The following is a 43981-nucleotide window of genomic DNA, read 5'->3' as shown; positions in this document are numbered from 1 at the left end:
GGCCGGCCTGCTGCACCTGCTGCGCGACGAGCCGCGCCTGCAGACCTTCGTCGAGCGGGAGCTCGGCGCGTTGCTGGCGTACGACGCCCAGCACCCGCGTGAGCAGTTGCTCGGGACGCTGCGGGCGTACCTGGAGCAGGGCCGGAACAAGTCGGCCGCGGCGACCGCGGCGCACCTGTCCCGACCGGCGTTCTACGAGCGGCTGGCCCGGATCGGCCGCATCCTCGCCGTCGACCTGGACTCGGTCGAGGCCTGCCTCTCCCTCCACGTCGCCCTCCTGGCCCTCGACGCCGTCCGCACCCCCTGAGGCGGGGAAGGGTGGGGGCGCGCGGGGTCAGGTGAGGGCGGTGAGGGCTTTGGCGTAGGGGGCCGGGACGTAGGTCGGGCCGGCGGGGGTGAAGACGTCCGAGGTGGCGGCGGCCGTCCAGGCGGTGTCGGGCAGGGCGTCGACCAGGGCGCGGACCACGGGGGCGTCGCGCCACTGCTCCTGCTGGGCGAGGAGGCTCAGCGCCACCACCGACTCCTCCACCTCGCCGACGCACTCGAACGGCTTGTGCCCGTCCACGCCGAGCAGTTCCCGGTAGCCAGGGATCTGCGCGGTGTCGGCGAGCAGGTCGCCGCCGAAGATGCGGGTGATCCGCTCCCGGGACATGAACGGGGCCATGGCCAGGAAGACGAACCGGCACTTCGGGCAGTCACGGCACCACCGCTCGCTCGCGTCGCGCAGCTTGAACGCGGCGTTGCAGCTGGTCACCACGGCGTCGTACCGGTCGATCTCGGCGAAGAGCCGGGCGATGTGCAACTCGGAGAGCGACCGCAGCAGGGAGAAGTACGGCTCGGTGAGCCCGGCGTGCTCGGCCAGGGCCGCGCGCAGCAGGCCCTCCGCCTCCACGCCCTTGGACCACTGGTGGTTGATCTCGTGGCCGTGCCAGATCAGGTTGGGGTCGGACGCCGACCGCTCGTTGGACATCACCACGGGGCCGAGACCGTGCAGCACGGCGGTGGCGACCGCGATCAGCGAGTTGATCGCGGTGACCGGGATGTGCCCGTTGCGCGCCCCGGCCGCGTTGAGCTCGAACAGCACCGGGTCGAGCCGCCGCCGGGCCGCCAGCGGCACCAGGTCGGAGGCCTCGTTGACCGAGACGATGACGTGGTTCGGGTTGACCGAGAAGGGCACCGGGTCGAAACCGGCCCGGCGCAGCGCCTCCAGGCTGACGATGGAGTCCTTGCCGCCGCCGACGGCCGACAGCGGGCGCCGGTCCGAGTTGTCGTACACCCGGGGCGCGGCGACCTCGCCGGCCGGCACCTCTGGGCGCAGTTCCAGCACGTGCGGCAGCCGGTTGCGGTACGCGTACTCGCCGAGGCCCTTGGTGTAGACGGCGGTGACGAACTCGACGGCGGCCGTGCCCAGCGGCGCCGGCAGCACCAGCCGGGGCGGCGCGGCGGCCTTGTAGTAGCTGACCCCGGCGACCATGTGCAGCAGTTCGAGGACCCGGTCGAGGGTGGCCGCCGTCTCGTCGGACACCGGCTCGGCCGGCAGCGGCAGGGTGATCACCTCGGTGAACCGCTGCTCGCCGTCGGGGCCGGTGAGGGCGTAGTCCAGCAACACCTCGCCGGTGCCGAAGTCGATCGAGTAGGACGGGAAGGTGAAGGCGTCCATCCGCCGGAGCTGCTCGTTGGGCACACGCCATACTAGGCCCTGGTTCGTCCGCCGTGTCCGGCTGTGCCGGACCGCGCCCGCCCCACCGCCGTCGCAAGCCCGAGGAGAGCCTGTGCGCCTGTCTGATCTGCGCGGACGTCATGTCGCCGTCTGGGGAGCCGGCCGGGAGGGCCGGGCCGCGGTGACCGCGATAGCCGCGCACGGCCCGGCCGACCTGGTGACCGTCGACGACAGCGCCAACTTCCTCAGCCTCCCCTGGGACGGCCCGCTGGCCGAGGCCGCGCCGCTGGTGACCGGGGAGGAGGGCTTCGCCCGGCTGGCCGCCGCCGAGGTGGTGGTCCGGTCGCCGGGCGTGCCGAGCACCCACCCGTGGATGGTGGAGCTGCACCGCCGGGGGATCACCATCACCCAGGGCAGCGCGCTCTGGATGGCCGACCACGCCGACCGGACCGTGGGGGTCACCGGCAGCAAGGGCAAGAGCACCACGTCCAGCCTGATCAGCCACCTGCTCACCGCGATGGACCGGCCGAACGTCTTCGGCGGCAACATCGGCGTGCCGCTGCTCGACCTGCCCGAGGCGGACCTGTACGTGCTGGAGCTCTCCAGCTACCAGTGCGCCGACCTGGCCGACTCGCCCCGGGTGGCCGTGGTCACCGCGCTCTTCCCGGAACACCTCGACGCGCACGGCGGGGAGCGCGAGTACTACCGGGACAAGCTGAACCTGCTCGCGCACGGCCCGCACGCGGTGGTGGTCAACGGCGCCGACCCCCGGCTCGCGCTGGAGCTGGGGGACCGGGCGGCGATCCGCGCCGGCTTCCCCGACACCACCCACGTCGCCTCCGGTCCGGATGGCACGCCCTGGTTCCACCTGCGGGACAACCCGCTCTTCCCCCGTGCGGTGCTGCCGCTGGTCGGCCGGCACAACGAGGGCAACCTCTGTGTCGCCCTGGCGGTGCTCGACGCGCTCGGCGTGGACGTGGTGGGCCGCAAGGACAGCCTCGCCGTGGCGGTCGCCGGATTCCAGGGGCTGGCCCACCGGCTCACCGAGATCGCCGACCCGTCCGGCCTCACCTTCGTCGACGACACCCTGGCCACCAGCCCGTACGCGGCCATGCACGCGATCGACGCGTACGAGGGGCGGCCGCTGACCGTGATCGTGGGTGGCACCGACCGGGGCCTGGACTACACCCCGCTGCGGGACCACCTGGCCGAGCGGGAGATCACCGTGATCGGCATCCCGGACAGCGGCCCCCGGATCGTCGAGGCGCTCGCCGGGCTGCCGGCCGTGCGTACCGAGATCGCCGAGGACCTTGTCGCCGCGGTGGGGCTGTCCCGCAAGCTCACCCCGTCGGGCGGGGTGGTGCTGCTCTCCCCGGCCGCGCCGAGCTACGGCCGGTTCCGCAACTTCGAGCACCGTTCCGAGGTCTTCGCCCAGGCGGTCGCCGACACCGCCCGCTGATCCGACCCGGCCCACCCGGGTGGTGGGCCCCTGGTCGTCGGCCAGCCGCGGGGCTAGCCTCGCGATCATGGCGGTGCAGGTGGACGTGGACCCGGAGCGACTGATCGTCCGGCTCACCGGGGCCGACCGGCTGTGGGCGCTCTCGGCCGGGGTGCGGGCGCCGACCGCCGCGGTCACCGGGGTCCGGCCGGTCTCCCGCGCCGAGGCGTACGCCCGGGGCTCCGGCTGGCGGCTGCCCGGCACCTTCTGGCCGGGCCTGATCATGGCGGGCACCTACCTCTCCCGGACCCACGGCCGCTCGTTCTGGTGTGTGCACCGGGCCGAGGAGGTGCTCCTGGTCGAGCTGGACGGGCAGCCGTTCGACCGGCTCGTCCTGGAGGTGGACCAGCCGGTGGCGGTGTCCCGGGCGATCGCCCGGGCCCGGTTCCGCTGAGTCAGCCCCAGTCGGCCCCGGCGCGGGCTAGGCCAGCGCCGCGTGCAGGGCGCGCATGGACCGGATCGCCGAGCGGATCTCCTGGAGGTACCGCCCCGGGGTCAGGGTCGGCTCGGGCAGCCGGGCCAGGACGGCCAGCGCCGGGTCCACCCCGACGGTGTCGATCCCGCAGGCGTACGGCACCGCGAGGGTGCGTAGCGCGTCGCAGTGCTGGAACGGCACGTAGATCGGCGCGGTCACCATCAGCACCGGGTCGCCGGCGCGCAGCCGGACGTGCTCGGCCCAGAACCGCTGGGTGTCGGCGGTGTGCGCGCGGCGCCGATCGGGCTCGCTGGACGGGGCGGCGAGCACGCGTACCGGCGGCAGCCCGGCCGGGCGGTAGGTGCGTGAGGACCAGGCCCGGTGCGGGTGGTCCGCGTCCTCGCCGGTCTCCTCGCTCGGCGTGCTGACCCCGAACGCGGCGCGGACTCCGGCGTCGAGGACGTCCACCTCGGTGGCGCAGCCGGCCACCCCGGCGTCGGCGAGCGTCCGCGACTCGGCCGGCGAGAGCGCCCGGAAGCTGCCCAGCACGGCCACCTCGCCGGACACCCCGGCGATGCCGCGCACCAGGTGGGCGGCGTACGCGGTGCGCCGCAGGCAGGCGTGCGCCAGCCCGCCGAGCACCAGCAGGTGGGCGTACCGGGGCAGGGTCGGCAGGGCGGCCCGGACCAGACCCAGCGTGTCGGCCGCCGCCAGCACCAGCCGGACCGTGGCCGGGTCGAAGGCCGGCTCCCGGGCGTCGGGGCGTTCCCGCCCCTCCCGGAAGTCCCAGTGTCGGGCGGAGAAGTCGTCCAGCCCGGCCAGGACCGTCGGCAGGTCCCCGGCCGGCCAGTCGCCGCCGAAGTGCCCGACCAGGGCGCGCAGCGGCGGCGACCCGATCCAGGCCCGTACGCCCGCGACCAGCTCGTCGCCGGTCGTCCCCGCCGCGCCGGCCGGCAGCGCCACCTCCGTCGTCCGCACCCGGCGGATGCTACCGCCGGTCGGTGGCCGAGCACCGGCCGTTGTGGATCGTGGCTACCCTGGGTGCCACGACGGGATCGGAGGGTGCCGATCCGGCTGGGCCGCGTTCGGGCTGCTCGCCGCCGCGCTGCACCTGCCGCGCCGGCGTTCCGGGCGGGAAAGCCACTCCGTCCGTACGCCAGCGCGAGTGCCGGCGGTGCGGATCGAGTGGTCGACCAGCCCGAGGGCTGGCGGGAAGAAGGCTGTGGAGGGTATTCCGCCCCGGAAACCGCAACGGCGTGGTTGACGTGGTGTCAGGCGTGGACGGTCGCTGCGCTACAGGCTGACAGTTGTCCCGGTGGTTACCCGGTGAGAGCGTGCGAGGACCAACCGCCGCTGAAGGGTGCGCCGAATGACCTCCGAAGACCTGCTGGCCCGGCACCGGGCCGTGCTCCCGTCCTGGATGCCGCTCTACTACGCCGACCCGATCGAGCTGGTCTCCGGCGCCGGTCGTCGGGTGACCGACGCACAGGGACGCAGCTACCTGGACTTCTTCGGCGGCGTGCTGACCAACATGATCGGCTACGACATCCCGGAGATCCGCGAGGCGGTCGAGCGGCAGCTGCGTACCGGCATCGTGCACAGCTCCACCCTCTACCTGATCCGGCAGCAGGTGGAACTGGCCGAGAAGGTGGCCCGGGTCTCCGGCATCCCGGACGCCCGGGTGTTCTTCACCAACTCCGGCACCGAGGCGAACGAGGCGGCGCTGCTGGTCGCCACCAACTACCGCCGCTCGCACCAGATCCTCGCCGTGCGCAACAGCTACCACGGCCGCTCGTACGCGGCGATGGGGGTGACCGGCAACCGGAGCTGGTCGGCCAGCGCCCTCAACCCGCTCCAGGTCGCCTGGCTGCACTCCGGCGAACGGCTGCGGGGCCTGCTGGCCCGCCTCGACGAGGCCGACCGGATCGACGCGGCGGTGGAGGACCTGCGCGAGGTGCTGGCCACCCAGACCTCCGGCGACGTGGCCTGCCTGATCGCCGAGCCGATCCAGGGCGTCGGCGGCTTCGTGCACGGCCCGGACGGGCTCTTCGCCGGCTGGAAGAAGGTGCTCGACGAGCACGGCATCCTGCTGATCAGCGACGAGGTGCAGACCGGCTGGGGGCGTACCGGCGAGCACTTCTGGGGTTACCAGGCGCACGGGGTCACCCCGGACCTGCTCACCTTCGCCAAGGGCATCGGCAACGGCTTCGCGCTGGCCGGGGTGGTCGGCCGGGCGGACGTGCTGGAGTCGGTGCCGGCGATCAGCTTCTCCACCTTCGGCGGCAACCCGGTCTCCACCGCCGCCGGCAACGCGGTCCTGGACTACCTGCTCGACCACGACCTGCAGGCCAACGCCGCGCGGGTCGGCGCGATCCTCGGCGACGGGCTGCGGGCCGCGACGGCCGATCTCGACTGCGTCGCCGAGGTACGCGGCAAGGGCCTGATGCTCGGCGTGGAGTTCGTCCGCCCGGGCACCACCGAACCGGACCCGGCGCTCACCACCCGGGTGTTCGAGGCCTGCCGGGCCGGCGGCCTGCTGGTCGGCAAGGGCGGCCTCTACGGCAACGTGGTGCGGATGGGCCCGCCGCTGACCCTGACCGAGGACGAGGCCCGGGAGGGCCTGGCCATCCTGGTCGACGCCATCCGGTCCGCCGCGGCGGCGGAGGTGGCGGCATGAACAACATCGGGCACTACATCGACGGGAAGCGGGTCGCCGGCGACTCCGAGCGGCGCGGCGACGTGTTCGACCCGGCCACCGGGCAACGTACCGGTCAGGTGGCGCTGGCCTCCGCCGCGGACGTGGCGGGCACGGTGGAGGCCGCCGAGCGGGCCGCCCGGGCCTGGCGGGACACCTCGCTGGCCAAGCGGACCGCGGTGCTCTTCGCCGTCCGCGAGCTGGTCAACGCCCGCCGGGACCGGCTCGCCGAGGTGATCACCGCCGAGCACGGCAAGGTGCTCGCGGACGCCGCCGGCGAGGTGCAGCGCGGGCTGGAGGTGATCGAGTACGCCTGCGGCATCCCCTCGGCGCTGCGCGGCGGCTTCAGCGAGAACGTCTCCACCGAGGTCGACTCGTACAGCCTGCGGCAGCCGCTGGGCGTGGTCGCGGTGATCTCGCCGTTCAACTTCCCGGTGATGGTGCCGCTCTGGTTCATCCCGCTGGCGATCGCTTGCGGCAACGCGGTGGTGCTCAAGCCGAGCGAGAAGGACCCCAGCGCGGCGCTGCTGCTGGCCGAGTGGTTCACCGAGGCGGGCCTGCCCGACGGCGTGTTCAACGTGGTCAACGGCGACAAGGAGGCGGTGGACGCCCTGCTCGACCACCCGGGGGTGAAGGCGGTCTCCTTCGTCGGCTCCACCCCGGTGGCCCGGTACGTGCACCAGCGGGGTGCGCTGAACGGCAAGCGGGTGCAGGCGCTCGGCGGGGCGAAGAACCACATGGTGGTGCTCCCCGACGCCGACCTGGACCTGGCCGCCGACGCGGCGGTGAACGCCGGCTTCGGCTCGGCGGGGGAGCGGTGCATGGCCATCTCCGCGCTGGTCGCGGTCGAGCCGGTGGCCGACGCCCTGGTCGCGAAGATCGCCGAGCGGATGGCCCGGCTGCGCACCGGGGACGGCCGGCGCGGCTGCGACATGGGTCCGCTGGTCACCGCCGCGCACGCCGAGCGGGTCCGCTCGTACGTGGAGTCGGGGATCGCGGCCGGTGCGGTGCCGGTGGTGGACGGGCGGGCGGTCACCCCGGACGGGGAGCCGGACGGGTTCTGGCTCGGCCCGACCCTGTTCGACCACGTGACCCCGGAGATGTCGATCTACACCGACGAGATCTTCGGCCCGGTGCTCAGCGTGGTCCGAGTCGGCTCGTACGACGAGGCGGTGGACCTGGTCAACGCCAACCCGTACGGCAACGGCACGGCGATCTTCACCAACGACGGCGGGGCCGCCCGGCGGTACCAGCACGAGGTCGAGGTCGGCATGGTGGGCATCAACGTGCCCATCCCGGTGCCGATGGCGTACTACTCCTTCGGCGGCTGGAAGGCGTCGCTCTTCGGCGACCTGCACGCGCACGGCGCCGACGGGGTCGCCTTCTTCACCCGGGGCAAGGTGGTCACGAGCCGCTGGCTCGATCCCCGGCACGGCGGGGTGAACCTCGGCTTCCCCACCCAGACCTGAGCAGTCGCAGCACCCCCGCCCCGGCCAGGTACGCCGCCAGCGCCGGGGCGGGCAGCCCCAGCGGCTCGGGTGCGACCTTGCGGGTGAGGCTGTTGAGGAGCAGCCCGGCGACGATGCCCGCGTACCCGAGGACGGCCAGCGCGGTGCGCAGCGGGCGGGCCGCTACGGCCCCGGCCGGGTGCCGCCGCGACCGGGCCTCGATCGGACCGAAGACGGCGACCAGGGCGGCGAGCACCACGGCGAGGGCGAGCACCCAGGGGATCCGCCAGGCCCACCAGGCCGGCGACCCGACCCGGGGGGTGGGCAGCACGCCGAGCGCGTCCAGCAGGCCGACCAGCAGCACGGCCGCCGTCAGGTGCCAGAGGAAGACGGTGAGCACCACCGCGTTCACCGCGATCACCGCCTGCCACGGGCGGGAGCGGCGCAGCCAGCGCTCGGCCGGGGCACGCAGCAGCAGGATCAGCCCGAGCTGCGCCGTGGCCGCCGCGAGCAGCGCCACGCTCGGCGGGGCCGCGTTGTCCAGCCGGGTCCCCGGCACGTTGAGCATCACCACCGGGTACGGGCCGACGAGCGTCAGCAGCACCAACGCGGCCAGCCCGCCGGCCACCAGCAGTGCCCCGGCGCGCCGGGACAGCGGCAGCCGCCGGCGGCGGGGCAGGTCGGGGGAGCGGGCGTCGTACCAGGCGAAGCCGAGCTGGTGGATGGCCAGCCAGCCGAACAGGTAGTTGCCGGTGGCGAGCCCGGCCGGCCCGAGCAGCCGGCCCAGGTCGCCGAGCGCGACGAGCCCGAGCAGCACCGCCGGCACGGCCAGCCCGAAGCGCCGGTGCAGCGCGTACATCGGTGGGGTCAGCGGCACCACGACCAGGTACGCCACCAGGAACCAGAGCGGGATGGTGGCGAACCAGACCACGGTGCGGACCTGTACCGGGTCGGCGTGCCGTCCGGTGGCGACCGCCGCGCCGACCGCGAGCACCACCAGCAGCGCGGTGGTGGGGCGGACCAGCCGGGCGCTGCGGTCGACCAGCCAGCCGGTGGCATGTCCGTCGACGGCTCCAGGTCGGGGCGCGGCGTCAGACGCGCCGAGCTGGAGTTGTCGCAGTCGGTGCCGGCGGGCGGTCAGCGAGGCGGCGTTGGCGTACCCGCCGACCAGGAAGAACACCGGCATCACCTGGGCCACCCAGGTGAGCGGCCAGGCCCACGGGAGGTCGCCCAGGGCAGAGTGCCCGGTGGGTCGTCCCGACCGGTCGTGCCCGATGACGGCGATTGACCAGTGGCCCAGCACGACCATGGTGATCGCCAGGGCCCGGAGCAGGTCCACGTAGCGCTCCCGCCCGGCCGGCGTGCGCTCGGCGAGCTGCCGCAGGCGGCGCATGGGACCAGGCTATGCCAGCCGGCGCGGACCGGTGGGTGATAACGGTTCGGTCGTCGGGTCTTGTGGTCCACGGCCAGCTGTCGTAGAAATTCTTCATCAACTTCAAAAGAAGTGAAGACGAGCAACACCTGACACCCCCGTGCCTCGATGTCGCGGCCGCCGTCCCCCTCGGTGGGCCGTCCGTTCCCTAACCGAGGAGATGCGATGAACAGGCGAGAGATTCTCCGGCGCACTGCCGCCGCCGGCCTGCTGGCCACCCCCGCCGCCGGCCTGCTCGCCGGCTGCGCCACGTCCGGTGGCGACGACAAGGGCGACGCCGGCACCTACAAGGGCACCAAGAGCGAGCAGAACCCGCTCGGGGTCAAGGAGGACGCCCCGCTCGAGGTGGTGATCTTCAACGGCGGCTTCGGCGAGGACTACGCCAAGGCCCACGAGGCCATGTACAAGGAGAAGTACCCCAAGGCGGAGATCAAGCACTCCGCCACCCAGGAGATCAACAAGACACTCCAGCCGCGCTTCGTCGACGGCACCCCGCCGGACGTGGTCAACAACTCCGGCGCCGGCCAGATCGACTTCAACGGCCTGGTCAGCCAGAACGCCGTCGCCGACCTGAACGAGCTGCTCGACGCCCCGAGCCTCGACCAGCCCGGCAAGAAGGTGCGGGAGACGCTGCTGCCCGGCGCCGTCGAGGTCGGCTCGTACGACGGGAAGTTCCTGGTCCTCAACTACACCTACACCGCGTACGGCATCTGGTACTCCACCAAGCTCTTCACCGAGCGGAACTGGCAGTACGCGAAGACCTGGGACGAGCACATCGCGCTCTGCAAGCAGATCAAGGCCGCTGGCATCGCCCCCTGGACGTACGCCGGCAAGCACCCCCGCTACATGAGCTGGCCGCTGATCGCCACCGCGATCAAGTTCGGCGGGCCGTCGGTGGCGATGGCGATCGACAACCTCGAGCCGAACGCCTGGAAGTCCGACGCCATGAAGGCGGCCGCCGACGCCTGGTACCAGATCGTCAAGGACAAGTACATCCTGGACGGCACGCCGGGCCTGGACCACATCCAGTCGCAGACCGCCTGGTGCCAGGGCAAGGCCGCCTTCATCTCCTGCGGTTCCTGGCTGGAGAACGAGCAGGCCAAGGTCACCCCGGCCGGCTTCAACATGACCATCGCGCCGACGCCGAGCCTGGGCAGCGGCGACAAGCTGCCGTTCGAGGCGATCCGGGGCACCGCCGGCGAGCCGTTCATCGTGCCGTCGAAGGCGAAGAACGTCGCCGGCGGCATGGAGTACTTCCGGGTGATGCTGTCCAAGAAGGGCGCGCAGGACTTCACGAAGAAGGTCTCCAGCCTGACCGTGGTGGCCGGCACCACCGAGGGGGTCGAGCTGCCGTTCGGCCTGAGCACCGTGGTCAAGGCGCTGGAGGCGTCCGGCAGCAACGGCTTCAACTGGGTCTACAACAACTACTACCGCAAGCTCGAGCGCGAGCTGGTCGACGCCGCCTGCGGCGAGTTCTTCAGCGGCCGGAGCACCCCGGCCGAGTTCCTCGACGCGTGCCAGAAGGGCGCCGACTCAATCGCCCAGGACAGCTCGATCAAGAAGTACAAGCGGGCCGCGTGACGCCCGGCCGGTGGGGGCGCTCCCGCCCCCACCGGCCCACCGCTGGGAGTAGGTCTTCTCGTGAGGCATGGCAAGTACCCGCTGATCATCACCTTCCTGGTGCCGCCGCTGCTGCTCTACGGCATCTTCGTGCTGTCGCCGTACCTGCAGGCGTTCCAGATCTCCACCACCAACTGGCTCGGCTACTCCGCGCACGCGGATTCGGTGGGGATGGCGAACTTCCGGACACTGTGGCACGACGGCCAGGTGTGGAACGCGATCAAGAACAACGCCGTCATGCTCGCGGTGGTGCCGGTGCTGACCATCGGGCTCGGTCTGTTCTTCGCCACCATGCTCAACATGGGCGGCCGCAAGGGGCGGGCCGGGGTCACCGGTGTACGCGGCACCGCGTTCTACCGGATGGTCTACTTCTTCCCGCAGGTGCTCTCAGTGGTGATCATCGCCCTGCTCTGGAGGGAGGTCTACCACCCCAACAACGGCCTGCTCAACGGCGCGCTGCGGGCGTTCGGCCTGCCCGCGCCCACCTGGCTGGGCGACCCGCGCACCGCGTTCTGGTGCGTGCTGGCCGTGATGGTCTGGAGCAACGTCGGGTTCTACGTGGTGCTCTTCGGGGCCGCCATGGCGGCGATCCCGCGTGACATCTACGAGGCCGTGATGCTCGACGGGGCGTCGCGCTGGACCACCCTGCGCCGGATCACCGTCCCGCTGCTCTGGGACACCGTGCAGGTCGCCTGGATCTACCTGGCCATCGCCGCGCTGGACGGCTTCATCCTGGTCCAGCAGATGACCAACGGCGGCCCCAACTTCTCCTCCGACGTCATCGGCCTGCGGATGTACGAGACCGCGTTCGGCAGCGAGACCAAGTTCGGGTACGCCTCGGCGATCGGCGTGGTGATGCTGTTCCTGACCCTGTCGGTCGCGGTGCTGGCGCTGCGTACCGGCCGTCGTGATCGGATCGAATACTTGTGACCACCATGGATCGCCCGGCGACGACCGGGGTGGCGAAGGCCGAGCCCACCCAGGCCGAGCAGCGGCAGTTGCGCCGCGAACTGGGCGTGGCCAACGTCTTCTCGCACGGGTTCCTGCTGCTCTGGGCGGCGCTGACCGCGCTGCCGCTGCTGTGGATGTTCCTCAGCTCGTTCAAGAGCGACGGTGAGATCCTCTCCGACCCGTGGGGCCTGCCGGGCGCGCTACGCTTCGAGAACTGGGCACGGGCCTGGACCGAGGCGCATATCGGCCAGTACTTCCTGAACAGCGGGGTGGTGGTGGCCGGCTCGCTCACGCTCACCATGCTCTTCGGCGCCGCGGCGGCGTACGTCTTCGCCCGGTACGAGTTCCGGGGCCGGCAGATTGTCTACTACCTGTTCGTCGGCGGGATGATGTTTCCGGTCTTCCTCGCCCTGGTGCCGCTCTTCCTCGTGGTGCGCAACGTCGGCCTGGGCAATACCTGGACCGGGCTGATCCTGGTCTACGCGGCCTACTCGCTGCCGTTCACGGTCTTCTTCATGACCGCGTTCTTCCGGACCCTGCCGACATCGATCGCGGAGGCGGCGCTCATCGACGGGTGTGGCCACTTCCGGCTCTTCTTCCGGGTGATGCTGCCGATGGCGCGACCGGGACTGATCAGTGTCGCGATCTTCAACTTCCTCAGCCAGTGGAACCAGTTCATCCTGCCGCAGGTGCTGATGCAGGGCGAGGACTCGAAGCCGGTGCTGGCACAGGGGCTCGCCGCGTTGGCGGTCAGCCAGGGCTACCAGGGCGACTTCAGCGGGCTGTTCGCGGGCCTGACCATCGCCACCCTGCCGGTGCTGGCCGTGTACGTCGCCTTCCAGCGGCAGATCCAGACCGGTCTCACCGCAGGCCAGCTCAAGTGACGTGGTGGTTGCCACAGGCAACGGGGCAGCGCGGCCGATGAGGCCTCCTCTATGGTGGGCCGGCACCGTCATCGATTGACAGGGATCCCATGTTCTTCCTCATCTACACCCTCCTGCTGATGCTCAGTGGTATCGCGATGGTCGTGGTCGGCCTGGCGATCAAGGAGCAGTCGACTCTCGCGCGGGTCGCCAGCGTCGTCGTCGGTATCGCCTTCTTCTGCTACGGCTTCTACCTCATGTTCCTCTTCGACGGGGGGACGTACCGGATCTTCTTCTACGCCTTCATCCTGCCGATCCTGCTGATCGTGCAGGCGGTCAAGGCCCGCAAGGCGGCCCGGGAGGAGGCGCAGGCGCAGCAGTTCGCCGGCGCGCCGCAGGCCGGCCAGTTCGGCCAGCCGGGCCAGTACGGCCAGGCCCAGCCCGGCTACCCGGCTCAGCCGCAGCAGTACGGCCAGCCGCAGTACGGCCAGGCCCCGCAGGCCCACCCGGGTCAGGCCCCGCAGCCCGGCTACCCGGCTCAGCCGCAGTATGGCCAGCCGCAGCCGCAGTACGGCCAGCCCCAGGGCCAGTACGGCCAGCCCCAGTACGGCCAGCCGCAGGGGCAGCCCTACCCGGGCGCCTGACGTTCGTCCTGAAGAGAGGGCCGGTCGATGATGTCGGCCGGCCCTCTCTCCGCTTGACCCGTAGGGAATCCCCTACCTATTGTGGTGGTCATGACCGTGACCCACGTGAAGCTCGTCTCCGTACCCGTCAGCGACCAGGACCGCGCCCGCGACTTCTACCTCGACGTCCTCGACTTCGACCTGATCTTCGACAACCCGATGGGACCGGGCGGCCGCTGGGTCCAGGTGGCCCCGAAGGGCGCGGACACCGCCCTGACCCTGGTCACCTGGTTCCCGACCATGCCGCCCGGCTCGCTCAAGGGCCTCGTGCTGGAGACCGACGACCTCGACGCCGACGTGGCGCGGCTGCGCGAGCGGGGGGTGGTCTTCCCGGACGGCGGCATCCAGACCGCGCCCTGGGGCCGGTACGTCACCTTCCACGACCCGGACGGCAACGGCATCGTCCTCCAGTCCACCCGGGTCTGACATGGCGGACGTCTTCGCGGCGCTGGCCAACCCCACCCGGCGGGAGGTCCTCCGGCTGCTCCTCGAGCGCGGTGAGCAGCCGGTGCAGCAGCTCGCCGACCACTTCGACATGCGCCGGCCCAGCCTGTCGGAGCACCTGCGGGTGCTCAAGGACGCCGGACTGGTGACCGAGCACCCGATCGGTCGGCAGCGCTTCTACGCGTTGCGCCCCGAGCCGTTGGCCGAGGTGGCCGACTGGCTCGGCCCGTACGAGCGGTTCTGGCGAGCCCGCCTCGCCGACCTGCGCGAGGTGCTCGACGGGCTGCCCGATGAGTGAGCCGGGTGCCATCGCGGTGGACCAGTTCCTGGCCCACCCGCCAGCCAAGGTCTGGCGAGCGTTGACCGATTCTGATCTGCTGGCCCGGTGGTTGATGCCCAACGACTTCCGGCCTGTGCCGGGCCACCGGTTCACGTTCCACACCACCCCGCGCCCCGCTCAGGGCTTCGACGGCATCGTCCACTGCGAGGTGCTGGAGTTGGACGCGCCGCACCGGCTGCGGTGGGCCTGGCGGGGCGGCCGGCTGGACACGGTGGTCACCTGGTCGCTGGTGCCCGAGGGGCGAGGCACCCGGCTCTTCCTGGAGCATGCCGGCTTCGACCCGGACGACCCGGTGCAGCGGCGCACCTTCACCCTGCTCGACGGCGGCTGGCGCAGCCACGTCTGGCCCCGCCTGTCGCAAGCCCTCGCCGGCCTGGCCTGATGGACGTGGTGCGGCCGGCTGCCCGTCGTCCGGATTCGCTCAGCGGTGCCAGGTGCCCGACCGACCGAGGTCGCGCCAGGGCCGGCGGTGGATGTGGTTCGGACTGCCTGTGGAGCTGAGTCGTTCGTGATGTCAGTGCTCCGCGCGTGGCCGGCATGCCCGCCAGCGACTGGACGACGAGCTTGATCGCTAGCGGGCCGATCCGGTACGCGGGGCGCCATCGTCCCGTCATCACGTCCGCAACCTGTCGCCCACCCGGACTCCGGCCGGAAGGTGTCGGCGATGCCCCGCCGGCGACGGGCGAGCACACTGCGGTGGAGGCGACACCGCGTTGCGCCCGCCCGAGCGACTGAGTGCCTGATCGCCCGAGCACCTGAGCGGGCCGCGGGGCCGCAGCGAGTCGTTTGCGACATCAGCTCGAAAGCGGTGGACCAGCCCTCCCGGAGGCGAGCGGACCACCGTGGCCCGTGCGGGGAGTGGACCGCCGCGGCCCGTGCGGGGAGTGGACCGCCGCGGCCGGTGCGAGGAGCGGACCGCGATGCCCTGGCAGGGGTAGACCGCGATGCCCGGGCCGGGGCGGACCACGGTGACCTGGCGCGGAGAAGACTACGGCGCCCGAGGCGGCCCGCGCGGCTCGGCAGGCGGGAGCCGGCTGAAACAGGCCTCGGGTCTCAGCCGGCCGCCGGCACCAGCAGCGCGTGCAGGGCGGCCGGGTCGGTGACCTCGGGGAGGTCGCGGGCGGCGAGCCAGGCCGCCGCCGCGGCGCCGTCCCCGGCGCTCCGCAGCGCCGCGTCGGGCCAGCGGGTGGCCAACTCGGCGCGGACCGCGTCGGCGAGCGGGGTGTCCCCGGTGAGCAGGCCGCCACCGAGCACCACCGGGTCGGTGGCCCCGGCCGGCCGGATCCGGCCGACGCTCTCCGCCAGCAGCGCGGCCGCCTCGGCGATCAGCGCCACGCCGGTCGGCTCGCCCGTCCGGGCCGCCGTCACGACCAGCGGAGCGAGCCGGGCCAGTTCCACCGGCGGCCGCTGGGTCACCGCCTGCACGACCGCCTCGGCGGTGGCCCGGGGGCGGGCCGCCACCTCGGGCGACCCGGTCAGCTCGGCGAGTGCCCGCCGGGCCAGTTCGCTGGGCGCCTTGCCCCGGTCCAGGTCGGACAGGAGCCGGCGCACCGCCTCCCGGCCGAGCCAGAACCCGGAGCCGGCGTCGCCGAGCAGCCAGCCGTGCCCGTCCGCGACCCGGTCCAGGCGTAGGTCACGGACCTGGGCGGCGATCGCGCCGGTGCCGGCGATGAGCACGGTTCCGTCCGGGGCCGCCGTGCCGGAGGCGTAGGCGACGAGGGCGTCGCCGTGCACGGCGTACGGGCAGCGCAGCCCGGCGTCGGACCAGGCCCGGTCGAAGGCGGCCCGGCCCTGCGGGTCGGCCAGCAGGCGACCGGCGCCGGCGAGCCCGATCGTGCCGGCCCGGACCTGGGCCGGATCGACGTCGGCGAGCGCGGCGCGCAGGGCGGCCAGCAGTTCGGCGGCGGCCCGCTCGGCGCCGTGGCTGGTCGGGTTGCCGCCGCCGGCCCGGCCGGTGCCGAGCCGTACGCCGTCGAGGCTGACGGCGGCCGCGCGGGTGGACGTACCCCCGACGTCGAGGCCGACCACGACGGTGTCGGACATGGCTTTCATGCTGGTCGGCCCAGCTGCCGGAAGCAAGGTCCGGGCTGTGCGCCAGGTAACAGTTTGAAAACTTCGCCCACGGCCTTGACACGGAGGGGGCTTCAGTAAGAACTTTTACCACTAACAGTTAACACTCTTTTCCGAAAGGCGTCCCATGGTTGATCACGAGGTGGACACCCCCGCGGGGACCGCGGTGGTCGACGCCGACGCGGTCGACCGGCGGGGTGCGGTGGCGGTCTCCTCCGACGGAGTGCTGGCCAGGGTCCGGGCCGGCGCGGGGGAGCTGACCGGGGCGCTGCGCCGGGTCGCTGAGCACGTGCTCAGCGACCCGGAGGCGGCCGCCCGGGCCACCATCGTGGAGCTGGCCGAGCGCAGCGGCACCTCACCGGCGACCATCACCCGGTTTTGCCGGGCGATGGGCTTCGAGGGCTACGCCGACCTGCGGCTCGGCATCGCCGCCGAGACCGGCCGGGCCCGCTCGGCCGGCTGGACGGTCGACATCGGCCGGGAGATCCAGCCCAGTGACCCGCTGTCCCGGGTGCTCGACCAGATCATGGCCGCCGACACCCGGGCCATGCACGACACCGCCGCCCTGCTCGACCTCGCCGAGGTGGAGCGGGCAGCCGTGGCCATCGCCGGAGCGAGCCGGGTGAACATCTTCGGCGCCAGCGGCAGCGCGCTGGTCGGCGAGGAGATGCAGTTCAGCCTGCACCGCATCGGGGTGGCCGCCTGGGCCTGGAGCGACGTGCACGAGGGGCTGGCCAGCGCGGCGCTGCTCGGCGCCGGCGACGTCGCCCTCGGCATCTCGCACACCGGCCAGACCCGGGAGACCATCGAGATGCTCGCCGAGGCGGGCAGCCGCGGCGCCACCACCGTCGCGCTGACCGGCTTCCCCCGCTCGCCGCTGGCCGAGCTGGCCGACATCGTGCTGGTCACCGCCAGCCAGGCCACCACCTTCCGGCCGGACGCCCTGTCCGCCCGGCACCCCCAGCTCGTCGTGCTCGACCTGCTCTACATCGCGGTGGCGCAGCGCACCCACGACCGCGCCCACGCGGCCTTCCGGCGTACCGCCCAGGCCGTCGACGGGCACAAGGCCGCGAAGGGAGCCACCTCATGATCAGTGCCCAGCGGTACGCGGACGCCGTCCGGCCGGTGCTCGACCGGCTGGTCGACACCCAGGCCGCGGCGGTCGACCGGGCGGCCGGCCTGATCGCCGACGGGCTGCGCCGCGGCGGCGTGCTCCAGGCGTTCGGCGCCGGCCACTCGGAGGCGTTCGCCGCCGAGCTGGTGGCCCGGGCCGGCGGCCTGGTCCCCACCAACCGACTCTCCCTGCACGACCTCGTGCTGCACGGCGACGCGCCCCGCGACGTGCTCGCCGACCCCAAGCTGGAACGCGACCCGGCGGTCGCGCACCAGCTCTACGCCCTGGCGGCGCCGCAGCCGGAGGACGTGTTCGTGGTCGCCTCCCAGTCCGGCATCAACGGCTCGGTGGTCGAGCTGGCGACGCTGGTCCGGGAGCACGGCCACCCGTTGATCGCGGTCACCTCGGTCGAGCACACCGCCCGGGTCGCCCCCAGGCACCCGAGCGGCCACCGGCTCGCCGACCTCGCCGACGTCGTGCTGGACAACGGCGCGCCGTACGGCGACGCACTGCTGCCGCTCGAGGGCGGCGGCGCGGTCTGTGCGGTCTCGTCGGTCACCGCGGCGCTGCTGGCGCAGCTGTTGACCGCCGAGGTCGTACGACGGTTCCACCAGGCCGGGGAGGTACCCCCTATCTACCTCTCCGCCAACGTCCCCGGTGGGGACGAGCACAACCTCGCCCTCGAGTCGCGGTACGCCGGGCGCCTCCGGCGGACCGCCTGACCCGACACCACAAGGAGAGACAGAGATGTCGGTTACCCCCGAGAAGCCCGGCGACGTCAGCCGCCGGAGCCTGCTGCAGCGCGCCGCCGCGGCCGGTCTGCTGGTCACCCCGGCCGCCGGTCTGCTCAGCGCCTGTGCCGGCAGCGAGCCGAGCAAGTCCAACGACAACGGCGGCACCAAGAGCAAGGACAACCCGTTCGGCGCCAAGGACGGCAGCGCGGTCAAGGTGGTCATCTTCAACGGTGGCCTCGGTGACCAGTGGGCGAAGGAAGACAAGGTCCTCTTCAACGCCAAGCACGCCAACATCACGGTCAACATGTCTTCCACGCAGAAGATCAAGACCGAAGAGCAGCCGAAGATGGCGACGCAGCCGAGCGACCTGATCATGAACTCGGGTGCCGACATCATGGACCGCGCCACGCTGATCAACGAGGGCGCGATCGAGCCGCTCGACGACCTGCTCACCGCGCCCGCGTGGGACAGCGAGGGCACGGTCGCCGACTCGCTGCTGCCCGGCACCGTCGCCGACGGCACGCAGAACGGCAAGTTCTACGTGGTGAACGTCGCCTTCACCGTCTGGGGCAACTGGTACAACGCCGCCCTGTTCAAGAAGGAGGGTTGGCAGGCGCCGACGACCTGGGACGAGTTCTTCGCCCTCGCGCCGAAGATCAAGGCCAAGGGCATGGCGCCCTACGTCCACGACGCGGTGCACGGCTACTACCCGCGCTGGGCGCTGATGGCGAGCATCTGGAAGTCCGTCGGCAAGCAGGCGGTCATCGACATCGACAACCTCAAGGACGGCGCCTGGAAGGTCGACGGCGTCCTCAAGGCGCTGGAGCCGTGGGAGAAGCTGGTCAAGGACAAGCTGCTCCTGCCCGGCAAGCTCGACCACACCCAGTCGCAGCAGGCCTGGCTCGACGGCAAGGCGGCGTTCATCCAGGTCGGCACCTGGCTGAAGAACGAGATGGCCGCGACCATCCCGCCGGGCTTCGAGCTGACCCTGTCGGACTACTGGAGCAACGCCGGCGACAAGGCGGCGAAGGACGTCATGGCCTCCTCGGGTGAGGGCTTCGTGGTGCCGAGCAAGGCTCCGAACAAGGAGGCCGCGAAGGAGTTCCTGCGGGCGATCCTGTCCAAGGCGGGCTCGGCCAAGTTCGCCGAGCTGACCAAGTCGCTGGCCTCGACCAAGGGCTCCGGGGACAACGTGCAGGACTCCGCGCTGGCGTCCGCGAACGCGCTGATGAAGAACGGGACCTCGGACCTCATCTCGTTCCGGTTCCCGGACTTCTATGCCGACCTGGCCAAGGAGAGCGAGAACCTGTCGGAGGAGCTGATGGCCGGTCGGCTCACGGCGCAGCAGTTCATCGACAAGATGCAGGCGGCCGCGGACAAGGTCGCCAAGGACTCGTCGGTCAAGAAGCAGACCCGCACCGCCTGATCCGTTCGGGAGAGTGAGTCCAATGCGGCACGGAGTCGCGCGTTTCGTCACGGGCTTCCTGGCCCTGCCCGTCGCGCTGTACCTGTTCTACGTGGTGTGGCCGTTCGCGCAGGCGGCGGGATACTCGCTGACCGACTGGGGTGGCTACTCGGATTCCCAGCACTTCGTCGGTCTGGACAACTACGTCCGGCTGCTCTCCGACGAGCTGATCCGGAAGGCGTTCTGGCACAACGTCTTCTTCCTGGTCACCGTGCCGCTGTTCACCATCGCGCTGGCCCTGTTCCTCGCGTTCCTGCTCAACGTGGGCGGACGCGAGGACAGGGCCGGCATCCGCGGAGTGTTGGGGTCCGGGCTCTACAAGGTCATCTTCTTCTTCCCGCAGGTGCTGTCGCTGGTGGTCATCGCGGTGATGTGGCAGCAGATCTACCGGACCGACGAGCAGGGCCTGATCAACGGGCTGCTCATCAAGATCGGGCTGGTCGACCCGCAGAACCCGATCGCGTTCACCGCCGACCCGGAACCCTTCCTCGGCATACCGGCGGTGCTGTGGTGGCTGCTGCTCATCGCGGTGTGGAGCGGCGCCGGCTTCTACATGGTGCTCTTCTCCGCGGCCATGCAGTCGATCCCCAAGGACATCTACGAGGCGGCGATCCTCGACGGGGCGGGCCGGTTCCACACGTTCTTCAAGGTCACCCTGCCGCTGCTCCGGGACACCATCTCGGTCGCCTGGGTCTACCTGGGCTTCATCGCCCTGGACATGTACGCCCTGGTCTTCGTCATGACCCCGAGTCAGGGCGGCCCGAACCACGCCAGCGAGATCTTCGCCTCGGTGATCCAGTTCAACGCGTTCCAGAAAGGCCAGTTCGGCTACGCCTGCGCGATCGCCGTGGCGCTGGCCATCTTCACCATCCTGCTGGCCGCCCTCCAGCTGAGGATCACCCGTCGTGACCGGATCGAGTTCTGAGGAGGCCTGGACGATGAGCACGGTGACGCACACCTCCGGCCAGGGGCGACCCGATGCGGTGCTGCCGGCCGGTCCGGAAGCGGGCCGACGGGCGGGAGTCGCCGCCAGCAGCATCGGCGGCCGGATATTCAACGGCTTCTCGCACCTGTTTCTCGCGGTGTGGGCGATCATGGTGGTCTACCCGCTGCTCTGGGTGGTGATGTCCGCACTCAAGACCGACTCGGAGGTGATCCGCGAGCCGCTGTCGCTGATCCCCAAGTCGCTGCAGTGGGACAACTTCGCCCGGGCCTGGACGGCCGGGATCGACAGCTTCTTCCTGAACACGCTGCTCGTGCTCGTCTTCAGCGTGACCCTGACGATGCTGCTGGGCTCGATGGCGGCGTACGCGCTGGCGCGCTACGAGTTCCGCGGCAACCGGCTGATCTACTGGATGTTCCTGTCCGGGCTGACCCTGCCGGTCTATCTCGCCGCGGTGCCACTGTTCAAGGGCGTCTACAACATGAACGTGGTGTTTCCGCTGCTCGGCCCGAACAAGCACGTCACGCTGATTCTGGTCTATGTGGCCTGGTCGCTGTCGTTCACCGTCTTCTTCATGCACTCGTTCTTCCGTACGCTGCCCGATTCGATCGCCGAGGCGGCCATGGTCGACGGGGCCACGCACACCCGGACCTTCTTCAGCGTCATGCTGCCGATGGCCAAGCCGGGCCTGATCAGCATCGGCATCTTCAACGTGCTCGGCCAGTGGAACCAGTGGTACCTGCCGACCCTGCTCATGCAGTCGGTGTCCGGTGAACCGAAGCACCAGGTGATCGCCCAGGGCCTGATCGAGTTGTCGGTCAACCAGGGCTACAAGTCCGACTGGTCGGGCCTGTTCGCCGGCGTCACCATGGCCATGCTGCCGGTCCTCATCGTGTACATCGTCTTCCAGCGCCAGGTCCAGTCCGGCCTCACCGCCGGCGTCGGGAAGTAGCCACACACCGTTCGCGCCGTCGCGGGCGGTTAGGAGGGGTCCCTTCTTATACACAAGGCGTTAAGAAGGGGCCCCTGCTTTCCCCGCGGTGTCGCACGGGCGAGGCAGAATCGCGTCCGTGCTGGTGGCGGTGGTGGCGGACGAGCGGGGCACCGGGGTGCTGCAGCCCCTCGACGCCGCCGGCCGGCCGGCCGGCTCGGCCGAGCCGGTGGCCGATCTGGCCGCCGCGGTGGCCGCCCGCGAGGCCGCCGAACGGCCCCGCTGGGTGTGGGCCACCGGCGCCACCGTCTACCCGGCGCTGCTGCGCGCCGGCGTCCGGCTGGACCGCTGTCATGACGTCGAACTGACCGAGGCGCTGCTGCTCGGGCACGCCGGCCGCTGGGGCGAGCCCCGCTCACTCGCCGCCGCCTGGGCCCGGCTGACCGGCGCGCCGGTTCCGCCGGACCCGGCGCCCCGCCCGCCGGAGCCGCCCGGCCTCGGCCAGGGCGCCCTCTTCGACGCGCCGTCCGGCCCGCCCGGCCCGGGCATCGAGGCGTTGACCCGGGTGTACGCCGACCAGCTCGCCCGGATCGCGGCGACCGAGCACCCCGGCCGGTTCCGGCTGCTGGTGGCCGCCGAGTCGGCCGGCGCGCTGATCGCCGCCGAGATGGGGGCGGCCGGCCTGCCCTGGCGGGCCGACGTGCACGACGAGATCCTCGCCGAACTGCTCGGCGAGGCGTCGCCGGTCGGTGGGCCGCCCCGCCGGCTGGCCGAGCTGGCCGCCCGGATCGCCGCGGCCTTCGGCGTACGCCAGTTGCACGCCGACTCCCCGGCGGAGCTGCTGAAGGCGTTCGCCCGCGCCGGCGTGGAGCTGCCCAACACCCGGGCCTGGGTGCTGCGCGGGGTGGAGCATCCGGCGGTGCCGCTGGTCCTGGAATACAAGGAGCTCTACCGGATCTGGACGGCGCACGGCTGGGCCTGGCGGGACGCTTGGGTCTCGGCCGGCCGTTTCCACCCCGAGTACGTGCCCGGCGGGGTGGTCTCCGGCCGCTGGGCCACCCGGGGCGGCGGGGCGCTGCAGATCCCCAAGGTGATCCGGCGCGCGGTGGTGGCCGACCCCGGCTGGACGTTCGTGGTGGCCGACGCGGGGCAGCTCGAACCCCGGGTGCTCGCCGCGGTCTCCGGCGACGAGCGGCTGGCCGCCGCCGGTGGCGCCGGAGACCTGTACGCGGCGCTGGCCCGGGACGCCTTCGCCGGCGACCGGGCCCGCGCCAAGGTGGCCCTGCTCGGCGCCATGTACGGGCAGACCAGCGGCGCAGCGCTGCCCGCCCTGGCGGTGCTGAAGCGGAACTACCCGACCGCGTTCGGATACGTCGAGACGGCCGCCCGTACCGGTGAGGCGGGCGGACTCGTGCGGTCGTGGTTGGGGCGTACCTGCCCGCCGGGGTCGGTGGGCTTCGCCGACGGGGAGGAGTCGGACCCGGACGCGGGTGCGGATCCGCAGGGGCCCCGGGCCCGGGCAGCCCGGTCGCGGGGCCGGTTCACCCGCAACTTCGTCATCCAGGCCACCGCCGCCGAGTGGGCCTCGACGCTGCTCGCCACACTCCGCGCGGAGCTGGTCGGCACCGGGGCCGAGCTGGTCTTCTTCCAGCACGACGAGGTGATCGTGCACTGTCCGGCCGAGCGGGCCGAGGCGGTCGCGGCGATGGTCACCGCCGCCGGCGCGCGGGCCACCGCCCTGCTCTTCGGCGACACTCCGGTCCGGTTCCCGCTGGACCTGTCCATCGTCGACTGTTACGCGGACGCGGCATAGCCGCACAATTTTCCGTTTTGCCCCGCTACCCGCTCGTGGGCGCGCTCGTTGGGTCCGGTGTGCATACGACGGGACGGACCGGGCGCGGTTGCGCCCGGTCCGTCCCCCTGGTCGAGGGGGCACAGCTGAACCGGATCGCAGGAATGATCATCGCCGCTGGCGGGGGCCGTCGGATCGGCGGACCCGAGGCGTTGCTGCACCAGGGCGAGAAGCCCCTGGTGAGCCAGATGATCGACACCATGGGCGAGGCGGGCTGCGAGCAGATCGTGGTCGTGCTGGGCGCGGCGGCCGAGCAGGTCCGCCAGACGACCGACCTGACGGGAGCCACCGTGGTGGTCAACCGGGCGTGGGGGACCGGCGTCGGCTCCTCGATCCGGGCCGGGCTCGCCGCGCTGACCGACGGGGGGATCGAGGCGGTCGTGGTGGTGCCGGTCGACATGCCGGGGCTCACCGCCGCCGCGGTCCGCCGGGTGGCCGCGCTGCCGTACCCGGACGTGCTGGTCTGCGCCACCTACGACGGGCTGCGCGGCTACCCGATGCTGTTCGGCCGCCGGCACTGGTCCGGCATCGCCACCCTGGCCAGCGCCGATGTCGGCGCCCGGCCGTACCTACTGGCACACAAGGACCAGATCGTCGACATCTCCTGCGACTCGGTGGCCGACGGCAGCCGGATCGACAGCCCCGAACTGATGGCCCTCTACGGCCTCAGCATCCCCGAGCAGCGGGTCGGCGTCTGAGGCAGGCGAACTGAGTATCCGTACGGATGCGAGGGATCGGGCAGCGGCCATACTCATTCCCATGCGTCGACTCGCCACCGCCCTGCTGTGCCTGGCCGCGCTCGTCGGCTGCGCCATGCCGGGCGCCGCACCCAGCTCCACCGAGGACACCAGCTGGGGGACCGTCCAGGCCGATGTCACCGCCGTACGGGTCAGCGACGACCCGCGCTTGCTCGTGCTGACCCTGGCGCTGCTCGGTGACGCCGACGGTTGCTCCCGCAATCCGCGCATCGGATACTTCGTCGAGGAGAACAACCGCATCTACGCCAACGTGGTGCAGGACTCGCGTCTGACGGGAGTGGTCGGGGCCTGCCCCACCCACACGCCGGGCGAGGTGACGCTGACCGCGCCCGGGCCGATCGGCAGCCGGCTCGTCGTGCTCAACCAGGAGCCGTGGAAACGCGACGGAGAAAGCTACCGCCGCTGCGACCCGACGTTCGGCTGTGACCCGATGCCGGCGGACCACTGCGCCCGGGCCTGGATCGACGTCGCGGTGCGGGGCATGGACGTGTCCCGGCACTCCGTCGGCTCGCCAGAGAGCTGCGACGGTACCTGGCTGGTCATGACGGTGCCGTTCGACCCGGTGCCGTGCGGTGCCGAGGCGCGGCCCGGCTGCACCCCGTCGGTCAACGTGCGCCGCTACTTCCTCCGCTGGTCAGGCCCGCAGGGGTGGGCCACGATCGCCGGCTCGACGGAGGCCGGCTGCGGAAGTGTTCTCACCGTGGAGCCGGCCTTCCCGAGGAAGCTCTGCGCCGACCTGCCCAGGCCGTGACCGCCGGCCTGCTCCAGCGGAAGTGAGCGCCCCGAGCTGTACACCGGCGTGCTGATGCTGCGCGGCCGGGGCGCGCTGGCGGGCCGGGGCACAATGTGTCCCCGGCCCGCCGGTCGTCGGCCCAGCCGCTGCTACCGGCAGGGTTCGAAAGGGTGTCGTCCAGGTTGAGCGCGAACCGGACGCCGTTGAAGTTCGCGGCGTTGTCGGCAGCGCAGAACGACGAGGTGGTGAGCTTGTACTCGGCCTGGAAGACCGGCTTGCCCGCGGCGATGTACTGGTCGAGGCCGAAGGAGCCGTTCTGTGCCGTAGTGCATTCCTTGTACTGGTTGCACTGCTCGTTGAGCGCGCCGTCGAAGTACGGCAGCAAGGCCGGGATCTGCTCGTTGTCGTTCTTCTGCAGGACGCTCAGGCCTCGGGCGTGCGAGTCGTTGGCCAGTACGGCGTTGTAGTAGAGCTGGTCGGCCGCGGTGAGCGGAAAGCCCGTCTTGTTGAGGTAACCGTCCACGTTGTCCAGCTCAACCATGTCGAAGCCCTTCTGCTTACACATGTCGAGCCGGCCGTCCATGCTGGACCGCAGGACGCTGTTGGCGTTCTGGATCTCCCGGATGTCGAGCCACTTCTCGCCGGGCCACCCGTTGGTGCGCCCGAGGACCGCCGCCGGGAACTGCGCGGGATGACGGGAACGCATCGGGCCTGGTCGGCGGCCCGCGCTCAGTCCGCCGCGAGGCCGAACAGGGCGGCGGCGTTGCCCCAGCAGACCGCGCGCAGCCAGTCTTCACCGAGGTCGAGCCCGGCCAGCCCGGTCAACTGCTCCGCGTACGGGTAGGGGATGTTCGGGAAGTCGCTGCCCAGCAGCACCTTGCCGGCCAGGCCCAGCTCCCGCAGCCGGGGCAACTCGGCCGCCGGGAACTGCTCGAACCGGTCGAAGAACGAGGTGAACGCCATGGTGGTGTCCAGCCGGACCCGCTCGTACGCGCCGGCCAGGTCGAGGAAGGCGGCATAGTCCGGGGCACCCAGGTGCGCCACGATCGCGGCCAGCCCGGGATGCCGGGCGAGCAGCGCGGCGAACGGCGCCGGACCGGTGTGGTCGGTGCCCACCGGGGCGTGGCCGGCGTGCACCACCACCGGCACACCCGCGTCGGCCAGTAGCCCCCAGACGGCGTCCAGCGCCGGATCGGTCGGCGGGAAACCGCCCACCTGCAGGTGCACCTTGAACACCCGCGCCCCGGTCCGCAGCGCCTGGTCGACGTAGCCGGCCGCCCCGGGCTCCGGGAAGAAGGTGGCCGAGGGCAGGCAGCCGGGAGTACGCGCGGCGAACTCCAGCGTCCACCGGTTCAGCGACTCCGCCATCCCGGGCCGGTGCGGGTACGCCAGCGCGGTGAACGCCCGGACGCCGAGCCGGCGCAGGTGCGCCACCCGGGCCGCGTCGTCCCACCGGTACCGGATCGGCCACTCCCGGCCGACCAGCGGCCCCGCTGCGTCGAAGTACGCCCACACCTTGCGCAGCAGCCGGGGCGGCAGGAAGTGGGTGTGCACGTCGGCGATTCCGGGCAGCCCGAGCGCCTGCCAGAATGCGGGCACCGCCGCGTCCTCGGCCGGCGGCCCGGCGTCGTCCGGCCTCACATCTCGATGTTGAACCGGTGCAGCACCGACGGGGCGACCAGCCCCACCGCGGCGAGCACCGCGAGGATGGTCATCGCCACCCGCAGCACGACGGTCTCGGCCTTGCTCCCGGTACGCAGCGCGATGCTGTTGGGCAGGCCGACCATGGTCCACATGCGCCGCTTGATCGGGATGGGCCAGAGGATCGGCACCCCTGCCCGGGTGATCATGTCGCCGAGGATGTGGACGAAACAGCCCACCCCGACAGCCATCCCGATGAGCGGATAGCCTCGGTCGCCGGGGAGGTTCGCGGCGGTGAACCAGGCCGCGGCGGCCGAGGCCAGGGTGACGATCACCCAGCCGGCCCGCTCGGCCCACTCGTCGAAGAGCCCGCGCAGCGCCAGCCCGATCATGAAGAACAGGATGCTGACCACCGCCCACTTGCCGTAGTGGGCGCAGAGCGCCGTGGTGCCCCAGCCGACCAGTACGGTGAACGGGATGGTGTGGGTCAGCGTCCGGTGGCCGTTGTTGCGGCGCGGATCCTTGCTGAGCTTCGTGGCGTAGTAGACGCCCAGCGAGATCTTCTCCATCACCTCGGCGAGGAACAGGCTGAACACGCCGAAGGTCCGGGCCACGGTGGCTCCGCCCTGGTTGCGGGTCACCTTGCCGGAGAGGTCGAGGTCGGGAAAGAGCGCCCCGCCCGCGCAGACCGCGGTGCCCACCGCCAGCGCCAGCGGCGTCTGGTGGTAGTCGGCGAACTGGTCCAGCGCCCAGCTGCCGGTCAGCCACACCGCCGCGCCGGACAGCGCGTGGGACGGTCCCATCATCTCGGCTCGCCCTCCCCAGGGATCTTGATCGACAAAACTACGTCACTGTAGTCAAGTCTTCGGCTCTCGGGGCATCATCCGGACGGTCCACTGAGGAGGCGGTCGCTGTGCCCCGCCGGATCACCAGGAAGTATGTCGTCGCGTACCGGCCCGCCGGGTATTTCTGTCGGTGATGGGCAAGCCGTGTCGTCAGGGTTCGGTTCGACGCCTGGCGAGGTCGAGCAGGCGGTACCGGCGGCGGGTCAGCTCGCGGCGCCGGTGAGCAGATTTCCGTCCGGGATGGCGACGGTCGGTCGGCCGCCGGCCAGCAGGGCGGCGGCGCGGTTGGCCTGGAAGGTGCCGTGGTCGCGGCGGGCCGCGGCGTAGCTGCCGGCGGTGCGGGCGGCGATCGCGGCCCAGCCGTACCGCTCGGTGACCATGCTGCGAGCCCGGTGGGCCACCCGGCGCGCGAAGACCTCGTCGCCGAGCAGCCGGTCGACCGCGCCGGCGAGGGCGTCCGGGTCGCTGTGCGGGAAGGTCACCCCGGTGAAGCCGGGCTCGACGATCTCGGCCAGCCCGCCGGTGCTGGCCACCGCGAGGGGCGCGCCGGCAGCGGCGGCCTCCAGGGCGATCATGCCGAACGGTTCGTAGAGGCTGGGTATCACCGTGGCGTCGGTGGCGGCGAGCACCGCCGGGAGCTGGGTGGAGTCGAGGAAGCCGGCGAACCGGACGGTCTCCGCGAGGTGCAGCCGCCGCGCCTGGTCGACCAGTTCCTCCTTGTACGGCCCGTCGCCGGCGATCACCACGCGCAGCCCGGGGTGCCGGTTGCGCAGGTACGGCACGGCGTGCACCAGGTGCTGCACGCCCTTCTCGTAGACCAGCCGGCCGGCGTAGCCGACCAGGGGGCCGGGGCCGGCGAACCGGGCGCGGGCGGCGGCGACCGCGCGTGGGCGGGCGTGCCAGGCCCGGTCGTCGACCCCGTTGGGTACCACGTCGATCCGTCCGGGCGGCACGGCGAACAGCCGGGCCACCTGGTCGCGCATGTAGCCGGAGCAGGCGATTACCCGTGCGGAGGCGTTGCTCAGCCAGTGCTCGACGCCGTGGATGGTCCGGTTCATCTCCTCGGGCAGCCAGCCCTGGTGCCGGCCGGCCTCGGTGGCGTGGATGGTGGTGACCAGGGGCGCGTCGAGGTGCTCGGCGAGGGTGACCGCGGTGTGGGCGACCAGCCAGTCGTGGGCGTGGATGACGTCGTAGCCGCCGGATTCGGTGGCGCGCAGCGCGGTGCGGGTGAGGGTGTGGTTGAACGCCATGGTCCAGGCGAGCAGGGAACCGGTGGCGAGGGGGAACCGGACCGGGTCCTCGGCGGCGCGCAGGACGCGCACGCCCTCGGCGTACTCCTGCAGGGGCGCGCCCTCGGCGTGGCGGGTGACGACGGTGACCTCGTGGCCGGCGGCGGCCAGGGCGACGGAGAGGGCGTGCACGTGGCGGCCGAGACCGCCGACGAGCACGGGTGGGTACTCCCAGGAGAGGACGAGCACCCGTTGGTGCCGGGCGGGCGGGATGTCGATCACGTCGGCGTCAGCGAACATGCGGCCCCCTTTGAGTTGTGTCTCCCACACCGCACCGCGCGGGTCGGTCATGGGGTCGCAGCCCATCCTGCCGAGCGGTCGATAACCAGCGGAGACGTGCTGGTTGCCGGCCTGTAACGCGCTACCGGCCTTGGCGGCGTACGCGCAGCAGTTCGGCGACCGACCACGCCTGGAACGGGCATCCGGTGGCGGTGTGCGGGGCGAGCCCGTCGGCGGTCTCGCTGACCGAGCCGAGGCCGAACTCGGCCAGGTGCGCCTCCAGGCCGACCAGCAGGTCGTCGACCGGCAGCCCGGCCCGGCGGTACGCGTCGACGAACGGCCCGATCAGCCAGGGCCAGACGGTGCCCTGGTGGTAGCCGGCGTCCCGCTCGGCCGGCCCGCCGCGGTGCCGCCCGTGGAAGCCGGGGGAGTCGGGGGAGAGGCTGCGCGGCCCGAGCGGGGTGAACAGGCCCTCGGTCACCCGGCGCAGGGTCGCCTCGTCGGGGTCGAGCGGGGCGTACGGCAGGGACCAGGCGAGCAGTTGGTTGGGGCGGAGCAGGTCGTCGTCGTGGTGCGGGGCCCCGCCGAGCGGGTACGCCGGCGCCGGGGCGTCCACCACGTCGTGCAGCCAGCCGGCCGGCGCGGGGAACCGCTCCCGGAACGCGCCGGCCGCCTTCGCGTGCAGCCCCCACAGCGCGGTGGCGTCCCGGCCGGTCAGCTCGGTCAACTCGGCGAGCCCGGCCAGCCCGTTGATCCAGAGCGCGTTCACCTCGACCGGCTTGCCGGTGCGCGGGGTCACCGGCACCCCGTACACCCGGGCGTCCATCCAGGTGAGCGCGACGTCGGGCGGGCCGCCCTGGGTGAGCAGCCCGTCGGCCGGGTCCACGCCGATGCCGTAGCGGGTGCCGGCGACGTGCGCCTGCACCACGGCGTGCAGGGCGGGCAGCAGTTCGTCGCCGAGGTCGGTGTCGCCGGTGGCCGTGACGTGCCGGCTCACCGCGTGCAGGAACCACAGGGTCGCGTCGACGGTGTTGTACTCGACCCGGCCGGTGTCGGCGGTGTTCGCCAGCATCCCCTGCGACAGCGTCGCCGCGTACGCCCGCAGCAGCTCCCTACCCTCGTCGGCGCGGTTGGTGCAGAGGAACAGCCCCTCGTAGGAGGTCATGGTGTCCCGGGACCAGGCGCCGAACCACGGGTAGCCGGCCACCACGTCCGGGCCGGTGCCGGTGTGCACCACGAACGCGTCGGCGGCCAGGGCCAGGGTGGCGTCCACCGCGTCGGCGGGCTCGGCCGCCGTCACCACCGCCCGGTTGCGTCGCCGGGCCGCCTCGACGAGCGCGGTCGCCGCCGGCGGCTCGTCGGCCAGGTCGTCGGCCCAGGCGAGCACCGCGACCGTGGCGCCCGGTTCGTCGAGCGCGCCGGAGAACCGGCCCGCGTACCAGAGGTCCTCGTCCGGGTTGAGTCCGCGCGCCGCCTCCTCGCGGTGGCGCACGCCGAGCCACCACTGCCCCTCGGGGGTCCAGTCCGGGCCGGCCAGCCGGAACGCGCCGTCGATCACCGCCCCGCCGGCCACCGGCTCCAGCCGAGGTGTGGGCCCGTCCGCGCGGCGCTCGCCGTGGGCGTCCCGCCAGGTGCAGGCCGCGGCCAGGTCCAGCCGGACCGGGCCGCCGGAGATCAGCCGGTGCACCACCGCCACGCAGGACCGGCGGTACGCCATGGCGATCTCCCGTTCGATCACCACGTCGCCGATGCGCCACCGCCAGCGGGGCACCCCGTCGGTGAGGTCGAAGCGCTCCAGCAGTTCGAAGCCGCGCGGGTCGACCACCCCGGAGGACCACTCGTGCGCGCCGAGCCGGACCTGCGCGCCGGACGGGAGGGTGACCGCCGGGTCGAGGCTGACCAGTCCCACCTTGCGGGAGGCGGGCCGCTCGCCGGCCACCACGAGCAGCCCGTGGTAGCGGCGGGTGCGCAGTCCGGCGACCGTGCCCATGGCGTAGCCGCCCCGCCCGTCGGTGACCAGCCACTCCCTGGTCGAGGCGGCGGCGAGGTCGCCGCAGACCTGCGGGCCGAAACCGATGTCGATCAACTTTCCTCCACCTCCGGCGAGGTGTGACGTCTCACGGCGAGAATGGCCGCTGTGGAGAAGTACCCCGGCGGCGTCGAAGATGTGCAGGTGATCACTGACCGTCCGACCTCCGCGACCCCCGACCCCGAGCGGCACCGGCTCGCTCAGGCCGACGCCGGGGAGCAGGACTGGCGCGCATGGGGCCCCTATCTGTCCGAGCGGGCGTGGGGGACGGTACGGGAGGACTACAGCGAACACGGCACGGCCTGGGACTATTTTCCCCACGATCACGCGCGGTCCCGAGCCTACCGGTGGAACGACGACGGCATGGCGGGCGTCTGCGACGACCGGCAGACCTTCTGCTTCGCCCTGGCGCTGTGGAACGGGCGGGACCCGATCCTCAAGGAGCGGATGTTCGGTCTCGGTGGCGACGGCGGCAACCACGGGGAGGACGTCAAGGAGTACTGGTGGTACGAGGACTCCACGCCCACTCATTCGTGGATGCGCTGGCGCTACCACTACCCGCAGGCCGCCTTCCCGTACGACGAGCTGGTCGCGGTGAACGCGCTGCGCGGCCGGGACGACACCGAGTACGAGCTGGTCGACACCGGGATCTTCGACGACGACCGGTACTGGGCGGTGACCGTCGACTACGCGAAGGCGTCCCCGACCGACCTGTGCATGCTGATCACGGTCGCCAACCGGGGGGACCGGGACGAGACCCTGCACGTGCTGCCCACCCTGTGGTTCCGTAACACCTGGGCGTGGGGGCTGCCCGGCGCGGACCGGGTGCCGAAGCTGGTCGGCGAGGGATCCCGGCTGGTCGGCGAGCACTGGGTGCTCGGCCAGTTGCTGCTGGAGGGCGACGGGGAGCCGACCCCGCTGCTCTGCGACAACGACACCAACGCCGAGCGGCTCTGGGGGCTGCCCGGGCGGTCGCCGTACCCGAAGGACGGCATCAACGACCACGTGGTGGCCGGCGCGGACACGGTCAACCCGGACCGGGAGGGGACCAAAGGCGCGCTGCACTACGTGCTGGACGTGCCGGCCGGCGGCCAGCGGCAGATCCGGCTGCGGCTGACCCGTACCGCACCGCCGCCGGCGAGCCTCCCGCCGCCCCCGGTCGACCTGGGCGACGACTTCGACGCCGTGCTCTGGGCCCGGCGCGCCGAGGCGAACCGCTTCTTCGCCAGTGTCATCCCGGCCGCCGCCACCGCCGACGAGGCGCTCGTGGCCCGGCAGGCCATCGCCGGGCTGATGTGGGGCAAGCAGTTCTACCACTTCGACGTCAAGCGGTGGCTGGAGGGAGATCCGGGGTCCTCACCGCCGCCGGCCGGGCGCCGGCACGGGCGCAACAGTGCCTGGTGGCACATGAACAGCTTCGACGTGATCTCCATGCCCGACCCGTGGGAGTACCCCTGGTACGCGGCGTGGGACCTGGCGTTCCACTGCGTCAGCATCGCCCGGGTCGATCCCGGCTTCGCCAAGGAGCAGGTGCTGCTACTGCTGCGCGAGTGGTACCTGCACCCCAACGGGCAGATCCCCGCGTACGAGTGGGCGTTCGGGGACGTCAACCCGCCGGTGCACGCCTGGGCGGCGCTGAAGGTCTTCGAGATCGACGGCTCCCGGGACCACGAGTTCCTCGCCCGGGTGATGCACAAGCTGCTGATCAACTTCACCTGGTGGGTGAACCGCAAGGACACCGGCGGCAACAACGTCTTCGAGGGCGGGTTCCTCGGGCTCGACAACGTCGGCCCGTTCGACCGCTCGGCCGCCCTGCCGGTGGCCGGGGTGCTGGAGCAGTCCGACGGCACCGGTTGGATGGCCATGTACGCGCTCAACCTGCTCGACATGGCGATCGTGCTGGCCGAGCACGACCGGGCGTATGTGGACACCGCCACCAAGTTCTTCGAGCACTTCGCGTACATCGCTGCGGCCGCGTACGACCAGGGGTTGTGGGACGACGAGGACGCCTTCTTCTACGACGTGCTGCGGCTGGCCGACGGTACCCGGGTGCCGTTGAAGGTCCGCTCGGTGGTCGGGTTGCTGCCGCTCGCGGCGGTCACCCGACTGACCGCGCGTACCCTGCACCGGCTGCCCGAGCTGGGTGCCCGGTTGCGGTGGTTCCTCACCAACCGCCCCGAGTACGCCGACGTGATCGGCGCGCGCCGGCTCGGCCCGGACGGCCGGCAGCAGCGGCTGCTGTCCATGGTCGGCCCGGAGCAGATGGTCCGGCTGCTCGCCCGGATGTTGGACACCGACGAGTTCCTCTCCGAGTACGGCCTGCGCACGCTCTCCCGCGCCCACCTGGACAAGCCGTTCACGGTGACCCTCGGGGGGCAGGAGTTCAGCGTCGGCTACGAGCCGGCCGAGTCGACCAGCGGCCTGTTCGGCGGTAACTCCAACTGGCGTGGCCCGATCTGGATGCCGACCAACTTCATGCTGATCAGCGCGCTGCGCGACTACGCCGCGTTCTTCGGCGACGACCTCCAGGTGGAGTACCCGACCCGGTCGGGGGTGAAGCAGACCCTGGACCAGATCGCCGACGACCTCTCCGCCCGGCTGATCGCCCTGTTCACCCGGGACGGCTGGGGGCGGCGGCCGATCTACGGGGCGGCGCAGCTGTTCCAGACCCACCCGGACTGGCGCGACCTGCTCTGCTTCCCGGAGTACTTCCACGGCGACAACGGCGCCGGGCTGGGCGCCTGGCACCAGACCGGCTGGACGGCGCTGGTCGCGGACCTCATCCTCACCCTGCGCCGCTGACCGGTCGGAAACCCGGGTGTCCCGGCCGGTCCGGGCGCAGTAGCGTGTCCCGGTCCACCACCACGGGAGGGGTACGCGATGCCACAGCGCCGGGAGGCGGCGGTGCTCGTCTTCGACGCCGACGACACGCTCTGGGAGAACAACGTCCTGTTCGAGCGGGTGATCGACGACTTCCTCGCCTGGCTGGACCACCCGACGCTGGACCGTACGGAGATCCGGGCGGTCCTCGACGACATCGAGCGGGCCAACGCCGTGGCGCACGGTTACGGCAGCAAGGTCTTCCTGCGCAGCCTCGGCGAGTGCCTGGAGAAGCTGCGGGAGCGGCCGGCGACCGCGCGGGAACGCACCGAGATCGAGGAGTTGGCGGCGGCGCTGATCGGCCACCAGGTCGAGCTGATGCCCGGGGTCGCGGAGACCCTGGACGACCTGGCCACCCGGCACCGGCTGCTGCTGCTCACCAAGGGCGACCAGGAGGAGCAGCAGCGCAAGCTCGACGCCTGCGGGCTGCTGCACCACTTCGAGGCGGCGCACATCGTCCGGGAGAAGGCCGTGGACACCTATCGCTGGCTGGCCCGCGAGCACGCCTTCGATCCGGCCGCCGCCTGGATGATCGGCAACTCCCCGCGCTCGGACATCCTGCCCGCCCGGGCGGCCGGCCTGAACGCGGTCTTCATCCCCAACGAGAACACCTGGGTGCTGGAGGACGACGAACTCGACCCCGGCGACCCGGGGGTGATCCGGCTGGCCGCCTTTCCCGACCTGGCCCGGCACTTCTGACCGGGCCGGTAGGGTCCGGAATGTGCCGCTGACCTTCCCTTCGCACCTGGCGCCGGTGCTGCCGCTGAAGCTGTGGCGGCCCCACTGGTTCGACGGGGTGGCACTGGCCACCGGCGCGGTGGCGCCCGACGTGGGTTACCTGTTCACCGGCACCGCCTGGGCACTGAACCAGCGGACCCACACGGCCGGCGGGGTGCTCTGGTGGTGCCTGCCGGTCGCGCTCGCGTACGCCTGGATCGTCCGCCGGGTGATCGCCGGGATCGCGGTGCACCTTCCTGGCGAGCGGCTCTTCGGCTGGCGGGACCACGCCGCGCTGGCCGGCGTGCGGCATCCCTGGCAGGTGGTGGTCTGTTCGGCGCTGATCGGCGCGGTGAGCCACATCGCCTGGGATCGGATCACGCACAGCGACCGCTGGCCGCGTCTGTTGGGCATCGCCGACTTCCACGCGGTGACGGGCCTGTACTGGTGGCAGTTCGCGGACGTCCTCGGCTCGGTGGGCGGGGCCGTCGTCGTGGTCGCCCTGGCGGTGCGGGCCGCCCGCCGTCGTGAGATCTTCGAGGGGGTACGCCCACCCGCGCCGCCGGCCCGGCCCGCCGTCTTCTGGCGGGTGGCGTTGTCGGTCACCGCGCTGGGCGCCCTGGTGCTGCCGGGGCTGCCGGCGGCCACCGTCCCGGCGCCGGCCGGCGTGCGGCTGCTGCACCTGGCGGCCCTGGCGATGATCGCGGGAGCGGCCGCCGCCGGCAGCCTCGGACGGGTCCGGCCAGCGCCCGGGCGCGACAATCACCTCGACGACGAACAGCGCCGGATCGGTTGACCTCGTTACGCCGACATGCCGGTTTTCCACGTTGGTATCAATCACACTGTGCCGGCCCGGCAAAAGGTTGTTCGGCCTGCGGGAGGCTGCCTAACCTGAGCCCGCGTTCACGGCTCTTCGGGGTGAGTCGGGGACGCGCCGAAGTCCGGTAGTTGGGCACCGTGGAGCTGAGTGCAGGCGGGCCGGCTCGCCGTGCTGAGCCCGGCGTGGGCGGCGTGCCACGCCCCCCCGCGCTCGCACGGCGAATTACCGCTACCACACCGGACGGCTGGGGGTCAGGACCGGGGAGTTGCGGACCCGGTCCTGACCCGTCCGGCGTTTCCCCGGGCTGTTGCTTCCTCCGTCGGGCTTGGTCAGATTCGGCGAAAATTCATCCCTTAGGGGACAGTGGGGAAACGCGCGAGGTGCGAGGATTCTCCGAATGAAGCGGAGATCTCTGATTCTCGGTGCGGCGGCCGGCGTCGCGGCTCCCGTCATCGCCTCCGGTGCGACGCCCGCAGCGGCAGCGACCCGGGAGGCCACGGCCACCAGCGGCACCCTCAGCGGGTCCTACGTGAAGCCGGGCTACATCCCGAGCCCCAGCAACAAGGCCGCCAACCTGAAGACCCTGCCGCCGGCCACCCAGCAGGTCATCATCGTGACTGCGGCCAGCGACACCACCAGTTTCGCCACCCTGGAGACGTACGCGAAGATCCGTGGTCGTTGGGCTGCGGTCTCCGCGCCGCTGCCCGCGCGGATCGGTTCGAAGTACTTCAGCGACAACCACGTCGAAGGCGTGCCGACCACGCCGACCGGCGTCTACGCCATCGGCCCGACCATGTACGGCATCGCGCCGAACCCGGGCGTGCGCTACCCGTACCACCAGTTGGTGACCAACGACTGGTGGAACGAGAACCCGAAGTCGCCCGCCTACAACACGTTCCAGCACACCGCCACCAACCCGGGCGGCGCCAGCGAGGCGCTCTGGCTGGAGAAGCCCGCCTACACGCACTTCGCCGTGATCACCTACAACATGCCGCCGAACGTGGCCACGCCGGTGGCGGGCGCGGGCAGCGGGATCTTCCTGCACGAGTTCAGCACGACCCCGTCCGGCCCCACCGCCGGCTGCGTGAGCCTGTCCCACGACCACCTGGTCGGGGTGCTCACCTGGCTCAAGCCCGAGGCCAACCCGCGCATCGTGATGTGCCCGGTGCAGAATCTCAGTCGTTACTGACCCGATCGGCGGACGGCTACGCTGACCGTCCACCACAGAGCCCCCGGCCGCCGCCCGGCCGGGGGCCTGCTGGCACATCAGCCGACGAACGACCTGGGGACCGCCTGCCCATGGACACGATCAGCACCGGCCAGCCCTCCGGCGAGGACGCCGCCACCACCTGCTACCGCCACCCGAAGCGGGAGACGCTGCTGCGCTGCACCCGCTGCGACCGCCACATCTGCCCGGACTGCATGCGCGAGGCCCCCGTGGGTCACCGCTGCCCGGACTGCGTACGCGAGGACAACCGCACGGTCCGCCAGGCGCGGACGGTGTTCGGCGGCCGGGTGACCGGCCGGCCCACGGTGACGTACGTGCTGATCGCGCTCACCGTGCTGGCTTACCTGGCCGAACTGGCCCGGCCGGCGCTGCTCGACCAGTTCGACAGCCTCGGCACCGGGCTGGTCGACGACGCCGGCCAGCGGTACGTCGACGACGGCGGCCCGCACGACGGGCTCCAGCCGATCGGGATCGCGCACGGCGAGTGGTACCGCCTGATCACCCCGGCCTTCCTGCACTCGCTGCCCACCCAGGGCGTCCTCGGCATCCTGCACATCGTTTTCAACCTGTACTGGCTCTGGGTGCTCGGCCGGGTGATCGAGGAGCGGCTCGGCGCGGCCCGTTTCCTCGCCGTCTACCTGCTCTCCGCGGTCGGCGGGACGGTCCTGGGCTTCCTCGTCGACCCGCACCAGCCGGCGATCGGCGCCTCCGGCGCGGTGTACGGGCTCGCTGGCTGCTACTTCGTCCTCACCCGACGGCTGCACCACCACCCGATCGACGCCAACCGGCTGATCATCCCGTTCCTGATCTGGATGGTGTTCTCCGCCGGCTGGACGTCCTGGGAGGGGCACCTGGGCGGCCTGCTCGTCGGCGGGGTCGCCGCCGTCGGCCTGGCATACGCCCCGGCAAAGCGGCGCACCCTGGTGCAGGCGGCGGTGCTGGTCGGGCTCGCGGTGCTGCTGCTCGCGCTGGTGGTGGCGAAGTCGCTCGACCTCTCCGGCTGACGCCGCGCATGGCCCGGCCATGCCGCGAAGTAGCTGAGAGATAGCCGCGCGTGTATCGGTTGTTCCTAGCCTTCACCCGTCCTGTCACCAGAGTTGACCGGAGGGTAACGGGTGAAGAGACCATCACGAAGGCCCCTGATCGGGGGCCTGGCGTTGGCCGTGGTGGCCACGCTGGGCGGGGTCGCGGTCCTACCGGACCGCGACCCCGCCGGAGCCGGCCAGGCCGCGCAGAGCGCGAAGAAGGACGACGGCGGGCTGCTGAGCCGCCTCGGTGACGCGGCACGTGGCCTGGTCGACGGGGGCGGCCACCGGGCGAAGCCCGAGGTGGTCAGCGCCGGGCTGTTCCGGGAGGAGAAGCCGCTTGCGGGCCGGAAGTGGCCGGCGCAGAAGCGGGTCAAGGAGCTGACCGGCAAGCGGACCGAGAACAGCAAGGTCTACCAGCTGTCCGACGGGCGGTTGCAGGCGGAGATCTCCGCGGTGCCGCTGCACTACCAGGACGGCAAGGGCAACTACCAGCCGATCGACACCACGGTCCGCCCGGTGAACGAGCGCGGCTACGTGCAGGGCAACCGGACCAACAGCTTCACCAGCCTGTTCGGCGACAGCTCCGATGACCTGGTCCGCTTCGAGCGGGACGGGCGGAGCATCGAGCTGGGCCTGGCGGGCGCGTCGAAGTCGGTGACGCCGAAGGTGTCCGGCTCGACGGTCACCTACCCGGGTGTGGCCGGTGGCGCGGACGTGGTCTACGACGTGACCAGCACCGCGCTGAAGGAGAAGATCGTCCTGCGTAAGGCGCCGGCCGGGCCGGTGTCGTACACCTTCACCCTCGACACCGCCGGCCTGACCGCGCAGCAGCGCGAGGACGGCTCGATCGCGTTCGTCGGCCGCGACGGCGGCGCTCCGGTATTCGTGATGCCGGCGCCGTTCATGTACGACAGCAAGGACGACAAGTCGTCGCCGCACGGCAAGGTGTGGAGCGACAAGGTCACCCAGAAGGTGACCCAGTCCGGCGGCACGTCGACCGTCACCATCACCGCCGACGCCGGCTGGCTGGCCGACCAGGCCCGGGTCTACCCGGTGGTGATCGACCCGACGATCAAGCTGCAGCCGGTGCCGACCGACGCGCAGGACGTGCAGATCTACTCCGGCGCCAGCACCACGAACTACAACGACACCTACCAGCTGAAGGTCGGCACGGACGCGTCGAACTCGTACCGGTCGCTGGTCAAGTTCGACGTCGGCTCGATCCCGCCGAACACGCCGATCGACGACGCCCAGCTGCAGATGTACTACTCGCAGACCCACTACGCGTGGGGCTTCGACGTGGCCATGGAGGCCCGCCGGATCACCCAGCCGTGGAGCGAGAGCACCGCGACGTGGTCGAACATGAACGCCAACATGGCCGCCCAGCCGGCCGGCAACATGGTCACCAAGGACGACGGGGATTCCGGCACGTCGGTGGTCGGCACCTGGTCGTACTCCACCAACACCGCGCTGACGCCGCTGGCGATCAACGGCGACTACCGGTTCAACAACGACGCCACGAGCGGGCACACCCACACCTGGGTGCCGACCATCACCGAGTCCGGCGACTACCAGGTCGAGGTGCACTTCGTCACGGAGTCCGACCGGCCGACGAACGCGCCGTACACGGTCTACTACAACGGCGGGTCGAAGACCTACAGCGTCGACCAGACCGGCAGCGGGCTCGGCGAGTGGAAGACCCTCGGCGTGCACCCGTTCGTTGCCGGCACCACCGGCAAGGTCGTCCTCGGCGATGTGGCCGGCAAGTCGGTGATCGCCGACGCGGTGCGGTTCACCAAGTGGGGTGCGAGCACCAAGAAGGCCGCCGTCTCCAACGTCTGGAGCTCGTTCCCGGTCCGCAACGTGGTGCAGGACTGGGTCAACGGCACCGCGAACCACGGGTTCATGGTGAAGGCGGTCGACGAGGCCAAGAAGGGCCGCGGCGGTCCGATCTTCGAGGCCTCCGAGTTCGCCTACAACAACGCCCGCCGGGACTACAACCTGCCGAAGCTGGTCATCACCTACGGGCGGCCGGGGGTGGCGGTGAACCCGCCGACCACGCTCACCTCCACCGGTGCCGTGCTGGACTGGCCGGCGTACGTGGACCCGTCCACCGCCACCGGTGACGACGCGGTCGAGTACCAGGTGCACCGCAGCATCTACCAGAACTTCACCCCGTCGGCGGCGACCCTGATCGCGCCGGTGTCCACGGGCACCCGCACGTACCAGGACACCACGGCGATCCCGACGGCGGCGGACAACACGGACCCGCTGGCCCGGAAGTTCTACTACTACATGGTCGCGGTGAAGACCCGCGACGGGCAGCTCGTCGCCGGGCCCACCCAGTCGGCGATCCTGCCGAAGGCCGGCCAGATCACCCGGATCTACCGCACCGGCACCACGGACACCACGCTCTCCCAGGCCCGCCCGACGGAGAACGTGGACGTCTACGACGGTGACCCGTACGTCAGCCCGGGCAACAACTCGGCGTACTACGGCGACACCCACGGTCTGGTGAAGTTCCCGACGCTGACCGGCATCCCGACCGACGCGAAGATCGTCGACGCGGACCTGCGGATGTACAACACGTCGCTCTACCCGGGCACGGACACCGACGAGTACGTCGACGTCTACAAGCTGACCAAGGGTTTCACCGAGACCAAGGCGAGCTGGAACACCTACGACGGGGTGAACGCCTGGACCACCGCCGGCGGTGACTACGACACCTCCTGGAAGGCCAGCAACAACGGGTTCACCAACGACCCGGAGTGGGCCAGCTGGGACGTCACCACCGCGGTTGACGGCTGGGTGAAGAACTCGGCGAGCAACTTCGGCCTGCTGCTGCGGCAGCGGGACGAGGTGAACCAGACCGCGCGGGCGATGCTGCTGTCGTCCGAGGCGCAGGAGCCGCTGCTGCGGCCCACGCTGGAGGTCACCTACCTGGAGCAGACCGCGGAGTCGACGTACTACGCGGCCTCCACACCCGCCCTGGCCACGGCGAACTCCACGTACACGGTGCCGGTGACGCTGTCGAACCCGACGCTGGCGGCGTGGAACCCGACCGACTGGGAGTTGGCCTACGACTGGAAGCGGGCCGACGGCCTCACCGACGGCGCGGACGCCAGCTACGAGCTGAAGACCGCGCTGCCGAAGAGCGTGCCGGCCGGTGGCACGGTCGACGTGGCCGCGCAGGTGAAGACCCCGCCGTCGTCGACGGAGGGGAACAAGCGCACCGACTACGTGCTGCAGTGGGATCTGCGCAACAAGCTGACCGGCAAGAAGCTGTCGGAGACGACGCCGATCCAGCCGCTGCCGCAGAACGTGGCGGTGGAGGAGCCGACCTCCGACCAGCTGGGTCTGGAGAAGTTCTACTCGTACGCGGGGAAGAACACCGGCGCCGGCGGCACCCTGATGAACAACCTGTACTCCGGCAACACCGTCTGGTCGTACAACGCGATCAACAACCCGTCGCGGGGACTGTCGACGTTCGTGCGGCTGGCGTACAACTCGCTGGACACCACCGACACGGTGGCCGGGTACGGCTGGTCGCTGCAGGCGTCGTCGATGATGCGCCTGGGTGCCCCGCTGGACTTCCACCCCAACCCGAACCCCACCAAGGTCACGCTGACCGACGGTGACGGCACCAGCCACTGGTTCACCTGGGACGCCACCGCGAACGAGTGGAAGAGCCCGAAGGGCGTGCACCTCTACCTGCAGAAGCACAGCAGCGTGGACTGCAAGCCCAACACCGACGAGCCGAAGGCGTGGGTGCTCACCCGGCCGGACCGTACGCAGTTCTTCTACGACTGCGAGGGATTCCTGTCGAGCATCGTCGACAACAACGGCAACGAGATGCTCTTCACCTACGAGGAGCGCAAGTCCAACAACAAGCCGACGAAGTTCCTGAAGTACCTCACCGACCCGACCGGTCGGATCACCCTGACCATCGACTACTACGCCAAGGGTCAGTCGTTCGACTACATCGACGACACCACCTGGACGCGTAAGACCGGCACCAACCTGACCAACCCGAAGATCATCGACCACATCTCACAGATCACCGACATCTCGGGACGCAAGCTCACCCTCACCTACACCGACAAGGGACTGCTGGGTGAGTTGGTCGACGGTTACGGGTCGACCAACGGGGCGCCGAAGACGTTCAAGTTCGCCTACGACATGACGCAGGGGAACAAGAACGTCAAGCTGGTCAAGGTCACCGACCCGCGGGGCAACGACACCAACCTGGTCTACAACTACCCGCAGACCGGCGACGACCCGAAGTTCCACTGGACCACCAAGTCCTACACCGACCGGCTCGGCTACCTGACCCAGTTCGGGTACGTCGACCCGGACGGCCCGCAGGGCAACAACATCAACGCCACCGTCACCGACGCGGAGAACCACGCCACCCAGTACCTGCTGGACGGCTACGGCCGGGCGTACCAGTTCACCAACGCGAAGAACGAGGTCACCAAGACCGGCTGGGACGACGACCACAACGTCATCCGGCTGGAGGAGGCCAACGGGGCCGTCTCCACCTGGGCATACGACCCCAAGACCGGCTACCCGACCGAGATCAAGAATGCCGAGGCGGTCAAGAACGGCTGGCCGGGGACGGTGCTGACCTACCAGCGGCAGCTCAACGGCTACGTCGCCGACCTCACCGAGAAGACCAGTCCCGAGGGCCGGAAGTGGACTTTCACCTACACCGGTGAAGGTGACGTCGCCACCGTCACCGACCCACTGGGCAACACCACGGCGACTGCGGGCGACTACACGAGCATCAATACCTACGACGAGTGGGGTCAGCTGCTTACGGCCAAGGACGCCAACGGCAACGTCACCACCTACAGCAACTACGACCCCAGCGGCTATCCGCAGACGATCACCGACGCTTTGAACGCCTCGTCGAACTTTGTCTACGACGTCCGGGGCGGAGTCACGGAGGTCCGCAACGCCAAGGGAGCGAAGGTCACGCAGACCTACGACACCTTTGGGCGGCCACTAACAAAGGTCGAGCCGGTGGGCGGCGGCCGTGTCCTTACCACCCCGGCGCCGGTCTACGACGTTAACGACAACATCACCACGGCATACGCGGCGAATGGTGCGGCCACGACCTCGGTGTACAACAAAGCTGACCAGGTTATCGAGTCAACCGCGCCGAAGGATGAGACTGGGGATCCGGACCGTAAGACGACGACCACGTACGACAAGGTCGGCAACATCCTCTCCGTCACCGAGCCGCAGGGCAACGCGACAAGCGAGGCGGGCGACTACACCACCACTACGAAGTACGACGAGATCTACCAGCCGATCGAAGTCGTCAACGGGCTCGGGCAGAAGCTGTCCACGGTCTACGACAACGTGGGCAACGTCATCACCCTCGTGGACGCCAAGAAAAACGCCACGGCTGACGCGAATGACTACACCACGGAGTACGAGTACGACCTCGTCCACCGGGTGGTCAAGACGATCGACGCGGCAGGCAAGTCCACCACTTCCCGGTTCGACCGTGACGGCTTGATGATCGGCACGACCGACGCCGACGGCAACGAGTCGTTGGCCACGTACGACAGCCGGGGAGCTCTTGTCGAGTCCAAGGTCCCGCAGACCAAGGATTCCGCCGGAGCGATTACCTACCGGGTCACCCGGTACGAGTACGACCAGGTCGGCAATCAAACCAAGGTGGTCACCCCGCGGGGAAACCTGACCACGGACGACCCGGACGACTTCGCCCAGACCACGGTCTACGACCAGCTGAACCGGCCCAAGGAGATCTGGTCGGCGTACGACAAGGACGATAGCCGCTACAAGACTCCCGACAAGACCCTCTACACGTATGACTCGGTGGGCAACCTGGAAAAGGTCAGTGCGCCGCCATCGGACGGGCAGACGGTCCGGAACGAAACCACCTACACGTACTACGACAACGGATGGACCAAGACCGCCACTGACCCCTGGGACATCGTCAACTCCTACGAGTACAACGACCTGGGCCAGCAGATCAAGAACACGCTGACCTCAGCCGGAGGCTCGACAACCCGGACCATGACCTGGGACTACTACCAGTCGGGTAACCAGAAGGCACGGTCGGACGACGGTGTGCCGGTCGGCCAGGACGTGGTCCTGGTCGACAGCTCGGACTCCAACAACACGGCGTCGCAGGGGACCTGGACCTCGGGTGCGGCCACCGGCCAGTATGGCTACGACGTCTACTCGGCCCCGGCAGGTAGCGGGTCGGCGCAGTTCAACTGGCAACTGACCATCCCGCGGGATGGGGCGTACCAGGTATTCGTCCGGCATCCGCAGGTCAGCGGTGCCGCGACGGATGCGAAGTTCACCATTACCTACGACGGTGGCAGCGCCACCAAGACGGTGAACCAGACGCAGAACACCGGCGCCTGGATCAGCCTGGGCAGCTACCCCTTCAAGGAGGACGGTGTCCAGAAGATCACCCTCACCGACCAGGCGACGGGCAAGGTGCTCGCCGACGTGGTCAAGCTGGTGCGGGACAACAGTGGCGACGCGGACAACGAGGAAAAGAGCTTCACGTACCGGTACAACCCGAACGGGTTGATGACCGAGGTCAAGGACCTCAGCCCGGGCGCGAAGGTCAGCCGGTATGACATCGGG

The 43981-nt window shown here is 71.1% G+C and carries 35 protein-coding genes; 26 read left to right on the top strand and 9 right to left on the bottom strand.

Annotation, left to right across the window (positions count from 1 at the left end):
• Nucleotides 1–307: PucR family transcriptional regulator (locus ONA70_RS11225; RefSeq protein ID WP_265006320.1), on the top strand; the 307-nt coding region annotated here is incomplete at its 5' end.
• A 27-nt stretch (nt 308–334) separates the two neighbouring features.
• Here ONA70_RS11225 and ONA70_RS11220 read toward each other — a convergent pair.
• Entirely contained in the window at nt 335–1684 is a 1350-nt protein-coding gene (locus tag ONA70_RS11220; RefSeq protein WP_265006319.1) for a hypothetical protein, read from the bottom strand.
• Nucleotides 1685–1772: 88 nt separating this feature from the next.
• Between ONA70_RS11220 and murD the strand changes: the two genes are divergently transcribed.
• Nucleotides 1773–3119: a UDP-N-acetylmuramoyl-L-alanine--D-glutamate ligase gene (gene murD / locus ONA70_RS11215; protein WP_265006318.1), complete on the top strand. Its 1347-nt coding sequence runs from the start codon at nt 1773–1775 to the stop codon at nt 3117–3119.
• Nucleotides 3120–3186: 67 nt separating this feature from the next.
• Nucleotides 3187–3552 carry a hypothetical protein gene (locus ONA70_RS11210; protein ID WP_265006317.1) on the top strand — a complete coding sequence of 122 codons (366 nt, stop codon included), beginning with the start codon at nt 3187–3189 and terminating at the stop codon, nt 3550–3552.
• Nucleotides 3553–3579: 27 nt separating this feature from the next.
• Here ONA70_RS11210 and ONA70_RS11205 read toward each other — a convergent pair whose 3' ends face one another.
• Nucleotides 3580–4551, bottom strand: a complete 972-nt coding sequence (locus ONA70_RS11205) for a hypothetical protein (protein ID WP_265006316.1) — start codon at nt 4549–4551, stop codon at nt 3580–3582.
• 391 nt (nt 4552–4942) lie between these two features.
• On the opposite strand from ONA70_RS11205, the gene ONA70_RS11200 reads away from it, so the two are divergent.
• Together ONA70_RS11200 and ONA70_RS11195 are read left to right on the top strand one after the other, a co-directional pair.
• Nucleotides 4943–6250, top strand: a complete 1308-nt coding sequence (locus tag ONA70_RS11200; protein ID WP_265006315.1) for an aspartate aminotransferase family protein — start codon at nt 4943–4945, stop codon at nt 6248–6250.
• On the top strand, nt 6247–7737 hold the full coding sequence (locus ONA70_RS11195; protein WP_265006314.1) for a CoA-acylating methylmalonate-semialdehyde dehydrogenase: 1491 nt from the start codon (nt 6247–6249) through the stop codon (nt 7735–7737). Before ONA70_RS11200 ends, ONA70_RS11195 begins: the two co-directional genes overlap by 4 nt.
• Here ONA70_RS11195 and ONA70_RS11190 read toward each other — a convergent pair.
• A complete protein-coding gene (locus ONA70_RS11190; RefSeq protein WP_265006313.1) occupies nt 7673–9109 on the bottom strand; it encodes an acyltransferase family protein in 1437 nt (478 codons plus the stop codon). The genes ONA70_RS11195 and ONA70_RS11190 overlap by 65 nt on opposite strands.
• Before the next feature lie 204 nt (nt 9110–9313).
• Between ONA70_RS11190 and ngcE (ONA70_RS11185) the strand changes: the two genes are divergently transcribed.
• The 7 genes from ngcE (ONA70_RS11185) (at nt 9314) to ONA70_RS11155 (ending at nt 14431) form a co-directional block, all read left to right on the top strand.
• Nucleotides 9314–10729: an N-acetylglucosamine/diacetylchitobiose ABC transporter substrate-binding protein gene (gene ngcE, locus ONA70_RS11185; protein ID WP_265006312.1), complete on the top strand. Its 1416-nt coding sequence runs from the start codon at nt 9314–9316 to the stop codon at nt 10727–10729.
• 60 nt (nt 10730–10789) lie between these two features.
• The gene (locus ONA70_RS11180; RefSeq protein ID WP_265006311.1) at nt 10790–11698 is read left to right on the top strand and encodes a carbohydrate ABC transporter permease; all 909 of its coding nucleotides are present in this window, start codon (nt 10790–10792) and stop codon (nt 11696–11698) included.
• Nucleotides 11695–12603 (top strand): carbohydrate ABC transporter permease, encoded by a 909-nt coding sequence (locus ONA70_RS11175; RefSeq protein WP_406601182.1) that lies wholly within the window; start codon nt 11695–11697, stop codon nt 12601–12603. The genes ONA70_RS11180 and ONA70_RS11175 overlap by 4 nt, the downstream gene beginning before the upstream one ends.
• Before the next feature lie 89 nt (nt 12604–12692).
• On the top strand, nt 12693–13226 hold the full coding sequence (locus ONA70_RS11170) for a hypothetical protein (RefSeq protein ID WP_265006309.1): 534 nt from the start codon (nt 12693–12695) through the stop codon (nt 13224–13226).
• A 90-nt stretch (nt 13227–13316) separates the two neighbouring features.
• Nucleotides 13317–13691, top strand: a complete 375-nt coding sequence (locus ONA70_RS11165) for a VOC family protein (RefSeq protein WP_265006308.1) — start codon at nt 13317–13319, stop codon at nt 13689–13691.
• Nucleotide 13692: 1 nt separating this feature from the next.
• Nucleotides 13693–14007, top strand: coding sequence for an ArsR/SmtB family transcription factor (locus ONA70_RS11160; RefSeq protein ID WP_265006307.1), 315 nt, complete (start codon nt 13693–13695; stop codon nt 14005–14007).
• On the top strand, nt 14000–14431 hold the full coding sequence (locus tag ONA70_RS11155; RefSeq protein WP_265006306.1) for an SRPBCC family protein: 432 nt from the start codon (nt 14000–14002) through the stop codon (nt 14429–14431). The genes ONA70_RS11160 and ONA70_RS11155 overlap by 8 nt, the downstream gene beginning before the upstream one ends.
• A 671-nt stretch (nt 14432–15102) precedes the next feature.
• Here ONA70_RS11155 and ONA70_RS11150 read toward each other — a convergent pair.
• The gene (locus ONA70_RS11150) at nt 15103–16092 is read right to left on the bottom strand and encodes an N-acetylglucosamine kinase (RefSeq protein WP_265006305.1); all 990 of its coding nucleotides are present in this window, start codon (nt 16090–16092) and stop codon (nt 15103–15105) included.
• A gap of 154 nt (nt 16093–16246) precedes the next feature.
• On the opposite strand from ONA70_RS11150, the gene ONA70_RS11145 reads away from it, so the two are divergent.
• The 8 genes from ONA70_RS11145 to ONA70_RS11110 all read left to right on the top strand — a co-directional run bounded on the left by ONA70_RS11145 (nt 16247) and on the right by ONA70_RS11110 (nt 24667).
• Nucleotides 16247–17209: a MurR/RpiR family transcriptional regulator gene (locus tag ONA70_RS11145; protein ID WP_265006304.1), complete on the top strand. Its 963-nt coding sequence runs from the start codon at nt 16247–16249 to the stop codon at nt 17207–17209.
• The gene (locus ONA70_RS11140) at nt 17206–17955 is read left to right on the top strand and encodes an SIS domain-containing protein (protein ID WP_265006303.1); all 750 of its coding nucleotides are present in this window, start codon (nt 17206–17208) and stop codon (nt 17953–17955) included. Before ONA70_RS11145 ends, ONA70_RS11140 begins: the two co-directional genes overlap by 4 nt.
• Nucleotides 17956–17980: 25 nt before the next feature.
• A complete protein-coding gene (gene ngcE / locus ONA70_RS11135) occupies nt 17981–19393 on the top strand; it encodes an N-acetylglucosamine/diacetylchitobiose ABC transporter substrate-binding protein (protein ID WP_265006302.1) in 1413 nt (470 codons plus the stop codon).
• Between the two features lie 22 nt (nt 19394–19415).
• Complete coding sequence (locus ONA70_RS11130; protein WP_265006301.1) at nt 19416–20357, top strand: carbohydrate ABC transporter permease; 942 nt, start codon at nt 19416–19418, stop codon at nt 20355–20357.
• A gap of 13 nt (nt 20358–20370) precedes the next feature.
• On the top strand, nt 20371–21327 hold the full coding sequence (locus ONA70_RS11125) for a carbohydrate ABC transporter permease (protein WP_265006300.1): 957 nt from the start codon (nt 20371–20373) through the stop codon (nt 21325–21327).
• An 88-nt stretch (nt 21328–21415) separates the two neighbouring features.
• Nucleotides 21416–23119 (top strand): bifunctional 3'-5' exonuclease/DNA polymerase, encoded by a 1704-nt coding sequence (locus tag ONA70_RS11120; RefSeq protein ID WP_265006299.1) that lies wholly within the window; start codon nt 21416–21418, stop codon nt 23117–23119.
• A 143-nt stretch (nt 23120–23262) separates the two neighbouring features.
• Entirely contained in the window at nt 23263–23856 is a 594-nt protein-coding gene (locus tag ONA70_RS11115) for a nucleotidyltransferase family protein (RefSeq protein WP_265006298.1), read from the top strand.
• A gap of 61 nt (nt 23857–23917) precedes the next feature.
• Nucleotides 23918–24667, top strand: a complete 750-nt coding sequence (locus ONA70_RS11110) for a hypothetical protein (protein ID WP_265006297.1) — start codon at nt 23918–23920, stop codon at nt 24665–24667.
• Here the strand turns inward: ONA70_RS11110 and ONA70_RS11105 are convergent.
• The 5 genes from ONA70_RS11105 to ONA70_RS11085 all read right to left on the bottom strand — a co-directional run bounded on the left by ONA70_RS11105 (nt 24612) and on the right by ONA70_RS11085 (nt 30729).
• A complete protein-coding gene (locus tag ONA70_RS11105) occupies nt 24612–25355 on the bottom strand; it encodes an endo alpha-1,4 polygalactosaminidase (protein ID WP_265006296.1) in 744 nt (247 codons plus the stop codon). The two genes, ONA70_RS11110 and ONA70_RS11105, sit on opposite strands and share 56 nt — an antisense overlap.
• 23 nt (nt 25356–25378) lie before the next feature.
• Nucleotides 25379–26290 (bottom strand): amidohydrolase family protein, encoded by a 912-nt coding sequence (locus tag ONA70_RS11100; RefSeq protein ID WP_265006295.1) that lies wholly within the window; start codon nt 26288–26290, stop codon nt 25379–25381.
• On the bottom strand, nt 26287–27096 hold the full coding sequence (locus ONA70_RS11095) for a metal-dependent hydrolase (RefSeq protein ID WP_265006294.1): 810 nt from the start codon (nt 27094–27096) through the stop codon (nt 26287–26289). The genes ONA70_RS11100 and ONA70_RS11095 overlap by 4 nt, the downstream gene beginning before the upstream one ends.
• Before the next feature lie 242 nt (nt 27097–27338).
• Complete coding sequence (locus ONA70_RS11090; protein ID WP_265006293.1) at nt 27339–28664, bottom strand: glycosyltransferase family 4 protein; 1326 nt, start codon at nt 28662–28664, stop codon at nt 27339–27341.
• 121 nt (nt 28665–28785) lie between these two features.
• Nucleotides 28786–30729, bottom strand: a complete 1944-nt coding sequence (locus tag ONA70_RS11085) for an amylo-alpha-1,6-glucosidase (protein WP_265006292.1) — start codon at nt 30727–30729, stop codon at nt 28786–28788.
• Nucleotides 30730–30771: 42 nt separating this feature from the next.
• On the opposite strand from ONA70_RS11085, the gene ONA70_RS11080 reads away from it, so the two are divergent.
• The 6 genes from ONA70_RS11080 to ONA70_RS11055 all read left to right on the top strand — a co-directional run.
• Nucleotides 30772–33474 (top strand): MGH1-like glycoside hydrolase domain-containing protein, encoded by a 2703-nt coding sequence (locus ONA70_RS11080; protein ID WP_265006291.1) that lies wholly within the window; start codon nt 30772–30774, stop codon nt 33472–33474.
• Between the two features lie 78 nt (nt 33475–33552).
• Nucleotides 33553–34251 (top strand): HAD family hydrolase, encoded by a 699-nt coding sequence (locus ONA70_RS11075; protein WP_265006290.1) that lies wholly within the window; start codon nt 33553–33555, stop codon nt 34249–34251.
• A gap of 22 nt (nt 34252–34273) precedes the next feature.
• Nucleotides 34274–35065, top strand: coding sequence for a DUF4184 family protein (locus tag ONA70_RS11070; protein WP_265006289.1), 792 nt, complete (start codon nt 34274–34276; stop codon nt 35063–35065).
• 421 nt (nt 35066–35486) lie between these two features.
• The gene (locus ONA70_RS11065) at nt 35487–36278 is read left to right on the top strand and encodes a L,D-transpeptidase family protein (protein ID WP_265006288.1); all 792 of its coding nucleotides are present in this window, start codon (nt 35487–35489) and stop codon (nt 36276–36278) included.
• A 110-nt stretch (nt 36279–36388) separates the two neighbouring features.
• Nucleotides 36389–37321, top strand: a complete 933-nt coding sequence (locus ONA70_RS11060) for a rhomboid family intramembrane serine protease (RefSeq protein ID WP_265006287.1) — start codon at nt 36389–36391, stop codon at nt 37319–37321.
• A 111-nt stretch (nt 37322–37432) separates the two neighbouring features.
• On the top strand, nt 37433–43981 hold a 6549-nt coding region (locus ONA70_RS11055), incomplete at its 3' end, for a golvesin C-terminal-like domain-containing protein (protein ID WP_265006286.1).

Origin of the sequence: Micromonospora yasonensis (assembly GCF_026013475.1) — a bacterium.
Lineage (GTDB): Bacteria > Actinomycetota > Actinomycetes > Mycobacteriales > Micromonosporaceae > Micromonospora > Micromonospora yasonensis.
Note: the sequence above shows the minus strand (reverse complement) of the source record. Positions and strands in the feature narration are given on the sequence as shown.

What these genes read in the sequence shown, in the direction of transcription:
- ONA70_RS11160 (WP_265006307.1), top strand. Translation starts at nt 13,693, where the DNA reads ATGGCGGACGTCTTCGCGGCGCTGGCCAACCCCACCCGGCGGGAGGTC.
- ONA70_RS11195 (WP_265006314.1), top strand. Translation starts at nt 6,247, where the DNA reads ATGAACAACATCGGGCACTACATCGACGGGAAGCGGGTCGCCGGCGAC.
- ONA70_RS11145 (WP_265006304.1), top strand. Translation starts at nt 16,247, where the DNA reads ATGGTTGATCACGAGGTGGACACCCCCGCGGGGACCGCGGTGGTCGAC.
- ngcE (WP_265006312.1), top strand. Translation starts at nt 9,314, where the DNA reads ATGAACAGGCGAGAGATTCTCCGGCGCACTGCCGCCGCCGGCCTGCTG.
- ONA70_RS11190 (WP_265006313.1), bottom strand. Translation starts at nt 9,109, where the DNA reads ATGCGCCGCCTGCGGCAGCTCGCCGAGCGCACGCCGGCCGGGCGGGAG.
- ONA70_RS11065 (WP_265006288.1), top strand. Translation starts at nt 35,487, where the DNA reads ATGAAGCGGAGATCTCTGATTCTCGGTGCGGCGGCCGGCGTCGCGGCT.
- ONA70_RS11110 (WP_265006297.1), top strand. Translation starts at nt 23,918, where the DNA reads ATGCGTCGACTCGCCACCGCCCTGCTGTGCCTGGCCGCGCTCGTCGGC.
- ONA70_RS11095 (WP_265006294.1), bottom strand. Translation starts at nt 27,096, where the DNA reads ATGATGGGACCGTCCCACGCGCTGTCCGGCGCGGCGGTGTGGCTGACC.
- ONA70_RS11170 (WP_265006309.1), top strand. Translation starts at nt 12,693, where the DNA reads ATGTTCTTCCTCATCTACACCCTCCTGCTGATGCTCAGTGGTATCGCG.
- ONA70_RS11075 (WP_265006290.1), top strand. Translation starts at nt 33,553, where the DNA reads ATGCCACAGCGCCGGGAGGCGGCGGTGCTCGTCTTCGACGCCGACGAC.
- ONA70_RS11210 (WP_265006317.1), top strand. Translation starts at nt 3,187, where the DNA reads ATGGCGGTGCAGGTGGACGTGGACCCGGAGCGACTGATCGTCCGGCTC.
- ngcE (WP_265006302.1), top strand. Translation starts at nt 17,981, where the DNA reads ATGTCGGTTACCCCCGAGAAGCCCGGCGACGTCAGCCGCCGGAGCCTG.
- ONA70_RS11155 (WP_265006306.1), top strand. Translation starts at nt 14,000, where the DNA reads ATGAGTGAGCCGGGTGCCATCGCGGTGGACCAGTTCCTGGCCCACCCG.
- ONA70_RS11080 (WP_265006291.1), top strand. Translation starts at nt 30,772, where the DNA reads ATGGCCGCTGTGGAGAAGTACCCCGGCGGCGTCGAAGATGTGCAGGTG.
- ONA70_RS11140 (WP_265006303.1), top strand. Translation starts at nt 17,206, where the DNA reads ATGATCAGTGCCCAGCGGTACGCGGACGCCGTCCGGCCGGTGCTCGAC.
- ONA70_RS11125 (WP_265006300.1), top strand. Translation starts at nt 20,371, where the DNA reads ATGAGCACGGTGACGCACACCTCCGGCCAGGGGCGACCCGATGCGGTG.
- ONA70_RS11165 (WP_265006308.1), top strand. Translation starts at nt 13,317, where the DNA reads ATGACCGTGACCCACGTGAAGCTCGTCTCCGTACCCGTCAGCGACCAG.
- ONA70_RS11150 (WP_265006305.1), bottom strand. Translation starts at nt 16,092, where the DNA reads ATGTCCGACACCGTCGTGGTCGGCCTCGACGTCGGGGGTACGTCCACC.
- ONA70_RS11200 (WP_265006315.1), top strand. Translation starts at nt 4,943, where the DNA reads ATGACCTCCGAAGACCTGCTGGCCCGGCACCGGGCCGTGCTCCCGTCC.
- ONA70_RS11105 (WP_265006296.1), bottom strand. Translation starts at nt 25,355, where the DNA reads ATGCGTTCCCGTCATCCCGCGCAGTTCCCGGCGGCGGTCCTCGGGCGC.
- ONA70_RS11115 (WP_265006298.1), top strand. Translation starts at nt 23,263, where the DNA reads ATGATCATCGCCGCTGGCGGGGGCCGTCGGATCGGCGGACCCGAGGCG.
- ONA70_RS11090 (WP_265006293.1), bottom strand. Translation starts at nt 28,664, where the DNA reads ATGTTCGCTGACGCCGACGTGATCGACATCCCGCCCGCCCGGCACCAA.
- ONA70_RS11060 (WP_265006287.1), top strand. Translation starts at nt 36,389, where the DNA reads ATGGACACGATCAGCACCGGCCAGCCCTCCGGCGAGGACGCCGCCACC.
- ONA70_RS11130 (WP_265006301.1), top strand. Translation starts at nt 19,416, where the DNA reads ATGCGGCACGGAGTCGCGCGTTTCGTCACGGGCTTCCTGGCCCTGCCC.